We start from the raw sequence: 56,899 nt of genomic DNA on the forward strand, positions 1-56,899 counted from the left end.
CGTGAGCGGGGGAGAGGGGGTATGAGGTGGCCCTCAGATAAAGCTTACTTCGCCGCCCACTTGTTGAAGCGCTCGGTCAGGCGGTCGATGTTCTCCAGCCAGAAGTCGGTGTTGATCTCCACCGCGCTCTTCATGTTGTCCGGCGCGGTCGGCAGGTCGGCCAGGACCGCCTTGGACAGCAGCGCCGGGGCCTTCTTGTTCGAGGTGCCGTAGGCGATGCCTTCGGACAGCTTGGCTTGGTTCTCAGGCTTGCCGACAAAGCTCAGGAACTTGTAGGCGGCATCGACGTTCGGGCTGCCCTTCAGGATAACCCAGCTGTCGACGGTGTAGAGCGCGCCGTTCCACACCATGCCGAAGTTCTTGCTTTCCTTCTTGTTGGCGGCGTCGATGCGACCGTTGTAGACCGAGGTCATCGCCACCTCGCCCGAGGCCAGCAGCTGCGGCGGCTGGGCGCCGGCCTTCCACCAGACGATGTCGTTCTTGATGGTGTCGAGCTTCTTGAAGGCGCGGTCGATGCCGGCCTCGGTGCCCAGAACCTTGTAGACGTCGGCAGGCGCCACGCCGTCGGCCATCAGCGCGATTTCCAGCGTGGTCTTGGCGCCCTGGCGCAGGCCGCGCTTGCCCGGATACTTCTTGGTGTCGAAGAAATCGGCCCAGCTCTTCGGCGCGTCCTTCAGCTTGTCCTTGTCGTAGCCCAGGACGAAGTCATAGACGATGGCGCCGACGCCGCAGGCGTTGACCGTCGACGGCAGATAGGCATCCTCGCCGCCGATCTTGGAGAAGTTCATCTTCTCGTACAGGCCCTCGTCACAGCCGAGCGCCAGCTCCTCGCTCTCGACCTGCACCACGTCCCAGGTCGAGGCGCCGCCCTGGACCTTGGCGCGCAGGACGCCGACGCCGCCGTCCCAGGACTCGTCGTTCATCGCCGTGCCGGTGGCCTTGAACGGCTCGAAATACACCTTCTTCTGGACGTCCTGATAGGCGCCGCCCCACGACACGACGGTGAGGTCGCGGGCGCTGGCCGCCGATGACAGGGCCGTGAGGGCGGTGAAGGTCGCAGCGAAACCGAGAGCCACCTTAATCTTCGACATGATCCCCGTCCTTATTCGTCGTGGTTGTTGTTGCTGGAAGGCACCCTGGTGCCGAGGAACCACGTCCTCAGACCGGATCGAGCGCCCGGCAGTCCTCCGGGCGGAAAGCGATGTAGACGTCCTGGCCCGGCACCAGGCCGGCATAGGAGCCGGCCGGCAGCTTGACCATGAATTCCGGGTTGGCCGGGGTGCTCAGCACCGCCAGCGTGTGGTCGCCGAGATAGATCAGGTCGGTCAGCGTCGCCGGCAGCCGGTTCATCGTGCTGTCGCCGCTGTCGCCGGTCTCGATGGCCACGCGTTCCGGGCGGAGCGACAGCGAGGTGCGGTTGCCGGCGCCGCCGATGTTCACCGCCTGCGCCACCACCGAACCGCCGGCATCCAGCGCGACCCGCGCCCAGCCCTGTTCGATATTTTCGACAACGCCGCTCAGAACATTGTTCTCGCCGATGAAGTTGGCGACGAAGCTGTTCACCGGCCGCTCGTACAGCGCATCCGGCCGGTCGATCTGCTGGACGATGCCGTCGTTGAAGACCGCGATGCGGTCGGACATCGTCAGCGCCTCCCCCTGGTCGTGGGTGACGTAGACGACGGTCAGGCCCATCGTCTCGTGCAGCCGCTTGATCTCCAGCTGCATATGCTCGCGCAGGCGCTTGTCCAGCGCGCCCAGCGGCTCGTCCATCAGCACCAGGGCCGGGTTGAAGACCAGGGCGCGGGCGAGCGCCACGCGCTGCTGCTGGCCGCCCGACAGCTGGCCGGGACGGCGGCCGGCGAGGTTGCCGAGCTTGATCATGTCGAGCGCGGCCCGAACCCGGTCCTTGGTTTCCGCCTTGGAAACGCCGCGGACCGACAGCGGGAAGGCGACGTTTTCCTCGATGGTCAGGTGGGGGAACAGGGCGTAGTTCTGGAAGACCATGCCGATGTCGCGCTTGTGCGGCGGCACGTTCTTGATCGGCCGGTCGCCGATGAAGATGTCGCCATGGGTCGGCACCTCGAACCCGGCCAGCATCATCAGCGTGGTGGTCTTGCCCGACCCCGACGGCCCCAGCAGCGTCAGGAATTCGCCCTTGCGGATGTCGAGATCGAGGCTTTTCACCACGAGATGCTCGCCATCGTAGGTCTTCTGCACCCCGGTGAAGCGCACCAGGGTATCTGTCGTCGCGATCATCCCGCCGTCCATCCGTCCGCTCCCGTCACAGGCGACCTGCGGCCGGGTACGCCACCCCGGCCCGGTCCGTCTTTCTGGCCCTGACGGTAACACGCGTTTAAGAAAATAGACAAGAGGAATGACTATGTCTTGATCAATTCAACAGTTTGCCAATTTTTTGTGCAAATGCGAAGGCGATGCCCACACTTAGACCGCCAGTGTGCTCCATCCGCGTGCGATTGAGAAGACCGATGATCGAGATAGCGGACATACGGCAGCATGAAAATCAGTGTTTGCCGCGAAGGGAGGGGCGAATCGCCGCAGGCGACCCGCCCCATTACGGCTCAGCACTCCAGACTTATTTCTGCTGCGCCGCCTGGCTGTAGACGAAGCTGTCAAAGCCGTTCTCGGCGACGCGGAACCACAGACGCTCCTGCTCCAGGAAGGGCTTCCAGCCGTCATAGACCTTCTTGAAGCGGGGATTGCTGGCGGCCAGCTTGTCGTAGAATTCGAACGCCGCCTTCTCGCAGGCCTGCATCATGTCGCGCGGGAAGGGACGCAGGATGGCGCCGGCGCCGACCAGCCGCTTCAGCGCCGCGGCGTTCAGCGTGTCGTACTTGGCGATCATCCAGCTGTTGGCCTCCCAGCAGGCCTGCTCCAGGATGGTCTGGTAGGATTTCGGCAGCTGTTCCCAGGCCTGCATGTTGAACATCAGCGGGATCTGGGCCGAACCCTCCCACCAGCCGGGGTAGTAGTAGTATTTGGCGACCTTGTGGAAGCCGAGCTTCTCGTCGTCATAGGGGCCGACGAACTCCGCCGCGTCGATGGTGCCGCGTTCCAGCGCCGGGTAGATGTCGCCGCCGCCGAGCTGCTGGGGCACGAGGCCGAAGGGCGTCAGGATCTGGCCGACCAGACCGCCGATGCGCATCTTCAGGCCCTTCAGGTCGTCCAGGCTCTTGATCTCCTTGCGGAACCAGCCGCCCATCTGGGCACCGGTGTTGCCGGCGGGGATGTGGTGGATGTTGTAGTCCTTGAACACCTCCCGCATCAGCTCCAGCCCGCCGCCATGCATCATCCAGGCGATGTGCTGGCGGGTGTTCAGGCCGAAGGGCATGGCAGTGTCGAAGCAGAAGGTCGGATCCTTGCCGACATAGAAATAGGCCGCCGACTGGCCGCACTCGACCGTGCCGTTCTGCACCGCGTCCAGCACCTGCAACGCCGGGACGATCTCGCCGGCCGCGAAGGTGCGGATCTGGAACTTGCCGTCGGTGGCGTCGGACACGCGCCTGGCGATGAATTCGGCCGCGCCATAGATGGTGTCGAGGCTCTTGGGATAGCTCGACGCCATGCGCCACTTGATCTCGGGCTGGGAGGAGTGGCTGGAGGACTGCGCGATGGCCGGAGCCGCGACGGTCCCGGCGGCGGCAAGGCCGACGCCGGCGCTGGTGAGAAACGCACGCCGTTTCATGATGAGGACTCTTCCCGATCTTATGGTTCGTTGGGCCGACATGATAGCGCAACCAACCCTCCGGGGAATCCCCCATTGACGGGGCGACGGTGCTGGGAGGAAGATTCTTGCGGCGGAAACGAAAAATCCAGCCTCATCGGGCTGGATTTTCGGCGACGCAGCATTATTTGTTGTTTCTATCGCCTTTCAGGCGTTTCCTCCCTAAACTCGGGCCGCGGCTGTATTGCTAGCGGCCTTTTCCTTTTTACGCAATATGCTGAAAGTCAGCTTTGCGAACTTTTTTGATCGCCATGCGCTCGAAACGGGTCCGGAGCGCGACCGGACACGCCCGCAGATTGCACAATAAAGTCATGGTTCCGCTTGACCCTTTATAAAGGGCTGGGATGATAGAGCGTCTTCACCGACCGTTCCTTATCCGGCCTGGGCCGAGATCGCCCGAAAGGATCACGCCACGATGACGGCCATCGGACAGCCGAGCGGCAGCACTGCCGGAGAGCGCAGCATGCCCGCCCGCAAGCCGGGCCGGGCCATCGGCTTGCGGGCGACCGTTGCGGTCACCGTCGCCGTGCTTCTGCTCGGCTCGACGCTGGTGAAGGGGCTGGTGGTCGGCAACGGTGCGGCGGATGCGCTGGCAAAGGAGGTCGGCAACTCGATGACCGGGCTGGCGCAATCGCTGGCGCGGCAGCTCGATTCGACCATGTGGGCGCGCGCCAACCAGATCGCCGCGCTGTCGCGCATCGAGGCGCTGAAGGACCCGGCGGTGGCGCAATCGACCATCGACGAGTTGAAGCGCCGCGACCCGACCATCGCCTGGATCGGCATGACCGATGTGAAGGGACGGGTGGTCGCCGCGTCCAACGGGCTGCTGATGGGGGCCGACATCTCCAGCCGTCCGGTCCATCAGGAAGGCATGAAGGGCCTGTTCGTCGGCGACGTCCACGAGGCGGTGGCACTGCGCGGCAAGGTGCCCTACCTGGAAGGCGAGACGCCGAAATTCGTCGATGTGTCCGCCCCGCTGCAAAAGGCCGACGGCAGCACGGTGGGTGTGCTGGCGACCCATTACAGCTGGGAATGGGCACATGCCCTGATCCGTCAGCTGGTCGAGCCGCTCGCCGACCACAAGGGATTGACGCTCTATATCCTGTCGGCCGACGGCACCGTTCTGATCGGCCCCGATTCGGCCGTCGGGAAGCCCCTGCCGGTGGCGACGCTGAACTCCAGGCAGCGCGACGGCTGGCGCAGCGAGGTCTGGCCCGACGGCATCACCTATGTCACCGGCGTCGCCCACGGCAAGGGGCTGCACGACTACGCCGGGCTGGGCTGGACCGTCGTCGCCAGCCAGCCGGCCGACATCGTCAATGCCGAGACCGACCGCCTGCTGACGATGATCATCGGGGTGGGCGCGCTGCTGGCCCTGCTGTTCAGCGGACTCGGCTGGATCGCCGCCGGCCGCATCGCCCGTCCGCTGGGTGCCATCGCCGATGCCGCCGAACAGATCGGCAAGGGCGAGCGCGGCGTCACGATCCCCGACGTCGGCGGTGCGGCGGAGATCCGCCGGCTTTCCGCGTCGCTGCGCGAGATGATCGACAGCCTGACCAACAAGGACGCCGCGCTGATGCGGCTGGAGGACATCGCCTACGAGGACCGGCTGACGGCGCTGCCGAACCGGCGCTATTTCGAGCAGTATGTCGAGGCCTCCACCGGCGGCGGCGGCGGCTCGGCGACGGTGATGTACATCGATCTCGACGGCTTCAAGCCGGTGAACGACCGGCTGGGCCACGATGCCGGCGATGTCGTGCTGCGCCAGATCGGCGGCCGGCTGGCCAGCATCTTCCGCGACGACGACGTGGTCGCCCGGCTGGGCGGCGACGAGTTCGCCGCCGTGCTTCCCCGCCGCGCCGGCCGCCCGGCCCCGGACACCACGGAACTGGCCGCCCGGATCATCGCCGCCGTCAACGAACCGGTGTCGTTCAACGGCGAGCGGATCAGGGTCGGCTGTTCCATCGGCATCGCCTCCTGGCCGGAGGACGACCGCGACATGGCGACGGTGATGCGCCACGCCGACGCCGCGCTTTACAAGGCGAAGCGCGACGGGCGCAACCGCGCGGTGCGCTGGATTCGGTCGGTGATGGGGGCGGAGGGTTGAAAATGGGGCTCCGTTACAGCCCCCGCACCATCCCGTTCATGAAACCCAGCTTCTCGATCACCGCGGGCGACAGGATGAAGGGGTAGAGATCCGGCTGGCCCATGCTGCGGTTCAGGCTGTTCACCGCATAGGTCAGAGGCAGCCAGGGCTCGATCAGATCCTCGATCCGCCGGGCCTTGTGGGGGTTGAAGTCGATTTCCGATTCCAGTTCGGCCCCCTCGGTGATGCGCGGCCGGATCTTCAGGCCGAAGGCGCGGGCGGTCTCCAGCGTGTCGACGATGTGCAGATAGTGCGCCCAGGTCTCGGCGAAATCCTCCCACGGGTGGGCGGTGGCATAGGTGCTGACGAAGTTGGCCTGCCAGTCGGCCGGCGCGCCGTTGGCGTAATGGCGCTTCAGCGCCTCGCCGTAATCCTCCCGCTCGTCGCCGAACAGGGCGCGGAACCGTTCCAGCAGGGCCGGGTCGTCGCGCACCAGACGGTCCCAGATGTAATGGCCGATCTCGTGCCGGAAATGGCCGAGCAGCGTGCGGTAGGGCTCGCCCATCTCGGTGCGGCGCTTCTCGCGCTCGGCGTCGTCGGCCTCGGCGACGTTGATGGTGATCAGGCCGTTGGCATGGCCGGTCAGCACCGGCGTCACCGTGCCGTCGGGGGCCACCGTGTCGGTCAGGAAATCGAAGGCCAGTCCTTCCTCCGGGTTCTCGATCCGGGTCTGCAAGGGCAGCTTCAGGTTGGTCAGGGTGTAGAACAGGTGATGCTTGGCCAGCTCCAGCTTGCGCCAGCGCGTCAGATTGTCGGTGTCGGACAGGTCGGGGATGATGTGGTTGTGCCGGCAGGCGGCGCAGTGGGTGTCGGCCGAATCGGCCGGCAGCATCCAGTTGCAGGCGTCCAGCTCGGCGTTCGCGCAGAATTTGTAGAGCGGTTCGCTGGTGGCGAGTGCGCTCCATACCCCGTCATGGTCGGTCGGGTCGATGGCCGACAGGGTTCCCACATCCGGCAGATAGCCGAGCCGGTAGCCGCAGCGCTCGCACAGCGTGTTCTCGAAGTAGAGAGGCTGGTGGCAGTTCTGGCATTCGTAGAGTTTCATGGCGGGCGGTCCGGGGTCCGGGAGGCCCCCTCTCCCTTGCGGGGAGAGGGAGAAACAAGGCGATGAGTCAGGTGGATTTCTTCGCGGGGGCTTCGCCCTTCGCCGGTGCGGGCTCCGCAGCCGCTTCGGCCTCGGCCGGCTCCTTCGTCTCCTCAGCCTCAACGGTTTCCGCCGGGGTCTCCGCCGTCTTCGCCGTCTCCGTGTTTTCCTCGCCGAAGGACAGGGTCGGGCTCTCGGCGACGTTGCGCAGGGCGCGGGCGGCGCGGCGGAGCGCGAAGGAGGTCTTGCCGTCAGGTTCCAGCGCCAGCAGCAGCAGCGAGCGGCCGGTCACCATATAGCCCTCGCCGGTGTTGACGCGCGGCACCTCGTCCGGGTCGGGCAGGTTGGTGTCGAGCAGGCAACGCCAGACGCTGCCACCGGTCACCTCCGGCAGGGTGAACTCCACCACGTCATGGTGGGAGTTGATGACCAGCAGCAGGGTGGCGTCCATCGCCGGGCGCTTGATGCCGCTGGCCTGGCCGCGGCCGTCCAGCAGCATGCCGAGGCAGCGGGCGTTGCCGTCGTGCCAATGGCTCTCGTCCATCTCGTCGCCGGCGGGGGTCAGCCAGGTGACGTCCTTGACGTCGAACTCGGCATTGTATTCGCCCGACAGGAAACGGCCGCGGCGCAGCATGGGGAAGGACTGGCGGATCGCGATGACGCGGCGGACGAACTCGATCAGCGACTGGCCGTCCTCGTCGATGTCGTCCCAGTTCAGCCAGGCCGTTTCGTTGTCCTGGCAATAGGCGTTGTTGTTGCCGTGCTGGGTGTTGCCGAACTCGTCGCCGGCCAGCAGCATCGGCGAACCCTGCGACAGCAACAGCGTCGCCAGCAGGTTGCGCTTCTGCCGTTCGCGGAGCGACCTGATCTCCGGATCGTCGGTCGGCCCTTCCGCCCCATGGTTCCAGGACAGATTGTGGGAGTGGCCGTCGTTGTTGTCCTCGCCGTTCGCCTCGTTGTGCTTGTCGTTGTAGGAGACGAGGTCGTTCAGCGTGTAGCCGTCATGGGCGGTGATGAAGTTCACACTGGCCCAGGGCTTGCGCCCACGCTTGTTGAAGACGTCGCCCGAGCCGCAGAGCCGCGGCGCCACCTCCGGCAGCTTGCCCTCGTCGCCCTTCCAGAAGGCGCGGACGGTGTCGCGGAACTTGTCGTTCCACTCCGCCCAGCCCGGCGGGAAATTGCCGACCTGATAGCCGCCGGGGCCGCAGTCCCACGGTTCGGCGATCAGCTTGACGCTGTTGAGGATCGGGTCCTGCAAACAGCTGTCGAGGAAGCCGCCGCCCTCGTCGAAACCATACGGTTCGCGGCCGAGGATGGTGGCGAGGTCGAAGCGGAAGCCGTCGACATGCATCTCCGTCGCCCAGTAGCGGAGGCTGTCGGTCACCATCTGCAACACGCGCGGGTGGCTGAGATTGACGGTGTTCCCGGTCCCCGTCTCGTTGATGTAGTAGCGCTTCTGGTCCGGAAGCAGGCGGTAGTAGGAGGCGTTGTCGATGCCCTTGAAGGACAGGGTGGGCCCGCGCTCGTTGCCCTCGGCCGTGTGGTTGTAGACGACGTCGAGGATCACCTCCAGCCCGGCATTGTGGAGATGGGCGACCATCTCCTTGAATTCCTTGATCGTGTTGCCCGATGCGGCATAGCGCGGCTCCGGCGCGAAGAAGCCGATGGAATTGTAGCCCCAGTAGTTGGCGAGATTCTTGTCGACCAGATGCTGGTCCTGGACGAAGGCATGGACCGGCAGCAGCTCCACCGAGGTGACGCCGAGCGACTTGATGTAGTCGACGACCTCCTTCACCGCCATGCCGCCATAGGTGCCGCGCAGGCTGTCGGGCACCGCCGGATGCAGCTTGGTGAAGCCCTTCACATGGGTTTCGTAGAAGATGGTGCGGTCCCAGGCGGTGCCGGGTTTGAGGTCGCGGCCCCAGGTGAAGGCGGGGTCGATCACCTTGCACTTGGGCATGAAGGGGGCGCTGTCGCGCTCGTCGAAGGTCAGGTCGTCGCCCGACTCCATGACATAGCCGAAATGGGCCGGGTTCCAGCGGATCTCGCCGACCAGCTCCTTGGCATAGGGGTCCAGCAGCAGCTTGTTCGCGTTGAAGCGGTGGCCGTTCTCCGGCTCGTAGGGGCCATGCACGCGGTAGCCGTAAAGCAGGCCGGGGCGGGCGTCGGGCAGATAGCCGTGCCAGATCTCGTTGGTGAATTCGGGAAGCTCGATGCGCTCAAGCTCCTCCTCGCCGCTTTCATCGAACAGACACAGTTCGACCTTGGTCGCGTTCGCGGAAAACAAGGCGAAGTTGACGCCAAGCCCGTCCCATGTCGCGCCCAGAGGAAAAGGCAATCCTTCACCGAGCCGCGTTGCCTGTTTCAGGATATTTGCCATGGTCGCCCGTTTCTCCGCCTGGATCGAAAGTCATTCCCGCGTCACTGGACAGTTAGAGGCGCGGGCCGAGCCTTCAACCCAGCCGATGGGCGCTTGTTCCTTCCGGCCTCAGTCATCTCTTCGGGATAGAACGGATTCCGTGCCCGGCGGCAGAGTGCGGCGCAGCAAGGCCGCCAGATCGCGCAGGCCGCGGTCGCGCGGATCGCTCGCCCGCCAGACCAGACCGATGACCCGGCCGGGCGGCCGCACCCCTGCGGATGCCCCGTCGAAGGGACGGTAATCGACCAGCCCGCCAACGGTGGCGGTCCGTCCCTCCTCCCCCCTGGTCGCCAGCAACGGCATCAGCGTGCAGCCCGCCCCGGCCGCCACCATGTGACGCAGGGTTTCCAGCCCGGTCGCATGCACACCACCGCCCCGCGCGCTGAGGCCGCAGGCGGCCAGCGCCTGATCGCGCAGGCAATGCCCCTCTTCCAGCAGCAGCAGCTCCGCCGGATCGAGATCGCCCAGCGACAGGTGGGGAGCGCCGCACAGGCGATGGCCGGCAGGGTGGGCGAGCAGGAAGGGTTCGAAGAACAGCGCTTCGGCGGTCAGCCCGTCCGTCTCCACCGGCAGGGCCAGCAGAACGGCATCGAGCCGCCCGTCGCGCAGTTCGTCCAGCAGGCTGTCGGTGCGGCCCTCCGACAGGATCAGGGTCAGGTCGGGCCATGAGGTGCGCAGCTGCGGCAGGATATGCGGGAACAGGTAGGGGCCGAGCGTGTGGATCGCCGCCAGACGCAGCCGTCCGCTCAGCGCCCCGTCCGACCCGTCGGCCAGCGCCAGCAGGCGCCGCGCCTCCTCCAGCACGACGCGGGCCTGGGCCACGATGGCCTCGCCGCGCGGAGTGAGCAGGACCTTGCGGCTGGTCCGCTCGAACAGAGAGAGGCCGAGCAGTTCCTCCAGCTTGCGGATCTGGGCGCTCAGCGACGGCTGGCTGACGGCGCAGCGTTCGGCGGCGCGGCCGAAATGGCGCAGCTCGGCGACGGCGACGACATATTCCAGGTCGCGCAGGGACAGGCCGGAGAGAGTCATAGAGACATTCATAGACAGCGCCTATTGGTACATTTCCTTCTATGTCTTGGATATATCGTTCAAGACGCCGGATAACCAGGGGCGAGACAATGATGCCGCTTCAGGCGACACCGCCCCAACGAGGATGACCCGGATGAGCACCCTGACCACCAGCTTCGGCCAGCCCGTTCCCGACAACCAGAATTCGCTGAGCGCCGGGCCGCGCGGTCCGCTGCTGCTCCAGGATTTCCACCTGATCGAGAAGCTGGCCCACTTCAACCGCGAACGCATTCCGGAGCGGGTGGTGCATGCCAAGGGCGCCGGCGCCTATGGCACCTTCCGCGTCACCCGCGACGTGACGGCGTGGACCAAGGCCGCCTTCCTGTCGGGCGTCGGCAAGGAGACGGATGTCTTCCTGCGCTTCTCCACCGTCGGCGGCGAGAAGGGGTCCGCCGATGCCGCCCGCGACCCGCGCGGCTTCGCGGTGAAGTTCTATACGGAAGAGGGCAATTACGATCTGGTCGGCAACAACACGCCGGTCTTCTTCCTGCGCGATCCGCTGAAGTTCCCGGACTTCATCCACACCCAGAAGCGCAACCCGGCCACCAACCTGAAGGATCCCACCGCGATGTGGGACTTCTTCTCGCTGTCGCCGGAGACGATGCACCAACTGACCATCCTGTTCAGCGACCGCGGCACCCCGCGCGGCTATCGCCACATGGACGGCTTCGGCAGCCACACCTTCTCCTGGATCAACGCGGCCAACGAGCGCTTCTGGGTCAAGTACCACTTCAAGACCCGCCAGGGCATCCAGAACCTGACCGCCGAACAGGCGGAAGCCATGAGCGGCATCGACCCCGACCACGCCACCCGCGACCTGTACGCCGCCATCGAGGACGGCGACTTCCCGGCCTGGACCGTGTCGGTGCAGATCATGCCGGAGGTCGAGGCCGACACCTACCGCATCAACCCGTTCGACCTGACCAAGGTCTGGCCGCACGCCAATTACCCCCTGGTCGAGATCGGCGAACTGGTGCTGAACCGCAATCCGGAGAATTTCTTCGCCGAGACCGAGCAGTCGGCCTTCAGCCCGGCCAGCGTGGTGCCCGGCATCTCCTTCAGCCCGGACAAGATGCTGCAAGGCCGGCTGTTCGCCTATGCCGACGCCCACCGCTACCGGCTGGGCGGCAACTACGCCACCATCCCGGTGAACAAGCCGCAGGGCTGCCCGGTGCACAATTACCAGCGCGACGGCGCCATGCGCACCGACGGCAACGGTGGCGGCCGGCCGAACTACGAGCCGAACAGCTTCGGCGGCCCAACCCAGACCGGCGTGGCGAGCGAGCCGCCGCTGCGCATCAGCGGCGACGCCGCGCACTACGACCACCGCGAAGGCAACGACGACTACGCCCAGGCCGGCGCGCTGTTCCGCCTGATCGGCGCGGAAGCCCAGGCCCGCCTGATGGACAACATCGCCGGCAGCCTGCGCAACGCCCCGCTGACCATCCAGCAGCGCCAGCTGAACCATTTCCTGGCCGCCGACCCGGCCTATGGCGAGGGCGTGGCGAAGCGGCTGGGACTGACCGTGGCGCAGGCCGCCGAATAACCCGATTGTGAGGTGAGTTTCCCGGCCCTTTCGCTGCGTTGCGCAAGGGCCGGCTTCGGGATGCCGCGCCTGCCCCCGCGGGCGCCGGCATGATTGCCGGCATCCTGCCACGAATTTCCCCCGACTGACTTGCAGCCCTCTTCCCGGCGACGGGGAGGGGGCTTTTTCTGTGAAGACCGCCCGCCGACCGGCTGTGCGCTATGCCGCCCGGACATTGTCGAGGAAGCCCTTGACCTCGGCCGCCAGGACCTCTGCCTGATGCGACAGTTCCTGGGCCGCACCGAGGACCTGTGCCGCCGCCGCCCCGGTTTCATTGGCAGCCTCGCGAACACTGACGATGTGCGAGGACACCTCCTGCGTTCCGACGGCCGCCTGCTGGACATTGCGCGAGATTTCCTGCGTGGCGGTGCCTTGTTCTTCAACCGCCGCAGCGATCGCCGCGGCGATCTCACTGATCTCGCCGATCACACCGCCGATCCCCTTGATGGCGTCGACGGCACCATCCGAATCCTGCTGCATCTGGGAGATCTGCTGCCTGATCTCGTCGGTCGCCCGCGCGGTCTGGGTGGCGAGCGCCTTGACTTCGGAAGCCACCACGGCGAAGCCCTTTCCGGCTTCACCGGCCCGCGCCGCTTCGATGGTCGCGTTCAGCGCCAGGAGATTGGTCTGGCTCGCGATATCCTGGATCAGATCCACGACCTGCCCGATCCGCTTCGCACTGTCGGCCAGCTTGCGCACGGCCTCGTCAGTCTGCCTCGCATCGGTCACGGCATTGCCCGCCACGCTGTGCGACTGCGACGCCTGGCTGGCGATCTCGGTGATGGAGGCGGCAAGCTCCTCGGTCGCCGCCGCCACCGTCTGGACATTGGCGGACGTCTGCTCGGAGGCCGCGGCCACCGCGGCGGATTGCCGGTTCGTCTGCTCCGCGGTGGACGACATCGACCCTGCCGATGCCTCCATTTCCGTCGCCGCCGAGGATACGGCTCCGACCAGACGGCCGATCCTCTCCTCGAATCGGTCGGCAAGGTCGAGCATCGCCGCCCGCCGATCCTCTTGCGCCCGCTGCTTCAGAACCTCCTGCTCGGCCCGCAGCGCCTCGGTTTCGATCATGCCGCGGCGGAAGACCTCGAGCGCGTCGGCCATGGCGCCGATCTCGTCGCGGCGCCCGATCCCGGAAACGCGGATATCGGTGTTCCCCTTGGCGAGGTCGCCCATCGACTCGGTCATCCCCTGGATGGGACGTGCAATTCCCCGGTTCACCAGCCAGGCGACGCCGAGCGCCACCGCGAGCACCGCCAATCCGATCAGGATCGCCGAGGTCCGCGCTTCAGCAATTTCCGCGTCGAACGCGCTCCGGTCCATCGCGATGGTGTAGAAACCGATGGCGGTTCCACGATAGTCGCGGACGGGAGCGAGCCGGACGGCGTAGCTGGCGCCGCCGAGCTGGTGGGTCTGCACCTCCGATTCCCGGATCAGCGCGTCCTTCATCCGGTCCTGGCCGAGGGCAAGCGCCTCTCGGAAGGTCGAGGCGAAGGTTTCGAAGCCTCCGTCCTTTACGGTATGGAACGCGACCTCGGCACCGGTCTCCTTGTGGAACGCTTCGAAGAACGGCTTGCCGAAGGACAGGCCGACCTCGAAGGAGCCGATCTGGGCTCCCTGGCTGACCATCGGCACGACACCGCGGATGCCGAGTCCCTCCACGCCGTTCTCCAGCCCGAAGACCGGCTTGCGGGTCTTGTTCACCTCGACCACGGTGAAGCGGAACGAGGACAGGTCATCGCCGAATTTCTCCGGACGATGAACCCGCAGGAACGATACCGATGCCGGTGTGTGGAACTGCATCTGGGTGACGCCATGCTGTTCCTTGAGATCCTTGAACCCCTGCACGAGCATGCCCGCCAGACGGTTGCGGTCCTGCGCGGCGAACGCCGCCTGGATTTCCCCGTTTCCCGCCAGTGCCTGGGCGAGGGTCAGGGCACGCCGGGCCTCGCTCGCGACATTCGCATCCAGGAATTCCTGCAGCGTCTTCAGTTGATTGTCGGCGGCATGTTCGACGAGCAGCCGGCTGAGCCACAAGTTGCTGAGCGTGGTCGCACCGACCGCCAGCACGACGCTTCCCGCCAGAGCAACCGCCAAACGGGCACCGATCTTCATTCCCCGGAACATGGTCGCTCTCCTGGCTATACCGCAGGATCGGGTAGAGCTGCCTTGGCCTTCGCCCGGCCATACCGTCTCTGCATACTGTAATATTAGCTACGGCCGGAAATGATGAAGAAAGCACTAACTGCATTTGGGGAGCCACCACAGCTTCACAGAAGCCTGCAGTCTTGGTCTGGCAACGTCTTGACCGGACACAGCATTAGAGACGCTTCATGTGCACAGATATTCGGCACTTGAGCTCAATACAACGCCGGAAACGATATCTCTTTCCCGCTTCCCTCCGGCGGACCACCCGACGTCTTGCAACTCTGGCACACAGCAGAAAGCCGTTCCTTCACGCCGCAGTTCGCTTCATCGATGATGGACTTTTCAAAAGGACCGGCGCAGGGCCGCATGTCGGCTCCGTCCGCATCTCCCGGCAAAGCCAAATTCCCTGCCCTCCCCCACCCAAACGGTGTGGCCCCCGCTTGGGGGCAGACAAAGCGGCGGTCGGCGTCCTAAAGTCCGCCTTCGGTGCGACAGCTTCGATGACGGAATGGGACGGGACCGCGACACCGACAGACCCAATGGGGAGCGATCCAGCGGGGAACGATCCACCAGCGCCTTGACCGGCAAGGGGCTGGATACCCTGCTGGCGGCGGCGGAGACGCTCCCGCATGCGCCGGAGGATGCGTGGCGGCTCGACCTGCTGCGGGTGGCGCTGCGCATCGCCCGCTCCACCGAGGATCTCGTCGACCTTGAACGCGCCAACCTCGCCTTCAAGGCGCTGCCGCGCCGGCTGCGCAACCCGCTGGTCGACCGCGCCGCCATGCTGGCCCGGCGCGAGGCGGAGCGCGCCCAGATGACCGAGGAGCCGGAGGACGCGCCGAAGCCCGGCGGGCTGCTGGGCGGGCTGTTCGGGCGCGGCGGCGGCCGGCCGAGCCGGAAGACCGCAAAGGAGCGGCTGATGCGCGAACTGGCGACCCGCCGCGATCCGGACGACGACCGGGAGAGTTGAGAACCCCGAACGCTGATCGCCGCGAAAGCCGATGGCCCGAAAATCCGGCGACGGAAATCCCGCCATAGGCCGCACCGGACGGCAGATGCCCGGACGGCCGCTTGCGCGTCCGAAGGACTGAAAGCCCCCTCCCCCTCCGCGTTCTCCGGCCGCGTCGAAGGTCACAGCTGGGACGGTTTACGGCGGGCCGGGAATGTGCAAATGTCCGTACCTCCAAATCGGGCTTATCCAAAAGATTGAACTGAACGATGACCGGGGGTTCCGTGCGTCGCCTGAAGCCGTTGCTGACCTGCGCCGCCTTGACCGCCCTGCTGAGCGCCTGCGCCAGCGGGGGCGGTTCACATCGCGTTGCCTCTCCGGAGGAAGTCGATGCCCATGTCGCGGAGGCATCCAAGCGGTTCGACATGCCGGAGCTGTGGATCCGCGAGGTGATCCGCCAGGAGAGCGGCGGGCGCACCACGGTCAACGGCAAACCCATCGTCAGCAAGGCCGGCGCCATGGGCCTGATGCAGGTGATGCCCGCGACCTATGACGAGATGCGGCGCAAGCACAATCTGGGCTCCGACCCATTCGATCCGCATGACAACATCATCGCCGGCACCGCCTACCTGCGCGAGATGTACAATCTGTTCGGCGCGCCGGGCTTCCTCGGCGCCTACAACTGCGGGCCCGGCTGTTACGGCGATTATCTGGCCGGCAAGCGCACCCTGCCGGGCGAGACCAAGCGCTACATCGCGTCGGTCGGGCCGCGGCTGAACCGCACCCCGGCGCCCAACGGCGCCGACATCGTGCTGGTCAGCGCGCCGCCATCCACCTCGTCCGATTCGCCGCCGGATTACGGCTCGCCCTACGCGCGGCCGTCCTCCTCCTATTCGGCGCCCGTCAATCCGGCGCCGTCCTACACGCCGCCCGCCAGCAACCGGCCGGCAGCCAGCCGCCCGCCGATCGCGGTGGCGGCCCTGCCCTCCCCCACTCCGGCACCGGCCCCGGCCGTGCGCGTGGTGGCGCCCGACACCTCCACCCCCGATGCTCCGGCTCCGCGGCCGGTGGCGACGATGGCGGGTGCCGCGACGGCCGGCGGCGGGGTGTGGACGGTGCAGCTCGGCGCCTTCCGCTCGCCCGACGACAGCCAGCGCGTGATCGACCGCGCCCGCAGCTCGGTGCCGGTGCTGTCGCGCTCGCAGCGGATCGTGCAGGCGGTGGATACCCAGACCGGGCCGCTCTACCGCGCCCGCCTGTCCGGCCTGTCGCAGCAGGACGCGGCCAACGCCTGCAGCGGGCTGGTCAACCAGGGCATGGCCTGCTTCGTGGTGGCGCCGGGGGCCTGACCGGCCCCCGGACCCCCAACTATCGCCCCCTTGCCGATCAGCCTTCGCTGACGCGGCGGCAGCGGCGCTTGATCAGGGCCAGCGCCTCTTCCGCGCGGTCGCCGCTCAGGTCGAACGACCGTTCGTCCAGCAGCACGCCGTCGGAGTTGTAGGCGCGCAGCTGCAAGCCGTCCGGCCCCTCACTCACCGCCACGTCCAGCACGCCGTCGCCGGTCTCGTTGCCGGCGATGTCGAGGAAGTCGTTGACCTCGTCGAAGTTGGCACCCACGTCGTCCGGCCAGACGCCTTCGGCGGTGAAGTCCAGCAGGTCGTTCAGCCCGCCGACCGGCTCGCAGCGCTTGACCCGCGGGTCGGCGGCGCCGACCGCCTCCGCGAAGGCGACCATCGACTGGCGGATGCGCTCCTGCTCGATGGGGTCGATCTCCATCTCCCGGCCCTCGCCGGCGAAGCCGAGGTTGAGCGGGTCGGGCATCGCCTCGCCCTCCTGCTCGGCATCCTCCTCGATCACCAGACCGACCACGCCGACGAGGCGGATGCCGGCGTCGTCGGGGGCGGCGACCAGATCCTGTTCGCGCACGAAGGTCTCCGCCGCCTCCGTCGAGTCGATCAGGCGGCGCAGCAGGGTGCGGCGGTCGGCGGCCTCAAGATAGGACAGCGGCTCCGGATCCAGCCATAGCGGCAGCAGACGCATGTCGGACGCCTTCTCCAGCAGCCCGGCCGAATCCAGCGCGCGTTCGATGGTGTCGACCGACGGCGGCTCGTCCAGCCGGCCATCGACCTCCAGCGCCAGCCAGAACAGGGTCGACAGGGTCGGGTCGCCCTGCTCGTCGGTGCTCTGCGCCGTTTCCGAGAAAGCCTCGACCTCGTCCATGAAGTCGTAGCTCTCCTCCTCGCGCAGCTTGCCCACCGCCGCCTCGATCACGCCCTGGCGGTTGCCGTCCAGCACCTCGTCCAGCAAGGCGCCGAAGCGTTCGTCATTGTTGCGCCACAGCCGGACCAGCCGGTCGGCCGGCGTCCCGCTGAACTGGCCGCCCTTGCCGTTGACTCCGTCCTTTTTCGCCATGATGCGCCCGTTCCTTTCTGAATTCGCTCGTCCGGTCGGCGAGACCATAGGAGCGCCGCGCCGTCCTGTCGACCGCGATATGGTGACGGAATACCCGGCGGAGGGTGGTGCCGCCAGCGACGATTGGCCCCTTCCACCCCGGCGGGAAAGGGGTAGGATTCCAGACCTCTCCATTCGGGTGATCCGCCATGGCCGAACGTCCGGTTTTTCCCAAAGAGTTCCTGTGGGGCGCCTCCACCTCCGCCTATCAGATCGAAGGCGGGGCGGAGGCCGACGGGCGGGCGCCCAGCATCTGGGACAGCTTCTGCAAGCTGAAGGGCCGGGTCGACAATGGCGACAGCGGCGACGTCGCCTGCGACCATTACCACCGGATGCCGCAGGACGTGGATCTGATGGCGGAGTTGGGCTTGCAGGCCTACCGCTTCTCCGTCTCCTGGCCGCGGGTGCTGCCGCGCGGGCGCGGGGCGCCGAACGGCAAGGGGCTGGAGTTCTACGACCGGCTGATCGACCGGCTGCTGGACAAGGGGATCGAGCCCTGGCTCTGCCTCTATCACTGGGACCTGCCGCAGGCCTTGCAGGACATGGGCGGCTGGGCCAGCCGCGACAGCATCGGCTGGTTCGAGGATTACGCTGCCCTCTGCGCCCGGCGCTACGGCGACCGGGTCAAGCGCTGGGCCACCTTCAACGAGTTCTCGGTCTTCACCCTGTTCGGCTGGGCCTTCGGCTGGGGGGCGCCCAGCATCGCCGACCGTGCCACCCATTTGAAGGTGATCCACCACGTCAACCTCGCCCATGGCGCCGGGGTCGACGTGCTGCGCGCCCTGGTGCCGGATGCCTCCATCGGTGCGGTGCACAGCGTCCAGCCGATGCGGCCGGAGACCGACAGGCCGGAGGATGTCGAGGCGGCGGCCCTGTTCGACGAGCATTGGAACCGCGCCTTCCCCGACGCGCAGCTGCTGGCCCATTACCCGCGCCGCATCGCCGAGGCCATCGAGCCCTATGTGCAGCCCGGTGACATGGCGCGCATCGCCCGGCCGGTGGACTGGTTCGGGCTGAACCATTACGCCCCGGTCTATGGCCGCAAGGACGACAGCCTGATCTGGGGCTTCGGCTTCGGCTCGCCGCCGCCGGGGATGCAGCGGACGGCCATCGACTGGCCCTACGATCCCGGCTGTTTCCGCGACACGCTGCTCGACCTGACCCGCCGCTACCGCCTGCCGGTCTATGTGACGGAGAACGGCTACGGCACCAAGGCGGCGGAAACGCCCGACGCCGAAGGGCGGGTCATGGATGCGGAACGGCTGTCCTACCTCCAGGCCTACATCGCAGCGATGGCGGAGGCGAAGCGGCTGGGGGCCGACGTGCGCGGCTATTTCGTCTGGTCGCTGCTGGACAATTTCGAATGGGGCGGCGGCTACGGCACGCGGTTCGGCATCGTGCGGGTGGATTTCGAAACCCAGGCGCGGATCCCGAAGGAGTCCGCGCGCTGGTATTCGGACCTGATCCGGGGGGCGTGAGCGGCCCCCCCAAAGGCAACGCTTACTTCAGGAACGGCAGGTTCAGCCCCTGCTCCTTGGCGCAGTCGATGGCGATGTCATAGCCGGCGTCGGCATGGCGCATCACGCCGGTGGCCGGGTCGTTCCACAGCACGCGCTCCAGTCGCTTGGCCGCTGCGTCGCTGCCGTCGCAGACGATGACCATGCCCGAATGCTGCGAGAAGCCCATGCCGACGCCGCCGCCATGGTGCAGGCTGACCCAGGTCGCCCCGCTGGCGGTGTTCAGCAGCGCGTTCAGCAGCGGCCAGTCCGACACGGCGTCGGTGCCGTCCTTCATCGCCTCGGTCTCGCGGTTCGGGCTGGCGACCGAGCCGCTGTCGAGATGGTCGCGGCCGATGACGATGGGAGCCTTCAGCTCGCCCGACTTCACCATCTCGTTGAAGGCGAGGCCGAGGCGGTGGCGCTGCCCGAGCCCCACCCAGCAGATGCGCGCCGGCAGGCCCTGGAACTGGATGCGCTTGGCCGCCATGTCGAGCCAGTTGTGCAGGTGCGGATCGTCGGGGATCAGCTCCTTCACCTTGGCGTCGGTCTTGCGGATGTCCTCCGGATCGCCGGACAATGCTGCCCAGCGGAAGGGACCGATGCCGCGGCAGAACAGCGGACGGATATAGGCGGGGACGAAGCCGGGGAAGTCGAAGGCGTTCTCCAGCCCCTCCTCCTTCGCCATCTGCCGGATGTTGTTGCCGTAATCGACGGTCGGGATGCCCATGCCGTGGAAGGCCAGCATGGCCTCAACCTGCACCCGCATCGACTTACGCGCGGCGGCGGCCACCGCGGCCGGCTGGCTTTCGCGGGCGCTCTCCCACTCCTCCAGCGTCCAGCCCTGCGGCAGATAGCCGTTCACCGGATCGTGGGCGGAGGTCTGGTCGGTGACGATGTGCGGCCGGGCCTTGATGTCGGTGCCGGCGCGGCGCGCCAGTTCGGGGAAGACGTCGGCGGCGTTGCCGAGCAGGCCGACGGAGATCGCCTCTCCCTTGGCGCAGGCCTCGTCGATCCAGGCCAGCGCCTCATCCAGGTCGGCGGTGTGGCGGTCGAGATAGCCGGTGCGGATGCGCATCTCGATGCTGCTGGGGCGGCATTCGACCGCCAGCATGCAGGCGCCGGCCATGGTGGCGGCCAGCGGCTGCGCCCCGCCCATGCCGCCCAGGCCGCCGGTCAGGATCCACTTGCCCTTCAGGTCGCCGTTGTAATGCTGGCGCCCGGCCTCGACGAAGGTCTCGTAGGTGCCCTGCACGATGCCCTGGCTGCCGATGTAGATCCAGCTGCCGGCGGTCATCTGGCCGTACATCGCCAGACCCTTGCGGTCCAGCTCGTTGAAATGCTCCCAGGTCGCCCAGCGCGGGACGAGGTTGGAGTTGGCGATCAGCACGCGCGGCGCGTCGGCATGGGTGCGGAAGACGCCGACCGGCTTGCCGGACTGGACCAGCAGCGTCTCGTCGTCATTCAGCGTCTTCAGCGCCGAGACGATGCGGTCGAAGCTTTCCCAGTCGCGGGCGGCGCGGCCGATGCCGCCATAGACGACCAGCTCCTGCGGCCGTTCCGCCACGTCGGGGTCGAGGTTGTTCATCAGCATGCGCATCGGCGCCTCGGCGAGCCAGCTCTTGCAGCTCAGTTCGGGGCCGTGCGGGGCACGGATGACGCGCTGGTTGTCGAGGCGGGATGACATCTGGTGATGGCTCCTGGTGGGAGGGATGTGCTGTTCGGGGATCGGTTTTGCTAATGGGGCGGCAGCTGGAAGCGCGCGCCCAGCCGGTAGCGGCTGCCGGGATGGACCAGCATCGCCACCGTCACCACCCGCCCGCCGACCCAGGTGCGGCGGGTCACGCGCAGGCAGGGCTCGATGACGGGAATGTCGAGCAGGCGGGCGATCTCCGCCGTCGGCGACACCGCTTCGATGACATGCTCGACCTGCGGCGAGGCTTCCAGCCGGATCAGGTATTCACCCGGCGTCTGGCGGGTGAAGTCCTGGTCGAGATAGTCGGGCGCCACCGCCGGGTTGACCCAGCGCTCCTCCAGCTGGACCGGCACGTCGCTTTCGCTGTGGACGACGACGGAGTGGAACAGCCTCGCCCCGACCGGCAGGTTGAAGCGGCGGGCCAGAACGGCATCGGCGGCAACCGCGAGCAATCGCTCCACCCGGCAGGCGTGGACATTGCCGCGCTCGGCGATCTCGTCGGCGATGCTGCGCAGCTCCACCACGTCGGTGCTGGGCGGCCGTTCGGCGACGAAGGTGCCCAGCCCCTGCACACGGGTCAGCAGCCCCTCATCGGTCAGGTCGCGCAGCGCACGGTGAACCGTCATGCGGCTGACCGAGAATTCCTCCAGCAGCTTGTGCTCCGACGGGATCTGGAAGCCTTCAGGCCAGTCGCCGGAGCTGATCCGGCGGCGGATGGCCTCCTTGATCTGGGCGTAACGCGGCTGGGCGGTGGAGATGGTGTCGCTCATGCGGCCCCCGCTTCGACCCGCGGCTTGCGGACCACCCCGCCATTGACCACAGCCATGCAGGGGTTGAGGCCGATGGCGTAGGCCAGCTCCGCCGGATGCTCGATGCGCCAGACCGCCAGATCGGCGCGCTTGGCCCGAGCGATCACGCCGCGGTCGTCCAGCCCCAGCGCCTTCGCCGCATGGCGGGTGATACCGGCCAGCGCCTCCGCCGGGGTCAGGCGGAAGAAGGTGCAGCCCATCGACAGCATCAGCAGCAGCGAGGTCACCGGCGAGGTGCCGGGGTTGTTGTCGGTGGACAGCGCCATCGGCACGCCGTGGCGGCGCAGCAGCTCGATGGGCGGCAGCTTGGTCTCGCGCAGGGCGTAGAAGGCGCCGGGCAGCAGCACCGCCACCGTGCCGGCCTTCGCCATGGCGACGACGCCGTGCTCGTCCAGATGCTCGATGTGGTCGGCCGACAGCCCGCCGAACTCCGCCACCAGCCGGGCGCCGCCGAGGTTGCTCAGCTGCTCCGCATGCAGCTTCACCGGCAGGCCGAGCCGCTTCGCCGTCTCGAACACCCGCCGGGTCTGGGCGACGGAGAAGCCGATCCCCTCGCAGAAGGCGTCCACCGCATCGGCCAGCCCGGCTTCGGCGATGGCCGGCAGCGTCTCGGCGCAGATGCGGTCGATGTAGCCGTCCGGGTCGTTCTTGAACTCCGGCGGCAGGGCGTGGGCGCCGAGATATGTGGTTCGCACCTCCACCGGACGGACCTGGGCCAGCCGGCGGGCGACGCACAGCATCCGCGTCTCGGTTTCGGTGTCGAGGCCGTAGCCGGACTTGACCTCCACCGTCGTCACACCCTCGGCCAGCAGGCTGTCCAGCCGCGGCAGGGTCGCGGCCAGAAGCTCGTCCTCGCTGGCGGCCCGTGTGGCGGTGACGGTGGACAGGATGCCGCCGCCGGCCCGCGCGATCTCCTCATAGGTGGCGCCGTTCAGCCGCATCTCGAACTCGCGAGCGCGGTTGCCGCCATAGACGAGGTGGGTGTGGCAGTCGATCAGGCCGGGAGTCATCCAGCCGCCCTGCCCCGAATGCACCTCGGTCGCCAGCGCCTCGGGCTCATCGGTCAGGTCGGCGCGGCGGCCGACGAAGGCAATGCGGCCGTCCTTGATGCCCACCGCGGCGTCGGCGATGGCGCCGTAGCCGTCGGCCTCGCCCATCGCGGCGCCATCCATCGTGGCAACGGACAGGTCGATCCACAGGGAATCCCACGGCGCGCTGGTCGGCATCGGTTCGGCTCCTTCCTACAAGTTCGTGCAGCAACCCTCTTGGCATCAGGTTGCCTATACTTGTATAGTGTTGTCTATAATAGCGAGGGCGCCCTCATGAGCAACCTGTTTTTTGCCTCGGCGCTGCTGCCGGACGGCTGGGCGGAGGATGTGCTGGTCACGGTAGACAGCCGGGGCCGGATCGTCTCTGTGACGCCCGGTGCCGCCTGCCCGGCCGATGCGGAGCGCTTTGCCGGGGCGGCGGTCGCCGGCATCGCCAATTTGCATTCCCACGCCCACCAGCGCGCCATCGCCGGGATGGGCGAATCCTCCGGCGAGGGGTCGGACAGCTTCTGGAGCTGGCGCGATGTGATGTACCGCGCGCTCGACCGCATGGGTCCGGAGGATTTCGAGGCGGTCGCCGCCCAGCTCTATGTGGAGACGCTGAAGGCCGGTTTCACCGCCATCGCCGAATTCCATTACCTGCACCACGACCGCGACGGCAGCGCCTACGCCGACCCGGCGGAGATGAGCCACCGCGCCATTGCCGCCGCCCGGACCGCCGGGCTGCCGATCGCGCTGTTGCCGGTGCTCTACAACGCGTCCGGCTTCGGCGGCACGCCGCCGACCGCCGGGCAGCGCCGCTTCATCCATGACGGGGCAGGGTTCGAACGGTTGACCGGGGCCCTGCGCCGCGCCTATGGCGAATCATCCGACGTGCAGCTCGGCATCGCCCCGCATTCGCTGCGCGCCGTGCCGGACGGATTGCTGACCGAGACCGTCGCCGCCAACCCGCAAGGCCCGATCCACATCCACATCGCCGAGCAGCGCCGGGAGGTCGAGGACTGCGTCGCCTACCGCAGCCGCCGCCCGGTCGAGCATCTGCTCGACACCCAGCCGGTCGATGGCCGCTGGTGCCTGATCCACGCCACCCACATGACCGACGCCGAGGTGGCGGGCGTCGCCGCCAGCGGCGCCATCGCCGGCCTGTGCCTGACCACCGAAGCCAATCTCGGCGACGGCTTCTTCGCCGCCCAATCCTACATGGCGCAGGGCGGGCGCTGGGGCATCGGCTCCGACAGCCACATCTCCGTCAGCCCGGTTGAGGAACTGCGCTGGCTGGAGTACGGCGCGCGGTTGACCAGCGAACGGCGCACCGTGCTGGCCGGCGGCCCCCGCCGCTCCACCGCCCGCCGGCTGGTCGAGGATGCCCAGGCCGGCGGCGCGCAGGCGACCGGGTTCGATGCCGGGCGCATCGCCACCGGCCTCCGCGCCGACATCGTCGTGCTCGACACCGACCACCCGCTGCTGGCGGCGCGCAAGGGCGATGCGCTGCTGGACGGCTGGATCTTCGCCGGAAACACTCCCCTCGTCCGGGACGTGGTGATCGCCGGACGCACAATCGTCCGCGACCGCCGCCACCCGCGCGAGGACGAAATCGCCGACCGCTTCAAAAAGACACTTGGGAGACTTCTGGGATGAGCGAGACCATCACTCTGGTTCCGGGCGCGCTGTCGCTCGACACGCTGCGCAGCATCTACCGCGACCGTCCGGCCCTGACGCTCGACCCGGCGGCCTATCCGCGGATGGAGCGCTCGCGCGCGCTGATCGACCGGATCGCCGGCGGCGACGAGGCGGTCTATGGCGTCAACACCGGCTTCGGCAAGCTGGCCCACACCCACATCGCGGCGAGCGATCTGGAAAAACTCCAGCGCAACCTGATCCTGTCGCACGCCACCGGCGTCGGCGCCCCGCTGGCCGACGGCGTGGTGCGTCTGATCCTGGTCATCAAGGCGGTCAGCCTCGCCGTCGGCGCCTCGGGCGTCCGTCCGGCGCTGGTCGATGCGCTGCTGAAGCTCTATGAGGCCGACGTGCTGCCGGTCGTGCCGGGCAAGGGTTCCGTCGGCGCCTCGGGCGATCTGGCGCCGCTGGCCCATCTGTGCGGCGTGCTGCTCGGCATCGGCCATGTCCGGGTGCAGGGCGTCACCCTGCCGGCGGAAGAGGGTCTGCGCATCGCCGGCTTGGCCGTCTTCGACCTGAAGGCCAAGGAAGGTCTGGCGCTGATCAACGGCACCCAGGTCTCGACCGGTCTGGCGCTCGCCGGCCTGTTCGAGATCGAGCGCACCTTCAAGGCGGCGCTGGTCGCCGGCTCCCTGTCGGTCGAGGCCGTGATGGGCAGCCATCGTCCGTTCGACGCCCGCATCAGCGCGCTGCGCGGCCAGCCCGGCCAGATCGCCGTTGCCGCCGCCTTCCGCGACATGCTGGCCGGCAGTGAGCTGAACGCCAGCCACCAGGGGCCCGACTGCCACCGGGTGCAGGATCCCTACAGCCTGCGCTGCCAGCCGCAGGTGATGGGCGCCGTGCTCGACCAGATGCGGCAGGCGGCACGCACGCTGGTGATCGAGGCCAACGGCGTCACCGACAACCCGCTGGTGCTGGTCGACACCGACGAGGTGCTGTCCGGCGGCAACTTCCATGCGGAGCCGGTGGCGATGGCCGCCGACCAGCTCGCCATTGCCGCGTCGGAGATCGGGGCGCTCGCCGAACGCCGCATCGCCATGCTAATCGACACCACCATCAGCGGCCTGCCGCCCTTCCTGGTCGCCGAGCCGGGTCTGAACTCCGGCTTCATGATCGCCCATGTCACCGCCGCCGCGCTGGCGTCGGAGAACAAGACGCTCGCCCACCCGGCAAGCGTCGACAGCCTGCCGACCTCCGCCAACCAGGAGGACCATGTCAGCATGGCGACCTTCGCGGCGCGCCGGCTGGGCGACATCGCCGGCAACGTCGCCGACATCGTCGGTATAGAGCTTTTGGCCGCGATTCAGGGTCTGGAGTTCCATCGCCCGCTGAAGACCACGGAGCGGCTGGAGCAGGCCATCGCCACCATCCGCGCCCAGGTGCCGCGTTACGAGGTCGACCGTTACTTCGCCCCGGATCTGGCCGCCATCGGCACCCTGGTGCGCGACGGGTCGCTCGACCATCTGATGCCGGTATCCCTGGAGACCGCACAATGACCGACACCATCTTCGATCTGGAGCGAGGCGACGGGCCGCTGGTCATCAGCATGCCCCATTGCGGCACGGACCTTTTCCCAGGTCTGGCCGAGCGGCTGACGGACGAGGCGCTGACCCTGCGCGACACCGACTGGCACATCCCGCGCCTGTACGGCTTCGCCAAGGACATGGGCGCCACGCTGCTCAGCGCCCGCTATTCCCGCTATGTCGTCGACCTCAACCGGGCCTCGACCGGCGAGAGCCTCTATCCCGGACAGGCGACCACCGGCCTCTGCCCGGACGTGCTGTTCGACGGCACGCCGCTCTACCGCGATGGCCAGGCTCCCGACGAGGCCGAAGTGGCGCAGCGGGTGCAAGGCTATTGGCACCCCTACCACGAGGCACTGGCGGCGGAACTGGAGCGGGTGAAGGCACGGCATGGCTTCGCCCTGCTCTATGACGCCCATTCGATCCGCAGCCATGTGCCGCGGCTGTTCGACGGCCGTCTGCCCGACCTCAATCTGGGAACGGCGCGCGGCGCCAGCATCGATCCGGTGCTGGCCGCCCGGGTCGTCGCGGCGATGGAGAGTGCCGCGGCGGCGGAGGGCATGACCTGCGTCACCAACGGCCGCTTCGTCGGCGGCCACATCACCCGCGCTTACGGCCAGCCGGCGAACGGCGTCCATGCCATCCAGATGGAGCTGGCGCAGGACCGCTATATGGACGAGGAGGCGCCGCCCTTCGCCTACCGTCCGGACCGGGCTTCAAGCCTGCAACGGGTGCTGACCGCGCTGCTGGACGCCTTCACCGGCTGGCGGCCGGCGCAAGGCTGATACGAGCGGACAGGCATGCGGGGGCGCGGAACCGCCCCCGCATCCGCCGCGTTCCTCTGCGGCGCCGGTTTTCGCGGCGCGGCATGCAGGGGACCGGCGTTGAGCGACATCACCGAACAGAACAGCGACCAGGGCGGCATCGAGAATCGGGGCATCGAGAATCCCGGTGGCGGAATCGGCTATGGCGGGCGGCCCGCACCGGCGGTCCTTCAGCCGGCCCTGACGGCAGTCGACGCGCTGGACGCCCAGGTCCACGACATCGTCACCTGCGATCCCGGCCCAGTCAGCAAGGTGCTGGCAAGCGCGGGCCATTACGTCATAAAGCGGCCGGTTCTGATCCCCAGCTTCGCCATCGCCGGACTTGTCGGACTGCTGACCGGTCAGGAGGATCTGCGCCGCGCCGGCAGCGTCGGCGTCCTCGGGCTGGTGGCAACGGCGACGGCCAGCCGCTCGATCAAACGCTACGTCAAGCGCCGCCGCCCCGACGAATGCGAGCCGCGGCAGCGGCCGGGCAAGCGGATCAGCGCCCGCTCGCTGCCGTCCGGCCATGCGGGAAGCGCCTTCGCCGCCGCGACCGCGCTCGCCACGGTCAGCCGGTCGCCGGCGCAAAGTCTGATGATTTACGGCGCCGCGGCGGCGATGGCCAGCGGCCGGGTGGTCAAGCACCGCCATTGGGCGTCCGACGTGCTTGCCGGCGCCCTGCTGGGGACCGCCATCACGCTGGTGGCGCGCCGCCTGCTGGCGCGCTGAGCGGTTATTTCTTCGGCAGCGGCAGGCTGGCCTGTTCGGCCTTCGCCGGATCGGCCAGCCGCTTGGCGCGCCTGTTGCGCATTTCCGCCACCTCGCCAGCCTTCAACGGCACGAAGCCGTCGGGCCGCATGGCATTGCCGACGATCTGCTTGAGCAGATCGATGTTGGTGATCTGCACCCGGCGGCCGCGGCGGACCTGATCGAGGAACTTCTGCGACGGGGTCAGCACATAGTCGATGGCGTCGATGCGCTTACCGACCTTGGTGTATTCCTTGTCGGCGATGTCGAGAATGCCCTCGTCCACCAGAGCATCGACGGCGGAGGTGACCACGCGCAGGGTGTCGCGGCGGCGCGACCACTCGTTCATGCCGCTGTTCTTGATGATCTCGTCGGCGCTGATCGACACCGGCTTCGCCTCGTCGTCGGCGGTGTCGTACTCGATGGACAGGCGGTTGTAGAGCCAGCGCGACACCGGCGACTTCAGCTTCATCAACCAGGCGTAGGAGACCGGCTTGAACTCCAGGTCGCGGATGGCGGCGGAGACCAGCGGGTTGAATTCCAGATAGGTCTCCTCGACCCCACCGTCCTCATCGACCAGATCGGGGCGCGAGCGGATCGCCAGCACCGGGAAGGCGGTCGATTCCAGCAGGTTCTGGCCGCGGCTCTTCTTGCCCGGCTCGGCGCTGCCACCGGTGGAGATGATGATGCGCGACCGCGCCAGGATGGTCAGGGATTCGCGGATGTCCTGGATCGACAAGGTGTGGTTGACCGCCCGCAGTTCCCGCTGGATCTCGTAGAGGCTGAAGCGCATCTGCACCTTGTCGCGGTTCTCGCCGGTCAGCGACAGGCGTGAGCGGTCCATGGCGAGGCGGCGGACGACCTGCTCCACCACCTGTTCGCGCTCCGACGGAAAGATCTCGACTTCGACCAGATCCGGACCGGCGCCGGGGGCGCGGTCGTCCTTCTTGGCGGTGCTGAGCCGGTCGATACGGGCGGGCTGGACGGTCAGGCGGTAATTGCGGCCGCGGAAGGCGAACTCGCGCCGCACCGACTTGATGAAGTTGTCCTTGGTGACCAGCTCGCCCTTGTCCTTGGCGGTCTTTTCCTTGTCGTTGTCGCGGGAGACGAACACGAAGCGCGGCGCCAGATCGTAGAGCGCGATCAGATGCGATTGCGAACGGTCTTCCAGCTCGAACAGGATGAGCTGTGCGGCGCTGGTCGGGGCCATCTTGGTCATGAACGTCTCCGGATGTCGGGAGTAACCATGGCGCGGCGGACCCGCCGGTGCAACAGAACGCAGTGAGTTTACCGCATCCGGGATGGAGCGACAGCCCGCGGATATGGTGCCGCACCCCGCGATGATGGAGCAACGGCCCGCGGTCATGGAGCGATAGCCCGCGATTGCCGCCCGGACGCGGCATCGCCGGGGCCGAACTCCGCGAGCCCTTGAAGAATCGGGGAGAATCGGCCCAGCCGCCGGGAATCGCGGTGGGTCGAACCGCGGGCTGCCGCTCCATAGGGGGCGGAGGCGGATCGCTTCGGCGCCGGATTGCCCGCGATTCGCACCATCGTCACGGCATCGGCGGCCAATCGCGGGCTGTTGCTCCAGCATCGCGGAACGCGGACCGCCGGCAATCGCGGGCAATGGCTCCACATCCGCGGCCAAAGGCGCCAGGATCCCGATTCGGCGCGGCATCGCCGGCCAATCGCGGGCCGATGCTCCATGGTCGCGGGCAGGGGCTTTACGGTCGCGGGCTGTCGCTGACTATCCGCGGGCTGCGGCTCCATGGAGTGCGAGCCCGCGATTCGACTCTTCCGCCGACCGCTCCGAATCCTCTGCGCCAATCGCGACGGCCGATCATGCGGCCAATCTTGCGCCAAATCTCGCGTCCAGGGCGCGGAGGAGTATCGCCACAGATGACAAACCGGACTGCAAGCCCGAACCGCCCCAGGCAAACCCACAGCCAGCAAACCCACAGCCAGCAAACCCACACCGGGCAAAACCGCTGGGGCCGGATCCCGGCTTGGTGGCTCGACCATCCCGATCTCGATGCCGACGGTCTCGCCGTGCTGGCGGCGCTCAGCACCTACGCCGACGAGGCGGGGGTGTGCTGGCCGTCGCAAGCGACGCTGGCCGACAAGCTGAAACGCAGCCGCCCGACCGTCAACCGGATCCTGGGCCGGCTGGAGGCGCTCGGGCTGGTCGGCATCGAACACCGCCGCTCGGCCAATGGCGGGCGTCTCAGCTGCCGCTACCGGCTGATGCTGATCTCCCCGAACGGAACGCAGGACGGTGCAGGGGTGGACATCCCCGCTGACTCATCCGCGGACTCCCCCTGTTCAGCAGCGAGTCACGAACAGCCTGAACCAGAACAGATTCCTGACACGCTCCGCCGGCGTGCGGACGAGGGGATGTCGTTCAGCTCTGCCGGCGCCGCCGAACCGGTTACCGCCGATTGGGTCCCACCCCCGGCCGACCGGCAATGGGCGGCGGAGCGCTTTCCCGACATCGACGTCGACAGCCATGCCGAGCGCTTCGTCCAGCAATGCCGGGCCCATGGCTACCGCTACCGGGATCCGGCCGCAGCGTGGCGGTCCTGGCTGCTGCAGGATGCCGGCCGTATGGCGCAACAGCCCGCGGCAACCGTGCGCGGACAGAACAACCGCACTCCGCGAACAACTTCCCGCATCGCCGCTTCCGGGCCGAATTCCGCAGCCGCCAACGCCGAGCAGCGCCTGTCGGCCTGGGCCAGCGTTGCCGCCCGTCTGAACAACACGCCGTCCAACGCACCAGCCAACCCCTGGGGGATCGCATGAGCAACCTGCACCAGTTCCCCACATCCTCCTCTGTCGCCGCACCGCCCGGCCTGCCGCTGCCCTTCGACCCGGCGATGGCGCCGGCCCTGCGCAGCCGCATGTTGCGCGACGCCCTGCCGGAACCGTTGCAACGGCTTCTCGACCGTGGACAGGTCGGGCGCCACAGCCGCTTCACCGAAGACGGTTTTGCCGATGTCGTGGAGGACTGGACACCACCGGACGGAGTGACGCCGCGCCATGCCGCACTGGCCCGCCGCGCTCTGTCGGAGATCGCCGACACCATCCTGGCGCCGGCATCGGCCAACCATCTGCTGGGGCGGGTGCTGGCTTTGCTGAGCCATTTTCCGGCGAAGGCGACCAGCCCCGAGGTGGAGCAATTGCTCGCGATGGACTGGGCCGACGATCTGGGCGAGTTCCCGGCCTGGGCCATCGATCAGGCGGCTCGCCGGTGGCGGCGCACCCGCAAATGGCGGCCGAGCATCGCCGAGATCCGCGCCCTGTGCGAGGAGGCCTGCGCCGAGGAAAATGCCCTTGCCGACCGGTTGCGCGCCATCGCCATGGCAGGCGAGCGGGACGGGGAGACCGGCAACCCGACCGCTGCGGTGCGCCCGGTGCTGGCGTCGGCGATGCACCGTATGCGATGATGAGGGGACTTTCTGTCTTAGATCGCCAATCTGTGGCAGGGGCGACACCCTGTCCGGCTGCTGCGAAGCTAAGACATGTCTTAGATTTGCGCCACGGCCGGGCTTTGGTAAAAGGGGCCCACAGCCGATGGCGATAAGGGGCACGGGAATGAGCAACGACACGGGACACGGGCCGGTGAAGCGGTTGCTGGTCAATGGCCCGAAGGGCGGGATCGGCAAGACGACCCTCAGCCGCAACATCGCGGTGGCGGCGGCGCTCGATGGCTGCGCGGTGGCGACGCTCGACCTCGATCCGCAGCGCAGCCTGACCAAGTGGTTCGCCAAGCGCCCGGACGGCATGGCGTCCATCACCCATTTCGAGGCGGGCATGACGCCGCTCGACATCCGGGCGGCCCTGGACGGCATCGCGGGCTTCGACCTGCTGGTCATCGACACGCCGCCGTCCATCGAGGACCATCCGGAGGAGTTCAAGCTGCTGGCCCTGTCGTCCGACCTGATCGTCGTGCCGACCGGCCAGAGCGACGACGATCTGGACTCCGTCCGGCCCTGGATGCGCTTCGTCCGCCGCTACGGCAAGAACGCGGCCTTCGTGATGAACCGCGTCAAGCCGCGCACCCGCGGCTTCACCGAGGCGCAGCGCAAGCTGCTGGGCGACGGCCGGATCTGCCCGGTCGAGGTTCCCGACTACGAGGACATCCAGTTCACCGCCGGCCGCGGGCTCGGCCTGCTGGAGCTGAAGGGAGGCAAGGGGGCCGAGCATGTCGCCGGCGTCTGGGCCTTCGTCCGCCACGAACTGGAGCTGGCGCAATGAGCGGGTTCAAGCAGGTTTCCAAGGCCCAGGCCCGTCGCCACATCGCGGTGGACGAGCGGATCGAGCGCATGGCGGAGGCGACGGTCGACCTCGTCCGGCGCGAGGAGTTCGTCCAGGAGATCTCCACCCTCTGGCGCAGCGCGCAGGAGAAGTTCCTGCTGATCGGCCGCTATCTGGTCCAGGCGCGGGCGCGCCTGCCGCATGGCGAATTCCAGGCGATGGTCGAGAACGAGCTGCCCTTCGGCTATCAGGTCGCCTACCAGCTGCGCATGGTGGCGGAGGCGGTGGACAGCGGTCGCCTGCCGGGGGCGAAGCTGCCGCCGAGCTACGCCACTGTCTACCAGCTTGCCACCCTGACCGGCGAGCAGCTGCGTTTGGCCGACCAGAGCAACCTGATCCGGCCCGACGTGACCCGGCCGGAGATCGTCCGGTTCAAGCGCGACCTGCGCAACCGCGCCCTCGACCATGTCAGCCGCCGCGAGGCGCTGGAGGCCGAGCGCGACCGGCTGCGGGAACGGCTGGCGGTGATCGAGGTTGAACTGGCGGCGTTGGACGGCCGGGACTGACAGGGCTGCGGCGACAGTCCGGCGTGCGATGATCCGAAACGGGGATGAGTGAGGCATGCTGGACCTGAAGTCGCTGGAGACCTTCATCTGGACGATGCGGCTCGGCGGGTTCCGCCGGGCGGCGGAGCGGCTGAACACCACCCAGCCCGCCATCTCCGCCCGCATCGCCCAGCTTCAGGACGAGCTGGGCGTCGTCCTGTTCGACCGCGTCGGACGGCGGGTGGCGCCGACGCCGCAGGCGATGGTGCTGCTGACCTATGCCGAGAAGATGATGGCGCTGCGGTCGGAGCTGCTGACTGCGGTGGCCGACCGCAGCGCGATTCGCGGCGTCATCCGGCTGGGCGTGGCGGAGACGGTGGTCCACACCTGGCTCAGCCAGTTGATCGAACGGCTGAACGCCCTCTATCCGGCGGTGTCGCTGGAGATCGAAGTCGAAACCTCGCCCAGCCTGCGCGATGCGCTCGCCCGGCACGAGCTGGACGTGGCGGTGATGCTGGCCTCCTACACCGACGTGCGGTTCCGGGCGATCCCCGTCGGCAGTTATCCGCTGGGCTGGGTGGTCAGCCCGTCTCTGCCTCTGCCGGAGGAGCCGGTGTCGCTGCGCGATCTGGCGGCCTGGCCGATCATCACCTTTTCCCGCACCACCCAGCCCTATGGCGTGATCCGCGAGATGTTCTCCTCCGTCGGGTTGCAGGTGCGGATGTTCGGCAACAGCTCGCTCGCCAGCGTCGTCCGCATGGCGGTGGACGCCGTCGGCGTCAGCGTGATCCCGACGGTGATCGTCCAGCGGGAACTGGCGGAAGGCCGCCTTCGGCTGATCCGCTCGCAGGCGCCCCTGCCCGGAATGACCTTCTGCGCCGCCCATTCCGCCACGGCGGAGAACCACATGGCGTCGGTGGTCGCCGATCTGGCCGCCGCGGTGGCGGCCGATTACGAAGCGACGACCGGCAACGAGGCGCCGCACGCCACAGGGGCGAGCCGGAACGCATTAGAAGGCGATTGATCGCCGCAGCTTATCAATCCAGATCAAAACTTACGATTGGACGGACCCAAGACTGTTCGTGGCATCATCCTGTTCAGAAGGCGCAAACGACCAGCCGCAAAGGCAGGCGCCGCAAGCCACCAAGGCACCGAACAGAGGAGATTTCACGATGCGGTTCGCGGCAGCGATCACCGAACCCACCCGCATGCCCACCCGCCGTCAGACGATCAAGCGCATGCTTGCCGCGGCGGCCCTGCTGACGACGACCGCGCTGACCGGCATCGGCTTCGGCGCCGCCCCGGCCCATGCCGAGGATGAAATCCGCATCGGCGTGATCTATCCGCTGACCGGTGCCGCCGCCTCGACCGGCGTCGAACTGAAGGCCGCCGCTGAACTGGCCACCGCCATCGTCAACAAGGAAATCCCCGCCCCGCCGGGTCTGGTCGCCGGCATCGGCCTGCCGAACCTGAAGGGGGCCAAGATCAAGCTGATCTTCGGCGACCACCAGGGCAACCCGCAGGTCGGCGCCACCGAGGCCGAGCGGCTGATCACCAGCGAGAAGGTCGTGGCGCTGACCGGCGCCTATTTCTCCAACGTCACCGCCACCGCCAGCCAGGTCGCCGAACGCTATGGCGTGCCCTTCCTGAACGGCGAGTCGTCCTCGGCCTCGCTGACCCAGCGCAAGTTCAAATGGTTCTTCCGCACCACGCCCCATGACGACCTGTTCGTCGGCAACTTCTTCACCTTCCTCGGCGACATGGAGAAGAAGACCGGCGACAAGCTGCGCAACATCGCGCTGTTCAACGAGAACACGCTGTGGGGCAACGAGACGACCAAGCTTCAGGTGAAGCTGTCGGAGGAGCAGAAGTTCACCATCGCCGAGAAGATCCTCTACCCGGCGAAGACGACGCAGATGACGTCGGAGGTGCAGCGCATCAAGGCCGCCGCCCCGGCGGTCATCATGCAGTCCAGCTATCTCGGCGACGCCATCCTGTCGATGAAGACCTACAAGGAGCTGGGCTTCCTGCCGAAGATGCTGCTGGCAAACGACGCCGGCTTCAACGACAGCGAGTTCCTGAAGACCATGGGCAAGGATGGCGAGTTCGTCATCAGCCGCGAGGTCTGGGCGCTCGATCAGGCCGAACGCAACCCGCTGATCAAACAGGTCAACGACCTGATGCAGAAGCGGTCGGGCGTGAACTTCAACGGCAACTCGGCTCGCGCCTTCACCGGCATCGCCGTGCTGGCCGACGCGCTGGACCGTGCCGGCTCGACCAAGCCCGACGCGATCCGCGAAGCGCTCCAGAAGACCGACATCCCGGCCAGCGGCCTGATCATGCCGTGGAAGGGCGTCAAGTTCGACGCCAGCGGCCAGAACGAGCTGGGCACCGGCATCATCGTCCAGGTCCAGGGCGGCCAGTATGTGACGGTGTGGCCGTTCGACGTGGCGACCAAGCCGGTCGTCTACCCGATGCCCGCCTGGGACGGTCGCTGATCACCGCGTCTTTCATCGGGCTGCTGCTTACCCTTTCCTTTCCCGGAAAAGGGGGAGCCCGTCGCGTCGCGACGGGTAGGGCTACGGAGATGTTCAGTCGGTTCCGCGCTTCGATCCACGATGCATCTCCCGCCCGGCGCCATCGGCGCCACCCTTTCCGGGATGGGAAAGGGGTTTTTCCCGCACAGCTCCTCCGGCCCACCCTGACCGAAAAAGGGGCGCGGCAATGACCGCAGACATTCTTTTCCAAGTGCTCGTCTCGGGCCTGCTGATCGGGCTGATCTACGCCCTGGTCGCGGTCGGCCTGACGCTGATCTTCGGCGTGATGGACATCGTCAATTTCGCCCATGGCGAATTCCTGATGCTGGGCATGTATGCCAGCTTCTGGGCCTTCGCCCTCTTCGCCATCGACCCCATCGTGGCGCTTCCCCTGACGGCGTTGCTGCTGTTCGCGGTCGGCGTCATCGTCTACCAGACGGTGATCCGCCGCATCCTGAAGGCGCCGATGCTGTCGCAGATCTTCGCGACCTTCGGCCTGATGATCCTGCTGCGCGGTCTGGCCCAGTTCTTCTGGAAGCCCGATCACCGGCTGATCCCGCACAGCCTCGTCAGCGGCAACGTTGCCTTCGGTCCCGTTCAGTTCGGCCTGCCGCAATTCGTCGCCGCGCTCGGTGCCGTCGGCGTGACCGGTGCCCTGTGGATGTTCCTGCACCGCACCCGCCTCGGCACCGCGCTGGAAGCCACCGCCATCGACCGTGAGGCCGCCACCCTGATGGGCATCGACGGCCAGAAGATGTTCGCGCTCGCCTGGGGCATCGGCGCCGCCTGCGCCGGTCTGGCCGGCGGGCTGATCGCCACCTTCTTCCCGATCTTCCCGGAGGTGGGATCGAACTTCATCCTGATCGCCTTCGTGGTGGTCGTGCTGGGCGGCTTCGGCAGCGTCACCGGCGCCTTCCTGGCCGGCATCATCGTCGGGCTGATCGAGGTGCTGGGCGGCTTCCTGGTCGGCCCGGAATACAAGACCGCCATCGTGCTGTCGCTGCTGCTGATCGTGCTGCTGGTGCGTCCGCGCGGCCTGCTGGGGAAAGCCTGATGACGACCGGAACCAACTCCTCACGTAAGATGGCCGGCACCGCCGCCCTGCTGGCGCTCGCCGCCGTCCTGCCGCTGGCGGTCACCGAACCGTCGCAGCAGAACTTCCTGATCCTGATCCTGATGGGCGCCCAGATGGGCGTGGCCTGGAACATCGTCGGCGGCTATGCCGGGCAGGTCTCGCTCGGCCATGCGGTGTTCTACGGCATCGGCGCCTACACCTCGACCATGCTGCTGCTGACCCTGGGGCTGACGCCCTGGATCGGCGCGCTCGCCGGAGGGCTGGTGGCGGCGGCCTTCGCGCTCGCCATGGGCTGGCCCTGCTTCCGGCTGAAGGGGCATTATTTCGCCATGGCGACCATCGCGGTGGCGGAGATCATGCAGATCCTGGTCACGAACAGCGACGCCCTCGAAGGGGCCGTCGGCCTCTACCTGCCGATGGACCAGAGCGGCTGGGGCGTGCTGATCTTCCTGTCGAAACTGCCCTACTACTACGTCATCCTCGGCCTGCTGGTGCTGACGGTGCTGGTGTCCTGGGCCATCGAGCGCAGCCACATCGGCTATTATTTCCGCGCCATCAAGGACGAGCCGGAAGCGGCCCGCGCGCTGGGCGTCAGCCTGACCCGCTACAAGCTGATCGCCCTGACGGTGTCGGCCTTCCTGACGGCGATGGGCGGTAGCTTCTACGCCCAGAAGGAGATGTTCATCGATCCGGGTTCGGTGTTCGCCACGACGATCTCGATCAAGATCGCGCTGATCGCCATCCTGGGCGGCGTCGGCCGGCTGATGGGACCGGTGCTGGGCGCCGTCATCCTCATCACCATCGAGGAATACAGCCGCACCCTGTTCGGCAGCACCGGTTCCGGCACCGACATGATCATCTACGCCGCCATGATCATCCTGGTCGCCGTGTTCAGCCCGTCCGGCGTGCTGGGCCTGCTGGGCGACCTGCGGCGCCATCTGCCCGGCGCCAAGCCGGCCGAGGCCAAGACCAGCGCCAAGGAGATCCGCCCGTGAACACCGCCCCCCTGCTTGCCGTGGACGGCCTGGGCAAGGCCTTCGACGGGTTGGTCGCCAACCGCGACATCAGCTTCATCGTCCATCACGGCGAGATCATCGGGCTGATCGGCCCGAACGGCGCCGGCAAGACCACCCTGTTCAACTGCCTCGCCGGCTTCCACACCCCCACCACCGGCCGCATCGCCTTCGAAGGCCACGACATCACCGGCTCGACGCCGGAGGCGGCAGCGGCGCTGGGCATCGCCCGCACTTTCCAGATCGTCCGCGTCTTCCAGTCTATGACGGCGCTGGAGAACGTCATGGTCGGCGCCATGCTGCGCAACAAGCGGGTGGCCGAGGCGCGCGAGCGGGCGGAGGACGAGTTGGCCTTCGTCGGCCTGTCGCACCGGGCGGACACCCCGGCGTCGGACCTGACGGTGTCGGAACAGAAGCGGCTGGAGGTCGCCCGCGCGCTTGCCACTGAACCGAAGCTGATCCTGCTGGACGAGGTGATGGCCGGCCTCAACCCGACCGAGGTGCGCGAGGCCTCTGCCCTGGTCCACCGCATCCACCAGCGCGGCATCGCCAGCATCATCGTCGAACATGTGATGGAGGGCATCATGCCCATCGCCCACCGGATGCTCGTGCTCGATTACGGTGCGAAGATCGCCGACGGCACCCCGGCCGAGATCGCCGAGAACCCGGCGGTCATCGCCGCCTATCTGGGGGAGTGAGACGATGCTCCAACCGACGCTGTCCGAACCCGTCCGCCCCGTCGCCCCCGTTCCGGCTCCCGCGGGCGAGACGATGCTGCAGGTCCGCAACATCCAGTCCAGCTATCGCCGCGTCCCGGCGATCCGCGATATCAGCCTGACCCTGAACCGGGGCGAGATCGTCGCGCTGGTCGGCGGCAACGGCAACGGCAAGTCGACCACGCTGCGCGCCGTCGCCGGGCTGAACGCGCTCGACGGCGGGTCGATCCTGCTGAAGGGCCAGGACATCTCCGCGGTGCCCGCCCACGAGCGGGTGAAGCGCGGGCTGGTGCTGGTGCCGGAGGGCCGCCGCCTGTTCCCGCGCCTGACGGTGGAACAGAACCTGATGCTCGGCGGCTTCACCACCAGCGATGCGGCCAAACGCGAGCAAACGCTCCAATTCGCCTACGACACCTTCACCGTGCTCGGCGAACGCCGCCGCCAGCAGGCCGGCACCCTGTCGGGCGGCGAACAGCAGATGCTGGCGATGTGCCGCGGCCTGATGAGCCAGCCCGACCTCCTGATGCTGGACGAACCGTCCTGGGGCGTCGCGCCGAAGCTGGTGACCCGCATCTTCGAGACCATCCAGCTGATCCGCCAGCGCGGCATCACCGTGCTGCTCGTCGAACAGAACGTCCACCGCGCGCTGGAGATCGCCGACCGCGGCTATGTCATCCAGACCGGCCGCGTCGTGATGGAAGGCAGCGGCCAGGACCTGCTGGGCAACGACGAGGTGCGGCAGGCGTATCTGGGCATGTGAGAGAGCCTAGTCCATTGCCGGACCTCTGCTCCTTCTCCCCCCTGGGGAGAAGGTTGGGATGAGGGGGTTCGGCGGAGCCGAAGTGAGCCTCGCAATGCATCCCCCTCACCCTGACCCTCTCCCCGGGGGGGAGAGGGAACAACCAAAACCCCGGACCATCCCCATGACGACCACTCCCCTCTCCGCCGCCGCCGAACGCCTGCGCATCCGCAGCGGCGCCAACAGCGGCCAGACCGCCGGTCTCGCCCCCGGCCATGTCCAGGCCAACCTCGCCATCCTGCCGGCGGACTGGGCCGGCGACTTCCTGCGCTTCTGCCAGGCCAACCCGCGGCCCTGTCCGCTGCTGGCGGTGTCGGAGGTCGGCGACCCGCGCCTGCCGACGCTGGGCCATGACATCGACATCCGCACCGACGTGCCGCGCTACCGCGTCTATCGCGACGGCGTGCTCTCCGCCGAGCCGACCGACATCGGCGACCTGTGGCAGGACGATTTCGTCGCCTTCCTGATCGGCTGTTCCTTCTCCTTCGAGGAGGCCCTGCTGGCCGACGGGCTGCCGGTGCGGCACATCGCGATGAACCGCAATGTCCCGATGTACGAGACCAGCATCCCCTGCACCCCGGCCGGCCGCTTCGGCGGCACCATGGTGGTGTCGATGCGGCCGATGGTGCCGAAGGATGCCATCCGCGCCATCCAGATCACCTCGCGCTTCCCGTCGGTGCACGGTGCGCCGGTGCATTTCGGCGATCCGGCCGCCATCGGCATCCGTGACATCGCCCGGCCGGAACATGGCGAGGCGGTTCCCATCGAGCCCGGCGAGGTGCCGGTCTTCTGGGCCTGCGGGGTGACGCCACAGGTCGCGATCCGCAACGCCCGCCCGCCCATCGCCATCAGCCACAGCCCCGGCGCCATGCTGATCACCGACCTGCTGAACACGCACCTGTCGGTGCTCTGACCGCTCCTTTCCCCCGCTTCATCCCCTGCGATACCGGCCGCCGCGCGGGCATTCCGCCCCGCGCGGACACGGTGGAGGCTTGCCCGATGCCAATCCGATTCTCCGTCCGTCTGCTCTCCAAAGCCGCCCTGGCCGCCGGCCTGCTGACTGCCGTCGCGGCGCCGGCTTCGGCCGACCAGCTGCGCATGGTGGCGCTCAGCTTCCCGCCGCTGATCTATGACGACGGCGGCAAGCCGGCCGGCATCGCCTACGACATCGTGACCGAGGCGATGAAGGCCGCCGGGCATGCCGTCACGGTGGAGATCATGCCGTGGGCCCGTGCGCTCGACACCGTGCGCGAGGGCGGCGCCGATGCCGTCTTCACCGCCTACAAGACGCCGGAGCGCGAGCAGTTCCTGAATTACTCGACCCAGGTGCTGGTGCCGCAGGTGGTCTCGCTGTTCGTGGCGAAGGACAGCCCGGTCAGCTTCGACGGCGATCTGTCCAAGCTGGCCGACCGCAAGTTCGGCGTGGTCAACCAGATCAGCTACGGCCCCATCGTCGATGACGCGATCAAGACCGGCGTGTTGCCGGCTGTGGAGAAGTCCAACGACAGCGACAGCAACGTCAAGAAGCTGGTCTCCGGCCGCTTCGAGGTCATGCCCAGCAACCGCTATGTCGCGCAGTATTTCCTGAAGCAGGCCGGCGCCCTGGACAAGGTGAAGGAACTGACCCCGGCGGTGCAGGACATCCCCAGCTACATCGCCTTCACCAAGGCGCGCGACACCGCAAAGCTGCGCGACGAGTTCGACGCCGGGGTCGCGGCGATGAAGGCCAGCGGCGCCTATCAGCAGATTCTGGACAAGTACGCCCGCTAACCGTCGGTTGCCTTCCCCTTCGACCAGCTTTCGAGAAGCCGCCATGAGCGTGACCACCCCGGTTCCGGCCCCCGTTCTGCGGGCGGCCGGGGACAGTGCCCTGATCGTCGAGTTGGGCGACGGCATCGCCCCGGATCTGAACGCCGCCGTCCACCGGCTCGACCGCCGCATCGCCGACGCCCAACTGCCGGGCATCGTCGAGACGGTGCCCACGTACCGCTCTATCCTGGTGCAGTTCGACCCGGCGGTGACGGCGGCCGAACCGCTGGGCCAAGCCCTGTTGGGGCTGGCAACCGAGCTGACACAGGCGGCAGCGGAACCGCAGCTGCGCTGGATCGTGCCGGTCTGCTTCGGCGGCGCCCATGGCGAGGATCTGGACGAGGTGGCCCGCCGCTCCGGCCTCGGCACGGAGGAGGTGGTGCGGCTGCACTGCACCGCCGACTACCGGGTCTACATGCTCGGCTTCTCCCCCGGCTTCGCCTATCTCGGCGGCCTGCCGGAGATGCTTCACCAGCCCCGGCGCGAGAACCCACGCATGGTCACACCGGCCGGCAGCGTCATGCAGGGCGGGGCGCAGGCGGCGATCTCCCCCATCGCCATGCCCAGCGGTTGGCACCTGCTGGGCCGTACCCCGGCCCGGACGTTCGATCTCAAGAGGGAGCCGCCCTTCCTGCTCGCCCCCGGCGACCGCATCCGCTTCACCGCGATCAGTGCTGCCGAATACGACCGCCTGGACAGTATCAGCGGCTATCTGCCGGACTGCGAAACAGTAACGCCCTCTGTCGCGCTGATGCAGGGAGCCGCCGCATGACCACCCATCTGCGCGTGGCGGCAGCCGGTCCCAGCTCCACCATTCAGGACCGCGGACGGGTCGGCTATCAGCGCTACGGCGTCTCGGTCGCAGGAGCGGCCGATCCGTTGCTGCATGCCGCCGCCAACGCCCTGGTCGGCAATCGGCCGGGGGAGGGGGCGGTGGAGTTCACCCTGGCCGGCGACAGCGTGACGGTCGAGGGCGGGCCGGTGCGCGTCGCCGTCGCCGCCGATGCCGACCTGACGGTGGACGGCGATCCGGTGCCGGGCTGGACCAGCCTGCGCCTGACCGACGGCCAGACCCTGCGCGTCGGGAACTTGCGCAGCGGCATGCGCGGCTATTGGGCGGTGGAGGGCGGCTTCGCGCTTCAGCCGGTGCTGGGCAGCGTCGCTACCCACATACGCAGCCGTATGGGTGGACTGGACGGCGGCGTGCTGAAGGCCGGCGACCGGCTGCCGCTGGCCCTCGACCAGGCGGCCGACCGGGGCGAGCGCTGCCTCGACCCCTCCCTGTTGCCGGCGCGCGGCGGGCGGCTTCGCGTCATGCTCGGACCGCAGCAGGACTATTTCACCGCCGCCGGGATCGAAGCCTTCCTGGAGGAGGACTACGCTCTCAGCCACGAGGCCGACCGCATGGGCTGCCGGCTGGACGGCCCGGTGATCGAACATTCCCGCGGTTTCAACATCACGTCGGACGGCATCCCGCTGGGGGCCGTGCAGGTGCCGGGCACCGGGCGGCCCATCGTGCTGCTGGCCGACCGCCAGACCACCGGCGGCTATCCCAAGATCGCCTGCGTCGTCGGGCCGGACGTGGCGGCGCTGGCGCAGATGCGGCCCGGCGAGCGGTTGCGCTTCGCTGCCGTCGACGCGGCGGAGGCCGGGCGCATCCAGGCCCGTCATCGCGAGCTGGTGGACGGACTGCCGGCACTTCTGCAATCGGCCGGCGGCTTCGCCCTCTACGACAGCGGCCGGCTGCTCGGCTTCAACCTGATCGGCGGCGCCGTCACCGGCTGGGACTGACCGTTCGCTTTCCAATGCCCGAACACCCACAATGGAGTGGACCTGATGCTGCAGCGTGTGGGCCGTACCCTTGCCATGCGTGTCGTCGTTCCCATCGCCCTGATGGTCACAATCATCAGCGCGACCGGCATAGCCGCCGTCGTCACCGTCAACCGCGAGGATGCCCGCACCGCGTTGGAGGACCGGGCCGCCGTCACCGTCCGTGTCATCGCCGGCGGGCTGGCGGAGCCGCTGTGGAACGTCGATGCCGACTCCGCCGCGGCACAGCTCGCCGCTCTGACCAACGATCCCGACTATCTCGGCAGCCGGGTCCTCGATCCCAAGGGACAGGTCTTCGCCAAGAGCGGCGACGTGTCGGACGGCGACCCGTCGGTGCTGGTCCGCCATGCCGACATCCTGCGCAAGGCCGGCAGCCGGATGGACAAGCTCGGCACCGTGGAGATCCACCTGTCGCCCCGCCGGGCCGAACGGCAGGCGGCGGAGCGGGCGTGGCTGCTGGCCGGCGGCGGGCTGGCGGCGCTGGTGGCGCTGTGCGGCGTGCTGTTCCTGATGGTGCGCGGCGCCACCCGGCCCATCGTCCGCCTGACCGGGGTGATGACCCGGCTGGCCGCCGGCGAGCGCGCGGTGGATGTGCCGTCGCTCGACCGCCGCGACGAGATCGGCCGCATGGCCGAAGCCGTGCAGGTCTTCAAGGAGCAGGGCGCCGCCAAGCAGCGGCTGGAGGCCGAACAGGTCGAACTGCGCCGGCAGGCCGAGGCGGAACGCCATGCCGCCATCGCCGCGGTCGCCGACGATTTCGAACGGCGCGTCGGCAGCACGCTGGGCGAGGTGATGCGCACCACCGACGGCATGGGGCTCGCCACCCGCAGCCTTGCCGGGGTGGCGGATCACAACGGGCAGGTCAGCCGGCAGGCCGCCGGCAATGCCGCGGCGGTCAACGCCTCGGTCGACGGCATGGCCGCCGCGGTGGACGAGCTTGTCGCCTCCATCCGCGAGATCTCGGCCCAGGCCCAGCATTCTCAGTCCATCGCCGACGAGGCGTCGCGCCGCGCCGGCCGCGCCACCGATCAGGTGGCCGGGCTGGTCCAGGCGTCGGACCGGGTGTCGGCGGTGGTGACGCTGATCCATGCCATCGCCAAGCAGACCAACCTGCTGGCCCTGAATGCCACCATTGAGGCGGCCCGCGCCGGCGAGGCGGGGAAAGGCTTCGCCGTGGTGGCCGGCGAGGTGAAGGCGCTGGCGACCCAGACCGCCAAGGCGACCGAGGACATCGAGACCCAGATCCGCGCCATCCAGGGCTCCACCGGCTCCGCCGCCGACGAGATCGTCGAGATCGCCCGCGTGGTGGAGAGCCTCAGCCAGATCAGCGCCTCCATCGCCGCGGCGGTGGAGGAGCAGAACGCTGCGACGGCAGAGATCGGCCGCGGTGTCAGCGAGGCCGCCCAGGGCGTGCGCGCCCTGCTGGGGGACGTGAACGCCACCTCCGAAGTGGCCGGTCAGACCGGCGACGCCTCGGCGCAACTGGACACCGCCGCCGGCATGCTGGCCGACCAGATGGGGGCGATGCGCAGCGAGGTTGCCGGCTTCATCCATTCCCTGCGACAGTCGGATGCGGCGTGAGAACGCCGGGGTCTTCTGACGATTGAACGAGCGAGAAACGCCATGCCGAGCATCGATCTGAACTGCGACATGGGGGAAGGGTACGGCGCCTGGACCATGGGCGACGACCGGGCGATGCTGGACATCGTCACCTCCGCCAACATCGCCTGCGGCTTCCATGCCGGCGATCCCACCATCATGGCCGATACTGCCAAACTGGCGGGAGAGAAGGGGGTCCGCATCGGCGCCCATCCCGGTTTCGAGGACCGCTCCGGCTTCGGCCGCCGCGTCATGCGCGGCATCACGACGACGGAGGTCGAGCGGCTGGTCGCCTATCAGGTCGGCGCGCTCCAGGCCTGTGCCGCGCTGTCGGGCCGGCGGGTGACCCATGTGAAGCCGCACGGCGCCCTCTACAACATGGCGGCGGTGGAGCCGGATCTGGCCGGCGCCATCGCCCGCGCCGTCAAGGCGGTCGACCCCGCCCTGCTGTTCGTCGTCCCGCCGCTGAGCGCCATGGAGCGCGCCGGGCAGGATGTCGGCCTGCGCGTGGCGCGCGAGGCCTTCGCCGACCGGACCTATGAGGATGACGGCACCCTGACGCCGCGCTCGGTGGCCGGATCGGTGATCCACGATCCGGATCTGGCCGCCGCCCGTGTGGTGCGGATGGTGCTGGACGGAGCGGTGGAGAGCCGGCACGGCACCCGGCTGCCCATCGTGGCGGACACCATCTGCGTGCATGGCGACACGCCGACCGCGGTCGCCATGGCAGCGACCGTCCGCCGCGCGCTGGAGGCGGCTGGCGTCCTGGTGGCGGCGGTGGTCTAGCAGTCGAGCGCGGTGTCGGGGTCTCATGTGAGGTGGTTCGGCGCTGGTGTCGCAAGTTCGCCCAGACCTTTGCCAACCGGTTGCGCCGACGACGCCCACGGCTCGGCGATCATCGGCACTTGGACGACCTATAGCATCGTGCGTTTAATATGAAACGCACGGAGCTATAGCGTTATGTTTGACGATCGGATTCACGCTTCAAATCGATCCCGATTTTACGCGATCCGATCTGGTTCATCAGGATCGAAAGGCCGCAGGCATCAGTCCCCTGCCGCCCGGAGCGCGTGGTCATCGTCCACCACCGCCAGATTGGCCGTCATGCCGATGCGGATCCGACGCCTCTGATCGTCCGACAGGGCGGGAAGGTCGACGCGAGCCGGGAAGGATGCGGCCGGTGCCCCGCTCTTCGCGACCAATCGCCTGATGCGCCACCCAGCCGACCCGCCCCTCACCGGTACCAAGCCCCCGTTGCGTCGATCCCAGTCCGGCAATTTATGCTTGGCAATTTATGTCCGCCCGATCAGGCCTTGATGTCGAGCGGCCTGTCCGCACCGTCCGCGACCGGCGGCACGCCGTTGCGGAACAGCGGCATATCCTTCAGATCCTTGACATAGCCGCCTGTGGCGACGGCGCCGGGCGCCTTGTCCTTGAGGCTGTCCAGGGCGCCTTTGATCATGCGGACCAGCGGGCTGCCGCTGTCGAGGGTATCGGGTTCCTGGCCGCTGTCGCGCATCGACTGCTCATACCCGAACTGGACGGCGGCACGTTGGACGGCCCAGTTGTTGGACGTCTTCTCCTCGTCGCTGGCGCCGTCCAGAAAGGATGCTCCGGCGCGATAGCGGGCTGCGGGATTGTTGCCCGTCGGGTCGGCGGCCATCATGGCCTGCCCCTGCTGCTGGGACATGATCGACTGGGCGGTATCCTGTTCGTCCTTCGAGAAGCTGCCGTCGCTGTTGCTGGCGATGGCGTAGAGGGAGCGGCGGTCCAGTCCGCCGAAGACGGTGTCCCAACTCTCCTGTGTCGCGTGCATATAGTCCATCGGCTTGTCCTTGGCGGCCAACTCGGCGTATTTGGCATCGATGGTCGTCCGGGCGTCCTTGGCGACGGTTACGAAATCCTTTTTCCCGGCGGATTGGGCGGCAGCCTGACCGGACAGGGAGGTCTGGGCCGTCTTCGACAGCGTGACGACCGCGGCGGTGTCGCGCGCACCGCCGGTGGGGCCGCCGCTTTCACCCGTTGCCTCCGCCGTGCCCTTGGAGGTGGGCGGCGTGCTGGCGAACTGAACGGGCGGCTGCCGACTTGTGCCCGTGGGATTCAGTACGTTCATCGGTCACTCTCCCGCTGCCGCCGGCTTGCCGGCGCCTTGATGCACCGACAAGCCATGACACTTTTCAGTAACGATACAGCATATTTACTGTACCTCAGGCTGTATTGATGGTCGATCAATAAATTCGGAAGTTGACGGTTCAGTCGCCGTTGCTGTTGACGTTGCTCGCGGTGCCGGAGCAGTTCACGCCCGTGGCGCTGGGGGTGGCGTTGGTCGTCGGCCAGTTCCAGACGGAGCCGGACATGGTGCGCGACGGCACGAAGAAGCACCGCTTCAGATTGTCCTGGCGGCGATAGTAGAAGCTGCCGCCCGTGGAGGTCGGATAGGGGCTGGTCACGCTGATCGCGGCGGTCGTGCCGCTTGGAATGATGGTCGTCGGAAAGCTGGGCGACGGAACGCCCTGGAAGCCGCCGCCGGCCTGAAACTCTACCGTGGCCGTCGTGTCGTTCTTCACATAGACCGTCATGGTCGCAGCCATCGCCGAGGTGGTGGCGACGGCCATGGTCGTCATGGCGGCTAGCCCAAGCAGCGTCCGGCGCAGAATCTGGTTCATCTCGCACCCGTCATATCGATTTCGGAATTATTGCATGTTGCACGTCAGGGGTTTGAGTATCCCGGCATGTCATTTCCGTTTCTGGAAAACGAACAAATCGCGATTTTGTGCATTATTATTTTGGAGATTCGAAATAATAATCTTCAATTTTTCAATATTCTCGCGTTTAGTTTCCTGAGTAATCTTCAATATTTCCGTATGTATGCTTACGTGTGGAATGATTACTCAATGAAAATTTTTGTGAATACGGTGGGGATTTGTCGCGGCCTCTTCCTGGCCGAGAAGACTGGAGGTTGAAAGGCGCTAAGTTCTGCTTTTTCCGCGCCGATGCGGCGGTTGTCGGTGTTCATCGCCACCGCGGTGGATATCCGCCCGCACCGACCTCACGCATAAAGCGAGTGATCCCGCCATTTTGCATCGCAGCATGCAAAGAGCGGGTCACAGTTTTGTCAGAATTTTAGACGAACATCCCTCAAACCGGAAAGGATACATAGGGCCGTATCGACCAAACGGACAGTCGACCATCGGCCGAACAGCACAGGGCTTGCCAAATGAAACGAAGCATTTCCATGCCTATTCTGGCGGCAATGACGATTTTATCGGCAACCGGTGCGTCTGCGGATATCCTATACCAAAAGGGTATTTTTTCGGATCAGCGGCATTTCTTGGCCGTCGATGTCTCGTGGGGGGAGCTGGAGATCGGGCAGGCCGACAGCGCCCGCAACCGGCTGGTCGGGGCGGCGGCCGTGCCGGCCTCCACCGGGGCCGGCAGCCGGACGGCGAAGCTGAGCTATTACACCCCGCCGCTGCGTGGCTTCGAACTGGGCGCCAGCTATACCCCGATGCCGCGCGGCGCCGGCGACATGCCCGACCCGCGCGAGGCCATGCATCTGGTTGAGGCGGCGGTGCGCAAGACCATCCTGATGGGTGGCGTCAGCACCCGCTTTTCCGCCGGGACCAGCCGGGCGCGGGTGCGCAGCGACAGCCGCCGCCTGCCGCGCCAGTCCTGGATCGTCGGCACCCAGTTCGCATGGCAGAGCGTGACGCTCGACGGCGATCTGCGCCAGCAGCAGGAGTCCGACGGCGTGTCGGTGCGCAGCCTGAACGCGGCGCTGGCCTATGGGCGCGGCGACATGACCCTGTCCTTCCGGGCGCGGCGGACATTGCCGGAGAATGGCGCGGCCAGCGACCATTACCTCGCCGATCTGGCCTACCGCATCACGCCGCGCTGGCAGGTGATGGCCGACACCAACATCGACACCGGTGCCGAGTCCATGGGCACGGTGGTCAAGGTCGGCGCGCGTCTGGTGTTCTGACCGCGACGGACGGGGCGGGGGGATGGAGATGCCATCCCCCCGCCCGCAGCCGGTGGCGAACCGCTCAGTTCGCCGCGAAGCAATAGAGCAGCCCGGCGCCGCCGGTGCTCTTCAGCGCGTCCTGGCTGCAGCCGCCGCGCGAGGCGTGCGACGAGTTCCAGGACTTCGCCGGCGGTTGCTCGTCCAGGCCCATCCGGTCATGGTGGCCGAGCATGGCCGCACCCTCGGTCCCGCTTCTGGTCCAGTTGCCGCAGGTCATGTCCTGGCCGGCGGCGAAGGCGGTGCCGTCGGGCTGCGACCCGGTCAGGATGTCGTGCGTGTTGGGCTGGTCGCCGCGGCCATTGATGGTTTCGCCCTTCTCGTTCAGCGCGGTCTGCTTGGTCAGGGCGTTGGTGCCGTGCAGCTCTTCGACCGAGCGGGCGACCACCTCGCCCTTGGCGTTCTGCCAGGGGCCCTTGCCGATGCGGTCGCGCGCGTTGACCGCCGGCTGGCCGTCGGCGGCCTGGGTGCTGAGATAGGCCCGCCACGTGCGGCTGCCGGCGCCCGCCGCCTGGGCCAGCTGCTGGCAATGCTGGTCGGCACCGGCCAGCCCGCCGAGATCGGCCCCCTTGCCGGTGCCGGCGCTGGTGACGAAGAAGGTCATGGCGGACGGGCCGGCCTGCTGCGCCGACGCAGCCACCGGGATCGCCAACAGGAAGGCGGCCGCCGCCGCGGTCCGGATGCTCGCACCGATCATGGTTTCTCTCCCTTTGCCGTTGTTTTCCCCGCCAGATCAGCCCTTGCCGGCGGAGCCAGTTGAAGGAGGACGCTCCGGCAGGGCGATTCATTCCCCTGGATTTGCTGATCCCAGCGCGGCCGCCAACCGGTCGGCCGCCTCGTCCACCTCCTCCGCCGTGGTGCCGCGGCCCAGCCCGAAGCGCAGGCTGGCATGGGCGTCCGCCGCGGACAGGCCGAGCGCCAGCAGGACATGCGACGGCTCGCCCTGTCCGCTGTGGCAGGCGGATCCGGTGGCGACGGCAAGCTCCGGCAGATCCAGCAGCAGGTCGGCGGCATCGATGCCGGGAATGGTGACATTCAGGCAGCCGGCCAGCCCATCCGCCGCTCCGTTGCGGCGGATGCCGGGCAGCCGCTGGTGCAGGCGCTGCCAAAGCCGGTCACGCAGCGCGCCGATGCGGCTGGCATCCTCCTCCCGCCTCTGCCGCGCCAGCCGGCAGGCGGCGCCAAGCCCGACGCAGAGCGGCGTCGGCAGCGTTCCCGCCCGCAAGCCGCGCTGCTGCCCGCCGCCGGCCGAGGCCGGCACCGGCCGGAAGGGCGGACGAACGATCAGGGCGCCGATGCCCATCGGCCCATACAGCTTGTGCCCCGACAGGCTGAGCCCATGCAGCCCGAGAGCCGCCATGTCGAGCGTGAGCGTGCCCAGTGCCTGCACCGCGTCGCTGTGCATCGTCGCGCCATGGCGTGCGGCGACCGCGGCCAGCTCCGCCAGGGGCTGGACCGTTCCGACCTCGTTGTTCGCGGCCATCACCGAGACCAGGGACGGTTTCGGCAGGCCGTCCAGGGCGCTGTCCAGGGCGGCCGGATCGATCCGGCCGCTGCCGTCGACCGACAGGACGGTCACCGGATGGCCGCGCCGCCGCAGCTCAGGCAGGCAGCCGAGGATGCTGGCATGCTCCACCGCCGAAACGACGCAGCCGCCGCCCGCCGGCACGCCGCCCAGCAACGCCAGCGCGTTGGCCTCGGTGGCGCCGGAGGTGAAGACGACCTCGCCCGGCTGCGCGCCGGCCAGGGCGGCGACCTCTGCCCGCGCCTGTTCGATGGCATCGGCGGCGCGCCAGCCGGCCGGATGGGCGGCGTGCGGGTTGCCGGCCGCCTCAATCCGCATCCAGGGCAGCATCGCCTCCAGCACCTGCGGGTCGAGCGGCGTCGAGGCCAGATGGTCGAGGTAGATCATGGCGCAGTATCGCGCCATTGCGGGCGGAAGGGGAGGGGAATGCCCGCCTCCCCTTTCCGGTCGATCACTTCGCCGGCTGGTCCGGCCGCTCCGCCGACTGTGCGGTGGCGGTGCCGCCGACGCGCCAGATCGCGTTGCCGACATCATCGGCGACCAGCAGGGCGCCCTTGTTGTCCAGGATCACGCCGACCGGGCGGCCCTGCGCCTTGCCGTCCTTGTCGAGGAAGCCGGTCAGCACGTCCACCGGCTCGCCCGCCGGCTTGCCGTTGCGGAACGGCACGAAGATCACCTTGTAGCCGCTGGCCGGATCGCGGTTCCACGACCCGTGCTGGCCGATGAAGGCACCCTCCTGCAGGTTCGGCGGCAGGTCGCCCTGGCGGGAGAAGGTCAGGCCGAGCGAGGCGGTGTGCGGACCCAGCGCATAGTCGGGCGGGATCGCCTTGGCGACGAGGTCGGGGCGCTGCGGCTCCACCCGCTGGTCGACATGCTGGCCGTAATAGCTGTAAGGCCAACCATAGAAGCCGCCGTCCTTCACCGAGGTCATATAGTCGGGGACGAGGTCGCTGCCGATCTCGTCGCGCTCGTTGACGGCGGTCCACAGGACGCCGGAGGTCGGCTCCCAATCCATGCCGTTCGGGTTGCGCAGGCCCGACGCGAAGATGCGGTGCGCCCCGGTCTTCAGGTCGATCTCCCAGATGGCGGCGCGGCCCTGCTCCGCCTCCATCCCGTTCTCCCCGACATTGCTGTTGGAGCCGACGGTGGCATAGAGCTTGGTGCCGTCGCGGCTGGCGATGATGTTCTTGGTCCAATGGTGGTTGATCGGCCCGCCCGGCAGATCGACGACCTTCACCGGCTTGGCGGCGATCCGGGTGTAGCCCTGCTTGTAGGGCACCTTCACCACGGCGTCGCTGTTGGCGATGTAGAGGTCGCCGCCGACCAGCGCCATGCCGAAGGGCGAGTTCAGCCCTTCGAGGAAGGGCTCGCGGACATCGGCCTTGCCGTCGCCGTCGCTGTCGCGCAGCAGGGTGATGCGGTTGGCGCTCGGCGTCTTGGCGCCGGCCTTGCCCATCACCAGCCCCATGACCCAGCCCTTGATGCCCTTGCCGTCCTCCGGTTTCGGCGGGGCGTTGGTCTCCGCCACCAATATGTCGCCGTTCGGCAGGGCCAGCATCCAGCGCGGATGGTCCAGGCCGGTGGCAAAGGCGGTGAGGCTCAACCCCTTGGCCGCCACCGGCTGCGCCCCCTGCGGCCAGCCGATGGCGTCGGCGATGTTGACCGTCGGGATCAGCGTGGATTTCGGCGCCGGCAGTGTCGGGTTGGGGCCGGTGCCGGCCGACACCGGCAGGGACGCCTGATCGCCGCAGCCGGCGAGCGACAGGACGGCGACCGTCGCCGAAAGCATGAAGGCGAGCCGTGTGGTGCTGTGCATGCGCCGAAATCCCGCGTCTGTAAGCGTGGAGGGAGTACCCACGCTCAACGCCGGCGCATCCGGGTTGGTTCCGCCTTCAGTGCGGCAGGGTCAGGGCCCGCAGTTCCGCCGCCAGGGCGGCGGCCAGCTTTCCGCCGTCGCACAGCGGCCCGGCGACCATGCGGCTCCGCAAGCTCCGGCGCAACTCCGCCAGCCCCTGCGGATCGGCGGCCCAGGCGACGGCGCGCTCCACGTACTCGGCCGGATCGGCGGCGATGCAGCCCTCCACGCCGGCCACCGTCAGGAAGGCCAGCGAATGGCGGCTGGAGAAGGTCTCTCCCGGCAGGGTGACGACCGGCACCCCCATCCACAGCGTTTCCAGCGTCGTGGTGCTGCCGGAGAAGGGGAAGGGGTCGAGCGCCACATCGACCGACGCGCACCGGCGCATGTGGTCCAGGCTGCTGGTTGCGCCGACCATCGTCACCCGGCCGGGGTCGATGCCGGCGGCGGCCAGCCGGCCGCGCCACAGGGCGGCGGTATCGGGGCAGGACAGCGCCTTTGTCTTCATCAGCAGGCGCGATCCCGGCACCCGGCCCAGGATCGCCGCCCAGGCCGCCAGCACGCCGTCGTTCAGCTTGGTCAGGATGTTGAAGCTGCCGAAGGTGACCGGCCCGCCCGACAGGCACGGCGGCGGCGTCAGCGGCAGTTCCTCAACGTCCGGCGGATCGTAGGCGATGAAGGCGTCGGGCATGCGGAGCACACGCTCGGCATAGAAGGCCTCCATCCCGTCCGGCACATGGTGGCGGTCGGCGACCAGCGCATCCATCGCCGCCAGCCCGGTCGTCGCCATATAGCCCGACCACGCCACCTGGACCGGGGCCGGCTTGCGGGCGAAGACGCCGGGACGGCCGCGGGCATTGTGGCCGGCAAGGTCGATCAGCACGTCGGGCCGGTCGTGGCGGATCCGCGCCGCCAGCTCCGCATCGGTCAGGCCGGCGACCGCGGTCCATTGCGCCGCCGCCTTGCGGAAGCGGCCGGTCACATCGTCGGATTCGCTCTGGTTGGCATAGAGCAGCAGGCGGATGTCGTGGCCCGGCAGCGCCTCCACCGTGCGGAGGGCGAACAGGCCGGCGGGGTGGCGGCGGAAATCGCCGGACAAGATGGCGACGGTCAGCGGCCCCTTCCGCGCGCCTGCCTTTCCCGGCTTCACCCAGCGCCCGCGGTGGGGCGCGCCATGCACCCGGTCCCAGTCGCGATGCGCCTCCAGCACCGCCGCCGCCGTCACCCCCGGCCGGAACAGCAGCAGATAGGCGAGGTTGGACCGCACGTCGGCCAGCGTCGGATCGAGCGCCAGCGCCCGCCGGTTCCCGACCTCCGCCGCGTCGAGCAGCCCCTGGCCCTGGCGGACCAAAGCGAGGTTGGCCTGCGCCTCCGCCAACGCCGGATTCCAGGCCAGCGCCGTCCGGTAGGCGTCGGCGGCGGCCCCCAGCCGGTCGGCGCGCTGGCGCACCTCGCCCAGCCGCAGCAGGCAGTCGGCCAGATCCGGCCGGGCGGCCACGGCATGGCGGGCCGCAAGCTCGGCACCGTCGCGGTCGCCCAGCGCCAGCCGGGCCGCGGCGAGGTTGGACAGGGCCGGAGCATGGTCGGGGCGCAGCGCCAGGGCGCGGGCCAGATCCGCCGCCGCCTCCCGCGGGCGCTCCAGCGCCAGCAGCAGGGCGCCGCGGTTGGCATGCGCCTCGACGAAGGTCGGTTCGTCGGCCAGGGCGGCGCGATAGGCGTCGTCGGCGTCCGCCCGCCGGCCCAGTGCCGCCAGCACATTGCCCAGGTTGAAGCGGGCGCGGGCATAGCCGTGACGGCGCGCCGCCGCCTGCCGGAAGGCGGTCGCCGCTTCCTCCAGACGGCCCTGAGCCTCCAGCGCGTTGCCGAGATTGTAGAGCGCCTGGGCGAACTCCGGCCGCAGGCGGACCGCCTGCCGGTGGGCGGCCACCGCCTCCTCCAGCCGGCCCAGCGATTTCAGCGCGCTGCCGAGATTGTCGTGATAGTCGGCGACCCGGTGGTTGTGCTGGATGGCGCTGCGGATCAGGGTGACGGCGCGGTCGGGCTGGCCGGATTGCAGATGGACGACGCCCAGCAGATGGGCGGCGTCGGCATGGCTAGGCAGGGCGTCCAGGACGGCGTGATAGAGCGCCGCCGCCTCGCCGAGCCGGCCGGACTGATGATGCGCCACCGCGGCAGCCATCGCTTCCTGGATCGTCGCCATGTCGACCGTCATACCGGCTGGCGCGGGCGGGCGCCAGTGCTTTCCCAGTCCGAGGGGGCGCCCAAGCGGGCCCCCGTGTGGGCGCGCGCGGTTTTCAACACTTGACCCGGCGGGCTGGGACGGTCAGCTTGCCGGCCGTATACAGCCCCCGGCCGATCCCCGATGAACCGACTGCAACGGTACCTGTTCCGCAACCTGCTGATCGCCACGCTCTATTCGACGGCCGGCCTGACGCTGACCATCTGGCTCAGCCAGTCGCTGCGCCTGATCGAGATCGTGGTCAGCGCCGGCGCGCCGATGGGCATGTTCCTGTGGCTGCTGCTGCTGACCGTGCCGACCTTCCTCGGGATCGTGCTGCCGCTGGCGCTGGTCGGGGCCATCCTGTTCACCTACAACAAGATGGCGACCGACAGCGAGCTGGTGGTGATGCGCGCGGCCGGCGTCGGCCCCTTCTCGCTCTCGACCCCGGCACTGGCGCTGGCGGTGGGGGTGATGGCCGTCGTCTTCACCCTGAACATCTGGATCACCCCGGCCGCCCACCGCGAGCTGGTGCGGATGGAATACACCGTGCGCAGCGACTATTCGCAGCTGTTCCTGCGCGAGGGCGTGTTCAACGAGGTCGGCGACCGCTTCAGCGTTTTCCTGCGCGACCGCGATTCCGACGGCAACCTGCACAAGGTGCTGATCCATGACGGGCGCCAGCCGGACAAGCCGGTGACGATCATGGGCGACCGCGCGGTGATGCAGACCGGCCCGGACGGCACGCGCTTCGTCGTCTATGACGGCAACCGGCAGGAGCTGGACCGCAAGACCAACCGGCTGTCGCAGCTGTTCTTCGACCGCTATGCCGTCGACCTGAAGGCGGTGGCGCCCCAGGCGGCGGACCGCTGGCCCGACGCCCGCGAACGCACGACGGCGGAGCTGATGGACGGCAACGTCCCGGCGCAGGACGACCGCATGCGGCGCGGCCTGATCGCCGAGCTGCACCACCGCTTCTCCTCGCCGCTGCTGGCCCTGACCTATGCGCTGGTGGCGCTGTCGGCGCTGCTTTCGGGCGAGTTCAACCGCCGCGGCCAATCCTCCCGCGTCACCATCGCCGTGCTGGCGGTGATGGGGTTGCAGGCGGGCGCGCTGGGGCTGACCAGCCTCGCCGGCAAGGCCACAGTCTTCGTGCCGCTGATGTACGCCATGCCGCTGGCGATGCTGCTGCCGCCGCTGTGGGTGATGTCGCGCGGCCTCAGCCTGCGTCCGGGGCGCCGGCAGGGTGCGCCCGATGCCGACCCCCATACCGGCCCCGATGCAGGCGCGGCCGGGTCGTCGGCGTCATGAGCCGCATCCTCTTCATCACCTCCAACCGGCTGGGCGACGCGGTGCTGTCGACCGGTCTGCTCGGCCATCTGACCGACGCCTATCCGGGGGCGCGGCTGACCGTCGCCTGCGGGCCGCTGCCGGCGCCGCTGTTCCGGTCGGTGCCGGGGCTGGAGCGGCTGATCCCGCTGGCGAAGCGTTCCTATGCGCGCCATTGGCTGCGGCTGTGGCTGGACTGCGTCGGCACGCGCTGGGATCTCGTGGTGGATTTGCGCAATTCGGCGGTCGGGCGGCTGGTGCCGGCGCGGCGCCGCGCCTTCCACGCCAAGGCGGCGCGCCCGATGCACAAGGTGGAGGAGAATGCCGCCGTGCTGGGCCTGTCGCCGCCGCCGGCCCCGCGCCTGTGGATCGACGCGGAGGCGACGCGGCAGGCCGACGCCCTCATCCCCGCCGGGACCGGGCCGTTCCTCGCCATCGGGCCGACGGCCAACTGGCTGGGCAAGGAATGGCCGGCGGAGCGCTTCGCCCGGCTGGCCCTGCGCCTGACCGGGGAGGGCGGGCCGCTGGCCGGCGCCCGGGTGGCGGTGCTGGCCGCCGGGCCGGAGCGGGAGCGGGCGCAGCCGGTGCTGGCGGCGCTGGGGCCGCGGGCCATCGACCTGACCGGCCGCACCGACCCGATGGCCGCCGCCGCCTGCCTGGAGCGGGCGGCGCTCTATGTCGGCAACGACAGCGGGCTGATGCACATCGCGGCGGCGGCGGGCGTGCCGACCGTCGGGCTGTTCGGCCCCGGCTATCCCGCAATCTACGGTCCCTGGGGGCCACTTGGCCGGGTGGTGGTCAGCAGCGTGTCCCAGCCGGAGCTGCTGGCCCGCGTCACCGTCGACCCCAACGCCCGCGGGCTGATGGACGGCATCGACGAGGACCGGGTGGCCGAAACGGCGGCGTCACTCCTCGCCGAAACGCATAGAACTTGTGACCAGTTTGCGTCAGGGTCTTCCGCACCGGCCGAACTACCCCCGTTGCGTTGACAAAGCCGGTCGGATAACCGACACTTCCGGGACGAAGCAAAGGGGCGGGTCCGCCCCCACCGGATGGGTTTTCCCCCGAGGGTTTGGAATGAAGCCGACTCCCACCTACGCCAACAAGCCGACCTCGGACAATCCGCGCGACGTCGAGGCTTGGGCCCTGGCGGAAGCGGCGCGCCGTATCATCGCCGCCAGCCATGCCAAGGACGAAAAGGCCTACCGCGAGGCCCTTCAGCTGAATCAGCGCCTGTGGACGATCTTCCAGGCGGCGATCACCGAAGAGGATTGCGGCCATCCGCCGGAAGTCCGGACGAACATCGCAGCATTGTCGCTGCTGGTCGACCGCGAGACGACCAACCGTCTGATCGACCTGGATTTCGGCAAGATCGACACGCTGGTCAACATCAACCGCAACGTCGCCAGCGGCCTGACCGCCCAGGGCCAGTTCATCGCCGCCCAGCAGGCGACCCAGCCGCATCCGGGCACGCCGCAGACGGCCGCTCCACAAGCGCCCCAGGCACCGCAGGCCGCTCCGGCGCCGGGGCAGCCGCCGGCCGGCATGCGCCCCGCCGTGCCGCCGCGCCCGATGACCGCCCCGGACGCCGCCCCGGTGAACCGCGAGTCCCTGCGCATCTCGATCTGATCGCTGTCGCAACCGACAGGAGAAAGGCCGGCGCTCCGATGGGGCGCCGGCCTTTTTTTGTCCGCTCACTCCGCCGGAACCTCGCGGTCCAGCTCCTCCAGCCAGATGCGGGCGTTGCCGTCCGACGGGGCGCGCCAGTCGCCGCGGGGGGACAGCGAACCGCCGGCGCTCACCTTCGGGCCGTTCGGCATGGCCGAGCGCTTGAACTGGCTGAAGCCGAAGAAGCGGCGCAGGAACACCCGCAGCCAGTCGCGGATCTCGGCCGGGCTGTAGGCGCGGCGCTTCTCCAGCGGATAGCCCTCCGGCCAATCGCCCTTTTCGGCATCGGACCAGGCATGGCGGGCCAGGAAGGCGAGCTTCGACGGGCGGAAGCCGTAGCGCAGCACGTAGAACAGGGTGAAGTCCTGCAGATCGTACGGTCCGACCACGGATTCGGAGCTTTGCAGCGCCTTGTCGGAGCCGGCCGGCACCAGTTCCGGCGAGATTTCCGTCTTCAGGATGGCGTCCAGCGTTGCCGACACCTCCTGCTGGAACTGGCCGGTGCGGCCGACCCAGCGGATCAGATGCTGGATCAGCGTCTTCGGCACGCCGGCATTGACGTTGTAATGGGACATCTGGTCGCCGACGCCATAGGTGCACCAGCCCAGCGCCAGTTCCGACAGGTCGCCGGTGCCCAGAACGATGCCGTTGTGCTGGTTGGCGAGGCGGAACAGGTAATCGGTGCGCAGGCCGGCCTGCACATTCTCGAAG

Annotated in this window: 48 protein-coding genes (1 of these 48 cut by a window edge); 29 read left to right on the forward strand and 19 right to left on the reverse strand. The window is 68.3% G+C overall.

What is annotated here, in order from left to right:
• Positions 1–44 precede the first annotated feature (44 nt).
• The 3 genes from ABNQ40_RS09850 to ABNQ40_RS09860 all read right to left on the reverse strand — a co-directional run bounded on the left by ABNQ40_RS09850 (position 45) and on the right by ABNQ40_RS09860 (position 3,703).
• Entirely contained in the window at positions 45–1,091 is a 1,047-nt protein-coding gene (locus tag ABNQ40_RS09850) for an ABC transporter substrate-binding protein (protein ID WP_109049520.1), read from the reverse strand.
• 67 nt (positions 1,092–1,158) lie between these two features.
• Positions 1,159–2,268, reverse strand: coding sequence for an ABC transporter ATP-binding protein (locus tag ABNQ40_RS09855; RefSeq protein ID WP_109049521.1), 1,110 nt, complete (start codon positions 2,266–2,268; stop codon positions 1,159–1,161).
• Positions 2,269–2,593: 325 nt separating this feature from the next.
• Positions 2,594–3,703 carry a TRAP transporter substrate-binding protein gene (locus ABNQ40_RS09860; protein ID WP_109049522.1) on the reverse strand — a complete coding sequence of 370 codons (1,110 nt, stop codon included), beginning with the start codon at positions 3,701–3,703 and terminating at the stop codon, positions 2,594–2,596.
• A gap of 454 nt (positions 3,704–4,157) precedes the next feature.
• Here ABNQ40_RS09860 and ABNQ40_RS09865 point away from each other — a divergent pair, with 454 nt between their 5' ends.
• A complete protein-coding gene (locus ABNQ40_RS09865) occupies positions 4,158–5,849 on the forward strand; it encodes a GGDEF domain-containing protein (protein WP_109049523.1) in 1,692 nt (563 codons plus the stop codon).
• Between the two features lie 13 nt (positions 5,850–5,862).
• Here ABNQ40_RS09865 and ABNQ40_RS09870 read toward each other — a convergent pair whose 3' ends face one another.
• The 3 genes from ABNQ40_RS09870 to ABNQ40_RS09880 all read right to left on the reverse strand — a co-directional run bounded on the left by ABNQ40_RS09870 (position 5,863) and on the right by ABNQ40_RS09880 (position 10,420).
• Positions 5,863–6,933 (reverse strand): putative zinc-binding metallopeptidase, encoded by a 1,071-nt coding sequence (locus ABNQ40_RS09870; RefSeq protein ID WP_109049524.1) that lies wholly within the window; start codon positions 6,931–6,933, stop codon positions 5,863–5,865.
• 67 nt (positions 6,934–7,000) lie between these two features.
• On the reverse strand, positions 7,001–9,352 hold the full coding sequence (glgX, locus tag ABNQ40_RS09875; protein ID WP_109049525.1) for a glycogen debranching protein GlgX: 2,352 nt from the start codon (positions 9,350–9,352) through the stop codon (positions 7,001–7,003).
• A 108-nt stretch (positions 9,353–9,460) separates the two neighbouring features.
• Entirely contained in the window at positions 9,461–10,420 is a 960-nt protein-coding gene (locus ABNQ40_RS09880; protein WP_109049526.1) for a LysR substrate-binding domain-containing protein, read from the reverse strand.
• 124 nt (positions 10,421–10,544) lie between these two features.
• On the opposite strand from ABNQ40_RS09880, the gene ABNQ40_RS09885 reads away from it, so the two are divergent.
• Positions 10,545–12,005 carry a catalase gene (locus tag ABNQ40_RS09885; RefSeq protein WP_199235310.1) on the forward strand — a complete coding sequence of 487 codons (1,461 nt, stop codon included), beginning with the start codon at positions 10,545–10,547 and terminating at the stop codon, positions 12,003–12,005.
• 198 nt (positions 12,006–12,203) lie between these two features.
• On the opposite strand, the gene ABNQ40_RS09890 is transcribed toward ABNQ40_RS09885, so the two are convergent.
• A complete protein-coding gene (locus ABNQ40_RS09890) occupies positions 12,204–14,114 on the reverse strand; it encodes a cache domain-containing protein (RefSeq protein ID WP_391346362.1) in 1,911 nt (636 codons plus the stop codon).
• Between the two features lie 655 nt (positions 14,115–14,769).
• Here ABNQ40_RS09890 and ABNQ40_RS09895 point away from each other — a divergent pair.
• Positions 14,770–15,162, forward strand: a complete 393-nt coding sequence (locus ABNQ40_RS09895) for a hypothetical protein (RefSeq protein WP_247879744.1) — start codon at positions 14,770–14,772, stop codon at positions 15,160–15,162.
• 248 nt (positions 15,163–15,410) lie between these two features.
• Positions 15,411–16,490: a transglycosylase SLT domain-containing protein gene (locus tag ABNQ40_RS09900; RefSeq protein WP_109049530.1), complete on the forward strand. Its 1,080-nt coding sequence runs from the start codon at positions 15,411–15,413 to the stop codon at positions 16,488–16,490.
• A 37-nt stretch (positions 16,491–16,527) separates the two neighbouring features.
• Here the strand turns inward: ABNQ40_RS09900 and ABNQ40_RS09905 are convergent, their stop codons facing one another.
• On the reverse strand, positions 16,528–17,553 hold the full coding sequence (locus tag ABNQ40_RS09905) for a hypothetical protein (RefSeq protein ID WP_199235311.1): 1,026 nt from the start codon (positions 17,551–17,553) through the stop codon (positions 16,528–16,530).
• A 188-nt stretch (positions 17,554–17,741) separates the two neighbouring features.
• On the opposite strand from ABNQ40_RS09905, the gene ABNQ40_RS09910 reads away from it, so the two are divergent.
• The gene (locus tag ABNQ40_RS09910; protein ID WP_109049532.1) at positions 17,742–19,070 is read left to right on the forward strand and encodes a GH1 family beta-glucosidase; all 1,329 of its coding nucleotides are present in this window, start codon (positions 17,742–17,744) and stop codon (positions 19,068–19,070) included.
• A 22-nt stretch (positions 19,071–19,092) separates the two neighbouring features.
• Here ABNQ40_RS09910 and hutU read toward each other — a convergent pair whose 3' ends face one another.
• From hutU to hutI, 3 genes are read right to left on the reverse strand one after another with little or no spacing between them, the layout of a single operon-like run.
• Entirely contained in the window at positions 19,093–20,775 is a 1,683-nt protein-coding gene (gene hutU / locus ABNQ40_RS09915; protein WP_109049533.1) for a urocanate hydratase, read from the reverse strand.
• A 50-nt stretch (positions 20,776–20,825) separates the two neighbouring features.
• Positions 20,826–21,554 carry a histidine utilization repressor gene (gene hutC / locus ABNQ40_RS09920; protein ID WP_109049534.1) on the reverse strand — a complete coding sequence of 243 codons (729 nt, stop codon included), beginning with the start codon at positions 21,552–21,554 and terminating at the stop codon, positions 20,826–20,828.
• Positions 21,551–22,819, reverse strand: coding sequence for an imidazolonepropionase (gene hutI / locus ABNQ40_RS09925; RefSeq protein ID WP_109049535.1), 1,269 nt, complete (start codon positions 22,817–22,819; stop codon positions 21,551–21,553). The genes hutC and hutI overlap by 4 nt, the downstream gene beginning before the upstream one ends.
• Positions 22,820–22,915: 96 nt before the next feature.
• Here hutI and ABNQ40_RS09930 point away from each other — a divergent pair, with 96 nt between their 5' ends.
• From ABNQ40_RS09930 to ABNQ40_RS09945, 4 genes are all read left to right on the forward strand, one after another.
• Entirely contained in the window at positions 22,916–24,280 is a 1,365-nt protein-coding gene (locus tag ABNQ40_RS09930) for a formimidoylglutamate deiminase (RefSeq protein ID WP_109049536.1), read from the forward strand.
• Positions 24,277–25,815, forward strand: a complete 1,539-nt coding sequence (gene hutH / locus ABNQ40_RS09935) for a histidine ammonia-lyase (protein ID WP_109049537.1) — start codon at positions 24,277–24,279, stop codon at positions 25,813–25,815. The genes ABNQ40_RS09930 and hutH overlap by 4 nt, the downstream gene beginning before the upstream one ends.
• A complete protein-coding gene (gene hutG, locus ABNQ40_RS09940; RefSeq protein ID WP_109049538.1) occupies positions 25,812–26,627 on the forward strand; it encodes an N-formylglutamate deformylase in 816 nt (271 codons plus the stop codon). Before hutH ends, hutG begins: the two co-directional genes overlap by 4 nt.
• 99 nt (positions 26,628–26,726) lie before the next feature.
• The gene (locus ABNQ40_RS09945) at positions 26,727–27,377 is read left to right on the forward strand and encodes a phosphatase PAP2 family protein (RefSeq protein ID WP_247879745.1); all 651 of its coding nucleotides are present in this window, start codon (positions 26,727–26,729) and stop codon (positions 27,375–27,377) included.
• 4 nt (positions 27,378–27,381) lie between these two features.
• Here the strand turns inward: ABNQ40_RS09945 and ABNQ40_RS09950 are convergent, their stop codons facing one another.
• On the reverse strand, positions 27,382–28,614 hold the full coding sequence (locus ABNQ40_RS09950) for a plasmid replication protein (protein WP_109049540.1): 1,233 nt from the start codon (positions 28,612–28,614) through the stop codon (positions 27,382–27,384).
• A gap of 680 nt (positions 28,615–29,294) precedes the next feature.
• Here ABNQ40_RS09950 and ABNQ40_RS09955 point away from each other — a divergent pair.
• From ABNQ40_RS09955 to ABNQ40_RS10030, 16 genes are all read left to right on the forward strand, one after another.
• A complete protein-coding gene (locus tag ABNQ40_RS09955) occupies positions 29,295–30,194 on the forward strand; it encodes a helix-turn-helix domain-containing protein (RefSeq protein WP_109049541.1) in 900 nt (299 codons plus the stop codon).
• Positions 30,191–30,838, forward strand: a complete 648-nt coding sequence (locus ABNQ40_RS09960) for a hypothetical protein (RefSeq protein ID WP_109049542.1) — start codon at positions 30,191–30,193, stop codon at positions 30,836–30,838. The genes ABNQ40_RS09955 and ABNQ40_RS09960 overlap by 4 nt, the downstream gene beginning before the upstream one ends.
• A 148-nt stretch (positions 30,839–30,986) precedes the next feature.
• On the forward strand, positions 30,987–31,649 hold the full coding sequence (locus tag ABNQ40_RS09965) for a ParA family protein (RefSeq protein ID WP_109049543.1): 663 nt from the start codon (positions 30,987–30,989) through the stop codon (positions 31,647–31,649).
• A complete protein-coding gene (locus ABNQ40_RS09970) occupies positions 31,646–32,215 on the forward strand; it encodes a hypothetical protein (RefSeq protein WP_109049544.1) in 570 nt (189 codons plus the stop codon). Before ABNQ40_RS09965 ends, ABNQ40_RS09970 begins: the two co-directional genes overlap by 4 nt.
• A 55-nt stretch (positions 32,216–32,270) precedes the next feature.
• The gene (locus ABNQ40_RS09975) at positions 32,271–33,218 is read left to right on the forward strand and encodes a LysR family transcriptional regulator (protein WP_109049545.1); all 948 of its coding nucleotides are present in this window, start codon (positions 32,271–32,273) and stop codon (positions 33,216–33,218) included.
• Positions 33,219–33,366: 148 nt separating this feature from the next.
• Complete coding sequence (locus tag ABNQ40_RS09980) at positions 33,367–34,692, forward strand: ABC transporter substrate-binding protein (protein WP_199235312.1); 1,326 nt, start codon at positions 33,367–33,369, stop codon at positions 34,690–34,692.
• 226 nt (positions 34,693–34,918) lie between these two features.
• Positions 34,919–35,785: a branched-chain amino acid ABC transporter permease gene (locus tag ABNQ40_RS09985; protein WP_109049546.1), complete on the forward strand. Its 867-nt coding sequence runs from the start codon at positions 34,919–34,921 to the stop codon at positions 35,783–35,785.
• Complete coding sequence (locus ABNQ40_RS09990; protein WP_109049547.1) at positions 35,785–36,801, forward strand: branched-chain amino acid ABC transporter permease; 1,017 nt, start codon at positions 35,785–35,787, stop codon at positions 36,799–36,801. The genes ABNQ40_RS09985 and ABNQ40_RS09990 overlap by 1 nt, the downstream gene beginning before the upstream one ends.
• Entirely contained in the window at positions 36,798–37,517 is a 720-nt protein-coding gene (locus ABNQ40_RS09995) for an ABC transporter ATP-binding protein (RefSeq protein WP_174470034.1), read from the forward strand. Before ABNQ40_RS09990 ends, ABNQ40_RS09995 begins: the two co-directional genes overlap by 4 nt.
• Before the next feature lie 4 nt (positions 37,518–37,521).
• Positions 37,522–38,295 (forward strand): ABC transporter ATP-binding protein, encoded by a 774-nt coding sequence (locus ABNQ40_RS10000; RefSeq protein WP_247879746.1) that lies wholly within the window; start codon positions 37,522–37,524, stop codon positions 38,293–38,295.
• Positions 38,296–38,458: 163 nt separating this feature from the next.
• On the forward strand, positions 38,459–39,247 hold the full coding sequence (locus ABNQ40_RS10005) for a putative hydro-lyase (RefSeq protein WP_109049549.1): 789 nt from the start codon (positions 38,459–38,461) through the stop codon (positions 39,245–39,247).
• An 86-nt stretch (positions 39,248–39,333) separates the two neighbouring features.
• A complete protein-coding gene (locus ABNQ40_RS10010) occupies positions 39,334–40,104 on the forward strand; it encodes an ABC transporter substrate-binding protein (protein ID WP_109049550.1) in 771 nt (256 codons plus the stop codon).
• 43 nt (positions 40,105–40,147) lie between these two features.
• Positions 40,148–40,915, forward strand: a complete 768-nt coding sequence (pxpB, locus tag ABNQ40_RS10015; protein WP_109049551.1) for a 5-oxoprolinase subunit PxpB — start codon at positions 40,148–40,150, stop codon at positions 40,913–40,915.
• On the forward strand, positions 40,912–41,934 hold the full coding sequence (locus tag ABNQ40_RS10020; RefSeq protein WP_109049552.1) for a biotin-dependent carboxyltransferase family protein: 1,023 nt from the start codon (positions 40,912–40,914) through the stop codon (positions 41,932–41,934). The genes pxpB and ABNQ40_RS10020 overlap by 4 nt, the downstream gene beginning before the upstream one ends.
• Positions 41,935–41,979: 45 nt before the next feature.
• Positions 41,980–43,554: a methyl-accepting chemotaxis protein gene (locus ABNQ40_RS10025; protein ID WP_146255481.1), complete on the forward strand. Its 1,575-nt coding sequence runs from the start codon at positions 41,980–41,982 to the stop codon at positions 43,552–43,554.
• Between the two features lie 42 nt (positions 43,555–43,596).
• A complete protein-coding gene (locus ABNQ40_RS10030) occupies positions 43,597–44,358 on the forward strand; it encodes a 5-oxoprolinase subunit PxpA (protein ID WP_109049554.1) in 762 nt (253 codons plus the stop codon).
• A 520-nt stretch (positions 44,359–44,878) separates the two neighbouring features.
• Here ABNQ40_RS10030 and ABNQ40_RS10035 read toward each other — a convergent pair.
• Together ABNQ40_RS10035 and ABNQ40_RS10040 are read right to left on the reverse strand one after the other, a co-directional pair.
• Positions 44,879–45,685, reverse strand: coding sequence for a hypothetical protein (locus ABNQ40_RS10035; RefSeq protein ID WP_109049555.1), 807 nt, complete (start codon positions 45,683–45,685; stop codon positions 44,879–44,881).
• 139 nt (positions 45,686–45,824) lie between these two features.
• On the reverse strand, positions 45,825–46,238 hold the full coding sequence (locus tag ABNQ40_RS10040; RefSeq protein WP_109049556.1) for a hypothetical protein: 414 nt from the start codon (positions 46,236–46,238) through the stop codon (positions 45,825–45,827).
• A 587-nt stretch (positions 46,239–46,825) separates the two neighbouring features.
• Here ABNQ40_RS10040 and ABNQ40_RS10045 point away from each other — a divergent pair.
• Positions 46,826–47,554: a porin gene (locus ABNQ40_RS10045; protein WP_282187246.1), complete on the forward strand. Its 729-nt coding sequence runs from the start codon at positions 46,826–46,828 to the stop codon at positions 47,552–47,554.
• 64 nt (positions 47,555–47,618) lie between these two features.
• On the opposite strand, the gene ABNQ40_RS10050 is transcribed toward ABNQ40_RS10045, so the two are convergent.
• The 4 genes from ABNQ40_RS10050 to ABNQ40_RS10065 form a co-directional block, all read right to left on the reverse strand.
• Positions 47,619–48,290: a hypothetical protein gene (locus tag ABNQ40_RS10050; RefSeq protein WP_109049558.1), complete on the reverse strand. Its 672-nt coding sequence runs from the start codon at positions 48,288–48,290 to the stop codon at positions 47,619–47,621.
• 87 nt (positions 48,291–48,377) lie between these two features.
• The gene (locus tag ABNQ40_RS10055; RefSeq protein ID WP_109049559.1) at positions 48,378–49,505 is read right to left on the reverse strand and encodes a cysteine desulfurase family protein; all 1,128 of its coding nucleotides are present in this window, start codon (positions 49,503–49,505) and stop codon (positions 48,378–48,380) included.
• Positions 49,506–49,569: 64 nt separating this feature from the next.
• Positions 49,570–50,907: a sorbosone dehydrogenase family protein gene (locus tag ABNQ40_RS10060; protein ID WP_109490898.1), complete on the reverse strand. Its 1,338-nt coding sequence runs from the start codon at positions 50,905–50,907 to the stop codon at positions 49,570–49,572.
• A 103-nt stretch (positions 50,908–51,010) separates the two neighbouring features.
• Positions 51,011–53,173 (reverse strand): tetratricopeptide repeat protein, encoded by a 2,163-nt coding sequence (locus tag ABNQ40_RS10065; RefSeq protein WP_247879747.1) that lies wholly within the window; start codon positions 53,171–53,173, stop codon positions 51,011–51,013.
• A gap of 162 nt (positions 53,174–53,335) precedes the next feature.
• Here ABNQ40_RS10065 and lptF point away from each other — a divergent pair, with 162 nt between their 5' ends.
• From lptF to ABNQ40_RS10080, 3 genes are all read left to right on the forward strand, one after another.
• Positions 53,336–54,502 (forward strand): LPS export ABC transporter permease LptF, encoded by a 1,167-nt coding sequence (lptF, locus tag ABNQ40_RS10070; RefSeq protein WP_247879748.1) that lies wholly within the window; start codon positions 53,336–53,338, stop codon positions 54,500–54,502.
• Positions 54,499–55,509 (forward strand): glycosyltransferase family 9 protein, encoded by a 1,011-nt coding sequence (locus tag ABNQ40_RS10075; RefSeq protein WP_109049561.1) that lies wholly within the window; start codon positions 54,499–54,501, stop codon positions 55,507–55,509. The genes lptF and ABNQ40_RS10075 overlap by 4 nt, the downstream gene beginning before the upstream one ends.
• 88 nt (positions 55,510–55,597) lie before the next feature.
• Positions 55,598–56,149, forward strand: coding sequence for a flagellar biosynthesis regulator FlaF (locus ABNQ40_RS10080; protein ID WP_109049562.1), 552 nt, complete (start codon positions 55,598–55,600; stop codon positions 56,147–56,149).
• A 65-nt stretch (positions 56,150–56,214) separates the two neighbouring features.
• On the opposite strand, the gene ABNQ40_RS10085 is transcribed toward ABNQ40_RS10080, so the two are convergent.
• Positions 56,215–56,899, reverse strand: the 3' portion of a protein-coding gene (locus ABNQ40_RS10085) for an NAD(+) synthase (protein ID WP_109049563.1). The gene runs 1,361 nt beyond the window's last position; 685 of the gene's 2,046 nt are visible here — the last part of the coding sequence; its start codon lies beyond the right edge, outside the window — the gene reads right to left on this strand; the stop codon is at positions 56,215–56,217.

The organism is Azospirillum sp. A23, from assembly GCF_042938965.1.
GTDB lineage: Bacteria > Pseudomonadota > Alphaproteobacteria > Azospirillales > Azospirillaceae > Azospirillum > Azospirillum melinis.

What these genes read in the sequence shown, in the direction of transcription:
- ABNQ40_RS09850 (WP_109049520.1), bottom strand. Translation starts at nt 1,091, where the DNA reads ATGTCGAAGATTAAGGTGGCTCTCGGTTTCGCTGCGACCTTCACCGCC.
- ABNQ40_RS09855 (WP_109049521.1), bottom strand. Translation starts at nt 2,268, where the DNA reads ATGGACGGCGGGATGATCGCGACGACAGATACCCTGGTGCGCTTCACC.
- ABNQ40_RS09860 (WP_109049522.1), bottom strand. Translation starts at nt 3,703, where the DNA reads ATGAAACGGCGTGCGTTTCTCACCAGCGCCGGCGTCGGCCTTGCCGCC.
- ABNQ40_RS09865 (WP_109049523.1), top strand. Translation starts at nt 4,158, where the DNA reads ATGACGGCCATCGGACAGCCGAGCGGCAGCACTGCCGGAGAGCGCAGC.
- ABNQ40_RS09870 (WP_109049524.1), bottom strand. Translation starts at nt 6,933, where the DNA reads ATGAAACTCTACGAATGCCAGAACTGCCACCAGCCTCTCTACTTCGAG.
- glgX (WP_109049525.1), bottom strand. Translation starts at nt 9,352, where the DNA reads ATGGCAAATATCCTGAAACAGGCAACGCGGCTCGGTGAAGGATTGCCT.
- ABNQ40_RS09880 (WP_109049526.1), bottom strand. Translation starts at nt 10,420, where the DNA reads ATGACTCTCTCCGGCCTGTCCCTGCGCGACCTGGAATATGTCGTCGCC.
- ABNQ40_RS09885 (WP_199235310.1), top strand. Translation starts at nt 10,545, where the DNA reads ATGACCCGGATGAGCACCCTGACCACCAGCTTCGGCCAGCCCGTTCCC.
- ABNQ40_RS09900 (WP_109049530.1), top strand. Translation starts at nt 15,411, where the DNA reads ATGACCGGGGGTTCCGTGCGTCGCCTGAAGCCGTTGCTGACCTGCGCC.
- ABNQ40_RS09905 (WP_199235311.1), bottom strand. Translation starts at nt 17,553, where the DNA reads ATGGCGAAAAAGGACGGAGTCAACGGCAAGGGCGGCCAGTTCAGCGGG.
- ABNQ40_RS09910 (WP_109049532.1), top strand. Translation starts at nt 17,742, where the DNA reads ATGGCCGAACGTCCGGTTTTTCCCAAAGAGTTCCTGTGGGGCGCCTCC.
- hutU (WP_109049533.1), bottom strand. Translation starts at nt 20,775, where the DNA reads ATGTCATCCCGCCTCGACAACCAGCGCGTCATCCGTGCCCCGCACGGC.
- hutC (WP_109049534.1), bottom strand. Translation starts at nt 21,554, where the DNA reads ATGAGCGACACCATCTCCACCGCCCAGCCGCGTTACGCCCAGATCAAG.
- hutI (WP_109049535.1), bottom strand. Translation starts at nt 22,819, where the DNA reads ATGCCGACCAGCGCGCCGTGGGATTCCCTGTGGATCGACCTGTCCGTT.
- ABNQ40_RS09930 (WP_109049536.1), top strand. Translation starts at nt 22,916, where the DNA reads ATGAGCAACCTGTTTTTTGCCTCGGCGCTGCTGCCGGACGGCTGGGCG.
- hutH (WP_109049537.1), top strand. Translation starts at nt 24,277, where the DNA reads ATGAGCGAGACCATCACTCTGGTTCCGGGCGCGCTGTCGCTCGACACG.
- hutG (WP_109049538.1), top strand. Translation starts at nt 25,812, where the DNA reads ATGACCGACACCATCTTCGATCTGGAGCGAGGCGACGGGCCGCTGGTC.
- ABNQ40_RS09950 (WP_109049540.1), bottom strand. Translation starts at nt 28,614, where the DNA reads ATGACCAAGATGGCCCCGACCAGCGCCGCACAGCTCATCCTGTTCGAG.
- ABNQ40_RS09955 (WP_109049541.1), top strand. Translation starts at nt 29,295, where the DNA reads ATGACAAACCGGACTGCAAGCCCGAACCGCCCCAGGCAAACCCACAGC.
- ABNQ40_RS09960 (WP_109049542.1), top strand. Translation starts at nt 30,191, where the DNA reads ATGAGCAACCTGCACCAGTTCCCCACATCCTCCTCTGTCGCCGCACCG.
- ABNQ40_RS09965 (WP_109049543.1), top strand. Translation starts at nt 30,987, where the DNA reads ATGAGCAACGACACGGGACACGGGCCGGTGAAGCGGTTGCTGGTCAAT.
- ABNQ40_RS09970 (WP_109049544.1), top strand. Translation starts at nt 31,646, where the DNA reads ATGAGCGGGTTCAAGCAGGTTTCCAAGGCCCAGGCCCGTCGCCACATC.
- ABNQ40_RS09975 (WP_109049545.1), top strand. Translation starts at nt 32,271, where the DNA reads ATGCTGGACCTGAAGTCGCTGGAGACCTTCATCTGGACGATGCGGCTC.
- ABNQ40_RS09980 (WP_199235312.1), top strand. Translation starts at nt 33,367, where the DNA reads ATGCGGTTCGCGGCAGCGATCACCGAACCCACCCGCATGCCCACCCGC.
- ABNQ40_RS09985 (WP_109049546.1), top strand. Translation starts at nt 34,919, where the DNA reads ATGACCGCAGACATTCTTTTCCAAGTGCTCGTCTCGGGCCTGCTGATC.
- ABNQ40_RS09990 (WP_109049547.1), top strand. Translation starts at nt 35,785, where the DNA reads ATGACGACCGGAACCAACTCCTCACGTAAGATGGCCGGCACCGCCGCC.
- ABNQ40_RS10000 (WP_247879746.1), top strand. Translation starts at nt 37,522, where the DNA reads ATGCTCCAACCGACGCTGTCCGAACCCGTCCGCCCCGTCGCCCCCGTT.
- ABNQ40_RS10005 (WP_109049549.1), top strand. Translation starts at nt 38,459, where the DNA reads ATGACGACCACTCCCCTCTCCGCCGCCGCCGAACGCCTGCGCATCCGC.
- ABNQ40_RS10010 (WP_109049550.1), top strand. Translation starts at nt 39,334, where the DNA reads ATGCCAATCCGATTCTCCGTCCGTCTGCTCTCCAAAGCCGCCCTGGCC.
- pxpB (WP_109049551.1), top strand. Translation starts at nt 40,148, where the DNA reads ATGAGCGTGACCACCCCGGTTCCGGCCCCCGTTCTGCGGGCGGCCGGG.
- ABNQ40_RS10020 (WP_109049552.1), top strand. Translation starts at nt 40,912, where the DNA reads ATGACCACCCATCTGCGCGTGGCGGCAGCCGGTCCCAGCTCCACCATT.
- ABNQ40_RS10025 (WP_146255481.1), top strand. Translation starts at nt 41,980, where the DNA reads ATGCTGCAGCGTGTGGGCCGTACCCTTGCCATGCGTGTCGTCGTTCCC.
- ABNQ40_RS10030 (WP_109049554.1), top strand. Translation starts at nt 43,597, where the DNA reads ATGCCGAGCATCGATCTGAACTGCGACATGGGGGAAGGGTACGGCGCC.
- ABNQ40_RS10035 (WP_109049555.1), bottom strand. Translation starts at nt 45,685, where the DNA reads ATGAACGTACTGAATCCCACGGGCACAAGTCGGCAGCCGCCCGTTCAG.
- ABNQ40_RS10040 (WP_109049556.1), bottom strand. Translation starts at nt 46,238, where the DNA reads ATGAACCAGATTCTGCGCCGGACGCTGCTTGGGCTAGCCGCCATGACG.
- ABNQ40_RS10045 (WP_282187246.1), top strand. Translation starts at nt 46,826, where the DNA reads ATGACGATTTTATCGGCAACCGGTGCGTCTGCGGATATCCTATACCAA.
- ABNQ40_RS10050 (WP_109049558.1), bottom strand. Translation starts at nt 48,290, where the DNA reads ATGATCGGTGCGAGCATCCGGACCGCGGCGGCGGCCGCCTTCCTGTTG.
- ABNQ40_RS10055 (WP_109049559.1), bottom strand. Translation starts at nt 49,505, where the DNA reads ATGATCTACCTCGACCATCTGGCCTCGACGCCGCTCGACCCGCAGGTG.
- ABNQ40_RS10060 (WP_109490898.1), bottom strand. Translation starts at nt 50,907, where the DNA reads ATGCTTTCGGCGACGGTCGCCGTCCTGTCGCTCGCCGGCTGCGGCGAT.
- ABNQ40_RS10065 (WP_247879747.1), bottom strand. Translation starts at nt 53,173, where the DNA reads ATGGCGACGATCCAGGAAGCGATGGCTGCCGCGGTGGCGCATCATCAG.
- lptF (WP_247879748.1), top strand. Translation starts at nt 53,336, where the DNA reads ATGAACCGACTGCAACGGTACCTGTTCCGCAACCTGCTGATCGCCACG.
- ABNQ40_RS10075 (WP_109049561.1), top strand. Translation starts at nt 54,499, where the DNA reads ATGAGCCGCATCCTCTTCATCACCTCCAACCGGCTGGGCGACGCGGTG.
- ABNQ40_RS10080 (WP_109049562.1), top strand. Translation starts at nt 55,598, where the DNA reads ATGAAGCCGACTCCCACCTACGCCAACAAGCCGACCTCGGACAATCCG.